Here is a 57,671-nt window from a genome sequence, read left to right on the forward strand (position 1 = left end):
CCGGTGTGGCCAACCGCAACATGATTTCTCCGAATGTGACTACTTTTTTGCTCATGGTTCAAATATAGTTATAAAATATCAGTGTGCAAATATACACTAAATCTTTGATTTAAAACAATCGATTGCACAAAAATAAAAACGAACTTTTTAGCTTTATTTTAGATGTCTGTCAATAAATGTGTTACAAATTTCGTGTTCGTTGACGGGATTTGCGGTTATACTATTCTTTCAGAGAATCGGACAGGTGTTCTTTTATGACATATTTTTTGACCATCTTGAAAAGATTGGAGGCAAAAACAAAGTCATTTAACGCTTTATTATCCGAAGTAAAAATTTCTTCATTGTTTCCGACCCATTCTTTGTGCCCTTTGTCCAGGAATACTATATTTTCTCCGATACCCATAACCGAATTCATATCGTGCGTGTTGATGATTGTCGTAATGTTATATTCACGAGTAATATCTCGAACCAATTCGTCAATGAGAATAGAAGTACGAGGATCTAATCCGGAGTTAGGCTCGTCACAAAATAAATATTTTGGATTTAGTGCAATCGCTCGGGCGATCGCAACACGTTTTTGCATACCTCCGCTTATTTCCGAAGGAAAAAGATTGTCAGCACCTTTCAGGTTTACTCTATCCAGACAAAATTCTGCACGCTTTATCCGTTCGGACAAGGATTTGCGAGTAAACATCTTTAATGGGAACATGACATTTTCTATTACGGTCAGAGAATCGAATAGAGCTGATCCCTGAAATAGCATTCCGATTTCGGAGCGTAAGGCTTTAACTTGCGCCCCGGACATTTGTAATAAATCTTTGCCGTCATATAGTATTTGTCCGAATTCGGGGTGCAATAACCCTACAATCGATTTCATCAATACGGTTTTCCCCGATCCGCTTTGTCCGATGATCAGATTCGTTTTTCCGGTGTGAAAGGTCGCAGAAATGTCATGCAAGATAGTTTTACCGTCAAACGATTTTGTAACATTTTTAATTTCTATCATTGCAATAATATTTTGGTCAGTAAAACATCGAGTAATAAGATGGTTACACTGCTTACGACTACAGAATCGGTACTTGCTTGTCCTACTTCAAGAGCACCGCCTTTTACTTTATAACCGTAAAAAGATGCTACGCTGCTAATCACAAATCCGAAGAAAAGAGATTTGATGATCGAGTACCAGATATAATATTCATTAAAATATGATTGTAGTCCGTAAACATACCGGGATGTCGGAATAATTGATGTGAAAATACTTACCAGATACCCTCCGAATAATCCGGTAAACATGCTGAATGCTACTAAGATGGGGATAAACGTTACTAATGCCGTGATTTTAGGTAGGATGAGATAATTGGCAGAATTTACTCCCATGATATCCAATGCGTCTATCTGTTCTGTTACTCGCATTGTCCCTATTTCGGATGCGATGTTAGATCCAATTTTTCCTGCAAGAATAAGACACATTATAGATGATGAGAATTCGAGCAGGAGGGTATCTCTCGTTATTAAACCTACCGTATAGGGGGGAATCAGCGGAGACATGATGTTCAAAGATGTTTGTATAGCTATAACAGCACCGATAAACAGGGAGATCGTTACCACGATAGCGATAGAGTCTATCACGAGTTGATAAACTTCCATTATATATCGTCTGAAAAATTCGCTCCATCGGTCGGGAATTGAGAAAACTTTACCCATTAATAAAATATATTCGCCGAACTTGTTTAGCGATTTTAATATAAACATATTTTTTCGTTTTTAATAGATACCATTTCAGTAAAAAGAGTATTCTTTTTACGACTATAATATGTATATTTTAATGAGAGCCTGTTTAAAATTTCCAATAAAGAAATATAATCAGGTCATCTTTGTATTTTCTTTCGGTCTGTTTTTCTGTTTTTACTCGATAGCTCGCTATCCTCTTCGTAAAAACTATAAAACATTCTCGAAAGAAGTTCTCAAACCTGACCCGAGTAAAATTTAATCAGACTCTACAAACTTAGGGAAAATTTTTCAGGCATGGCTGTTTTAAACTTAAAAATTGATATAAAATACCTTTATCTTTCATTTGCATACAGTATAACAGTTCTTTATAAGAATATTTTAAAAAACGAAAAAAATGAGGAAATGAAAAATTTTCATGAAAAAATAAATGTATCTTTGCACATAATAAAATGTATTAAAGTCGGCTTGTCATACTCTTACACACCTAAATATGCGATGTGAATCGCTGAGCTCCTAAAAAACGGTTATATTACCGTCTACAACACCAAAGAGATAAAGACGGGCTGGCTTTATTTTTTATATTTATAAAATTTAGAACGTTAAATTACCGTAGTCCGTGAAAATCTTTACCTTTGCAACAGAAATAATCAGTCGCAACTAAATCAGACATCAGGAATGGCAGAAGAGCTTACCCCAAATATTGAGACGGAAACCAATACGACCGCTACTCGTATTGTGCAAGGTGACGATTTGATGGTATTGAGAACCGAGAATCTGGTGAAGAAATACGGGCAACGTACGGTTGCCAATCATGTCTCTATTAATGTAAAACAAGGTGAAATTGTCGGTCTGTTAGGGCCGAATGGAGCGGGGAAGACCACGACTTTCTACATGACTACCGGTTTGGTCACTCCCAATGAGGGGCGCATTTTCCTGAATGATCTTGAAATTACTAAGTTCCCCGTATATAAACGTGCTCAGCATGGAATCGGATATTTAGCGCAGGAGGCTTCTGTGTTTCGTAAAATGTCGGTTGAGGATAATATCTTGTCTGTTTTACAGATGACCGGAAAAAGCAAAGAATTTCAAAAAGAAAAATTGGAGAGTCTGATTGCTGAATTTCGGTTACAAAAGGTACGGAAGAATTTGGGGGATCAATTATCCGGAGGGGAAAGACGACGTACCGAGATTGCACGTTGTTTGGCTATCAGCCCTAAGTTTATTATGCTTGACGAACCTTTTGCCGGGGTCGACCCGATTGCAGTAGAAGATATTCAATATATTGTATATAAGCTTAAAGAGAAGAATATCGGAATTTTGATTACCGACCATAACGCACCTGAGACTTTGAGTATTACCGATCGGGCATATATGTTGTTTGAGGGTAAGATATTATTTCAAGGAACTTCTGAAGAGCTGGCCGTCGATCCGGTAGTTCGGGAAAAATATCTTGGACGTAATTTTATTTTTCATCGTAAGAAATTTGATTGATTTTTCGAGGAATGTACCGGTGTTTTTTATATCCGTAACGACTTTTTTTGCAGATATTTGTATAAGGTATAGCTGCATAAGATAAAAAGAATCAAACTATATACGGCAATATCCCAAGTACCGTTTTCCATAGTACCGATTTTTTCAAAGTAAGAAAGTTCATATCCTTGATTTTCTATATAGTGGAAAACGACAGTTATACTGTTGTTAAAAAAATGTGCGGTTATCGGTAACCATATATTTCCCGACCATACAAGCAAATATCCGAAAAAAGCTCCGAGCAGCATACGGGGTATAAACCCGAAAAACTGAAAATGTATGGCGCTGAATATTATTGCTCCGATCCATATTGCAGCATGTTTGTTACCTGTTTTTTCCCATAATAGTTTTTGAAGGAGGCCTCTGAAGAGTGTCTCTTCCCCGATACCGGTCAGAATGCCGATAACTAAAATCAATAATACCAGCGCTCCTAAAGAATGTATGTTTAATAATTGATCGGTAATCAGTTGGGCGGTAGCTTCTTTATTGCGCATCCATGTTTCGACAGCCGAAAAGTTTTCAGGCAATGTCAAAGATTGATTCCAGCTAATGACTAAATTCATGAAAGGTATAAATACGATCATACAGATTATAACACCGATAAGTGCTGTAACAGATGGCCTTTTATCCATTTTCAAATATGAAAACGGATGAGAACTGAATAGTCCGGCTGCAACTACGGCTGTGGAAATAAAAAGAAAAATACATTGGATGGACATGCTTCCTACAAGAATATCCGATTGGGATAAAATGTTACTAAAACTGGTACTGAATAACCATATCAATATTGCCGATATAATGAGCATTATCAGCATGATACAAAGCGTAATGAATATTTTTGTCCAAAAAGAAGCTGTTCCGTATATATTAGAAAAAGTCATATTTTATGAATATTAAAAGCTTGCCGATCGATTTATAATTATAATAAGAATAAGTAATAGTGTAAATATCAGTTGATTTCGAGCTGTTTTACCTAAAATCGGATTCAGTTCCGTTCCTTTTTTTTTCGTCATTGCATACCAAGTTTTCAGGTGTATGCTTAAATATAGAATAGCAGCGATATAGCCGGGTATGCTGGTCGTGAACCAGATAGTTCCGGTAACAGCTAATGCTGCAATTCCATTCAAAAGGTATGCGTATTCTGCAAATTTACGCCCGAATAATACAACGAGTGTTTTTTTATTCGAAATTTCATCAGTCTCTTTATCCCGGTAATTGTTGACCATAAGGATATTGACCGATAATAAACCCATAGCTATACTGCAAAGAAACACTTGTCGATCGAAATAAAGGGACTGAACATAAAAAGAAAGATTGACGGCTATAAGTCCGAAAAAGATAAATACGGCGATATCGCCCAACCCGTGATAAGATAGGGGATAAGGACCGGCAGAGTAAGCTATTGCGAAAATTGCGATAAATATGCCGGCAAAGAGAAGTCCCCAACCGCCTATGGGGATTAGCAAACAGCCGGTAACACATGCTAAAGCCAATGTCAATATTGTTGCATGAAACATAGATTTGGGAGAGATATCGCCGGATGCTACGGCTCGACGCGGTCCTACACGATCAGCATTGTCGCTTCCTTTTTTATAGTCGAAATAATCGTTACCGAAATTTGAAGCGATTTGAGCCAATAATGCGAATATAAGGCATATTGTAGCTGCATATCCGTTGAATGTATTCTGATACCATGCGTATGCCGAAGCTGCGATTACAGGACTTACCGATGTCGGTAAAGTGCGAGGACGAGCAGCTTCTATCCATTTCTTTATCATTGAAACTCTATCTTAAAGTTCTTCTTCGTTTTCCTTTTGTACGATACCGAAACAAGCTTGTATCGCTTTACGTATCGTTGCGGCGTCTTCTTTGTCTTCTTTCAAAATCGAAAGCACAAAGCTAAGATATTTTTCTTTATTTGCCAATCCGCATAAATGGGTCACTCGGCTTTGCGGCAACATTCCTTTTTGATTATATACTCTTAAAATAGCCGGATAATCTTCATTTTCTGCATATCGGATAAACTCGTCGAGAATATTTCTATATATGGAGTCTGTGTCTATATTATCGGTCAGCGTTTCTATATGCCGGGTAAACTCTTCGATTGTATTTAAACGCCGGTCTATCGTGTATTCGATTTCTCTGCGGGTACGGTGACGGGTGTGCAGTAAAGCCTGAGATTCTATATCCTTTTTGAAAAGAGCTATTACGTTCTGTTTTACAGCATGAAACACTTCATCTTCATTCTGTAACATTCTTCTGGCAATTACCCGGATTATCGGTTCGAGCATTAGAAGATTTTCTACTTCTGCAACATCCGGGACATAAATATTGCGTTCTCTTAAGTATTTGATTTCATGCGGTGTACGTCTGTCTCTATCTACGATTCCTTTCGATTCGAGATGATGAAACCCTTTCATTTCGGCAAAAGCCTTAGTCGTTTCTATGACTTTAGTGCATCCTCCGAGCGGTTTTACCATATATTCCGGAAAAATATACGGGTATAATTTTATGTCGATGCTGGAAGAGTCCGTACCTTCTATAAAAAGAATGGGTTTTCTGCTTCCTAATAACTCAAGATAAACTTCTTCTGGAAAAAGTTCTTGATTTTCTATGAGTTCGTAATCCCAAGAGTGTTGATCTGCATCGTATGATTTTACCCATATTCTTATTCCTCCGGTTCTTGTCGTTGCGAATTCTATGTCGTGTGTCAAATATACAAATGTACAGTCGGGACGTTCTTGCTCTATATAATCCCATAAAGAACTCATTATCGAGCGGTGCAGATGGACCTCCGGATCTTCGATAATCAAAATAGAGTCGGGCGATGCCGATAATGCCGCCGCGATTAAATAGAATACCACCCTTTCGCCTTGACTCATGCGCAAGGCATTATATGGATTATTACTTTTATCCGATATGATTTCCAAACGATCAGGCTTGCGCAATAGCCGGCTGTGTGGAAATATTTTTTCCCATATAATTTGAGTCCTGTCGAGTTTTGTAACCGGAATGGCTACTCCGATCTCATTCTTTAACCGTTCTTTGTATTTCGTCAATGTTTTGAATTCTTCATATTGAAGTAGGCAAAACAGCTGCTCGAATTCCGTTTGTGCTTGAGAAGCCGGTTTTTCGCTGAAAGTTTCTTTAAACTGTCGGGCGATAGAGTTGGGAGAATCGGGAGAATCAGGAACGATACAAACCGAGTTCAGTGCGGATATGCGAAATGTCTGTTCAGGATATTCCCGTTCTATTTCTTCTCCGAAACGACTCTTGCCTGCGCCGTTTGCACCGATTATGACTATATTATGAGGGTTCTGTAAAACAATTCTTTCCGATAAATCGTTTTTAGGAGGTAATGTGATTTCCATATACAAACATGTTATACCGCTTAAAACTTGTGTTTTTCAAATGTACGGAATTATCATTTATAAAAGTGTTCGACTGCTATTTTTTTTTTATTTTTGAGGCTGATATAATTTAAAACGGAATATTATGTTTTCAGGAATTGTAGAAGAAGCGGCTACCGTTGTGGCTCTTAAAAAAGAACAGGGGAATTTGCATCTGACTCTTTCTTGTTCGTTCACGGACGAGTTGAAAATAGATCAGAGCGTAGCGCATAACGGAGTATGTCTTACCGTAGTGAGTATAGAAGAGGGTACATATACCGTGACGGCTATTCAAGAAACTCTCGACAGAAGCAATCTGGGTTTGTTGAAAGTCGGCGATAAAGTCAATCTCGAGCGGAGTATGATGATGAACGGGCGATTGGACGGTCATATCGTTCAGGGGCATGTTGACCAGACTGCTCGTTGCACGGCTGTAGAAGAAGCGGACGGTAGTTGGTATTATACTTTTGTATATGATTTTGACAAGCAGAAAGCACGTGACGGATATATGACTGTGGAGAAGGGTTCGGTGACGGTAAACGGTGTGAGTTTGACGGTCTGTAACTCTAAAGATGACAGTTTTCAGGTAGCTATCATTCCTTATACTCACGAATATACGAACTTTCATCAGATTACGGTCGGGAGTGTAGTAAACCTTGAGTTTGACATTATCGGCAAGTATATCAGCCGTATGATGAAATATTCTGATTAAGTCTGCATATATGGATTTCCTTTCTCTTGTAAAACAGCGGCAGAGCGATCGGGCTTTTGATCCGGAGCGTATGGTCGAACCGGAAAAGCTGGAGCGCATTTTAGAGGCGGGGCGGCTTGCTCCGTCATCCTGTAATTCGCAGCCTTGGCATTTTATCGTAGTGGATGATCCGAAATTGAAAAATCGTGTGGCAGATGCGACATCGAACCGTATATTGAACATTAACCACTTTACCAAACAAGCTCCGGTACATATTGTTATTGTTGAGGAAAGTGCTAATATTTCTGCCGGACTGGGAGGCTGGATCAAACGGAAGCATTTTCCCCATATCGATATCGGAGTAGCTGCAGCGCATATTGTTCTGGCTGCGGCGGCCGAAGGATTAGGCAGTTGTATGTTGGGATGGTTCGACGAAAAAGCCATGCGTAAGGTTTTGGGAATCCCTTCCGGAAAAAGAGTTATACTCGATATTGTAATAGGATATTCTGTGCAGGAGCATCGTGATAAAAAGAGAAAACCGGCAGATACGATAATATCTACCAATCACTATTAAATATGAATGAGAAATAAGAGCGTGTACAATTTTGTACACGTTTTTTTTTACATTACTTTTGTAAGCGAATCAGAAAATTATCATAATGAGCGATCAACGTTATAATCTGCGTGGTGTTTCCGCATCGAAAGAAGATGTTCATAATGCCATAAGAAATATAGACAAGGGCATTTTTCCGAAAGCCTTTTGTAAAATTATTCCTGATATTCTCGGAGGAGATCCTGAATATTGTAATATCATGCATGCCGACGGGGCAGGGACAAAATCTTCTTTAGCGTATATATATTGGAAGGAAACCGGAGATCTTTCGGTTTGGAAAGGGATTGCCCAAGATGCGCTTATTATGAATATCGACGACCTTTTGTGTGTCGGTGCTACCGATAATATTTTGGTATCTTCGACCATAGGACGGAATAAATTACTGATTCCCGGTGAGGTCATTTCTGCCATTATTAACGGTACGGACGAACTGCTTTCGGAATTACGTGAATTAGGTGTAAACGCTTATGCTACCGGAGGCGAGACTGCCGATGTCGGGGATTTGGTGCGTACGATCATTGTGGATAGTACGGTGACATGCCGGATGAAACGTTCAGATGTTATTTCGAATCATCGGATAAAGGGAGGAGATGTGATTGTCGGAATGGCCTCTTACGGACAAGCTACTTATGAAAAGGAATACAATGGGGGCATGGGCAGCAATGGTTTGACTTCTGCTCGTCATGATGTCTTTTCTAAATATTTGGCAGAGAAATATCCGGAAAGTTATGATGCAGCTGTACCGGAAGAATTGATCTACTCCGGAGGGCTTCGTCTTACGGATGAGATTGAGGGGCTGGGGCTTGACGCAGGTAAACTTGTATTGTCACCTACCCGTACTTATGCTCCGGTAATTAAAAAATTACTCGATTATATGAGGCCGGAAATACATGGTATGGTACATTGTTCGGGAGGAGCGCAAACTAAAGTCATGCATTTTGTAGAAGGCGTGAAAGTCACGAAAAATAATCTTTTCCCTGTTCCGCCTTTATTTAAGATGATACAAGAACAGTCGGAGACCGACTGGCAAGAGATGTATAAAGTGTTCAATATGGGACATCGTATGGAAGTATATGTGACACCAGATCGAGCACAAGAAGTCATAGATATTACCCACTCATTCGGGATTGATGCCCGGATTATCGGATTTGTCGAAACAGCTGATAAGAATAGTCTCGTTATCGAATCGGAATTCGGACATTTTGAATATTAGATCTTCTGGAAATGATTAAAAAAACAAACCGTTCTTCGGAAATGAAAAATTCCGGTAAACGGTTTGTTTTTTTATTGTTTTATCCGATAATTTTGTTACTTTATTTTACCGGAATTTGTTTCGGTTCTTTAGATTCGGGAAGAGCCTTTTTGGGAATTGTGACACTTAATATGCCATTTTCCTGTTTAGCTTCAATCCCATCCTTATTGATATTTTCCGGTAAAATCAAAGTTTGACGAAATTGAGAATAGGAGAATTCCCTTCTTAGGAATTTGCCTTTTTTATCTTTTTCTTCATTTTCTTTTTTATTTTCCACCGTGATTATAAGATGATCGTTATCGTCGATGCGAACGTTGAAGTCATCTTTAGTCAGACCCGGAGCAGCTATTTCTACTTCGTATTCTTTATCGTTTTCGATAATGTTTACGGCAGGTGCTGAACTGTTGGATTTTGCGATCCATTCGTTTCCGAAAAAATCATTAAAGATACCGGGTAACCAGTTTTGAGAATGTTTTGCAGGTGTCATAATTGTACCTCCTAAAAATTAAATTAAACATATAACTATTAAGTAAAAAACTTTGAACTGTTTAAATATCAATTCAAAATACTATTAATACAAGCGCAAAGAACATGCCACAAAAAGAATTTGCGGCGGTATTGGCAGTTAAAAAAAACGATATAAGCTCAAATTTTATTGGGTAATGGCAATATCGTATCGCAGTAGCGAGAATTGTATATGGAAAGGGTAACCCTCTAATTTTTTGTTTCCTCCGGTACTTTTGTGAAAATAATATCGTTTGCCCTTGTCGAAACTTTCTATTTCGAATTGTCGGGTTGTATGAGGCAGTAATTCGCCATCGACCATTACTTCCCGGTAATCGATCATTTTTCCGTTAGGAGCTCTATATGTGATCTTTAGTTTTACTCGGGTAACCAGATTTTCAGTGTTGTTTTGTAGCATGAATGTTTCGGTGCGGTCATTCAGCCTTTTTTCAAAACCTAACATGTCTATGGCATGGGCAAAATCTGTTTTTCTTAAACTTCCGGATTTCCCGCATAAAATATTTTGTGCCGTATCCTTTTTGTTTGCAATGATTTGTGCCGGCTGTGTTCGTGGTACGAACGGATTTTTCGGAACGTTGTTTTGTCCGGATAGTAAGATACAATTACAAGAAAGCACTATAATCAAAAAGAGTACATGTTTCATGATAGGATAGTTATAAATGATTAACCTTAGTTACAAAAATAAGATTTTTAGGATAAATGGCGGTAATTCTGTTTAGAAAATATGTATTAGAAAACGCATTTCTGTATCTTTACAGACAAAAATAAAAAAATGAAACGACATACGTTACTGTTGATATTGATGGTTTTATCTTTAGGTATAATTCAAGCTGTTCCTTTATTGAACGGGTCGGATCAGATTGATAAAATTGTCTCTTTATTAAAATCCAAACGGGTCGGATTAGTCGTTAATCATACTTCTTTGGTAGGGGATAAGCAAGTACATCTTTTGGATACATTACTGAGTCGGGGAGTTCATGTTGTCTCTGTTTTTGCGCCGGAACACGGGTTTCGCGGAAATGCAGATCCCGGAGAAACAGTCATGAACAGTCGTGACAAGCGGTCGGGTTTGCCCGTTATATCCCTTTATGGGAAAAATAAAAAGCCGACAAGGGAACAACTGTCGGGGATCGACGTTATGGTATTCGATATTCAAGATGTCGGCGCACGTTTTTACACTTATATAAGTACTATGTATTATGTAATGCAGTCTTGTGCTGAAACAGGAGTTGAGATGGTCGTGTTGGATCGTCCTAATCCGAACGATTATATCGACGGACCGATAATGCAAGACTCTTTGCGTTCGTTTGTTGGAATGTTGCCGCTTCCGGTTCTACACGGTTTGACAATCGGAGAATTGGCCGGAATGATTCGGGGTGAAAATTGGGGTGATACTTATTCCTTAAAACTTACGGTAATCCCTGTAAAAGGTTGGCAACATGGAGATCCTTATATTCTTCCTGTGAAACCGTCTCCTAACTTGCCGAATAGTCAATCTGTCATATTGTATCCGTCTCTGTGTTTTTTTGAAGCTACTGATGTCAGTGTAGGGCGAGGTACTCGTTATCCTTTTCAGGTGCTGGGTTATCCGGATGAAAAATTCGGTACGTTTACTTTTACACCTTGTGCACTTCCCGGCTTTGATAAGAATCCATTACAGAAAGATAAGACTTGTTTCGGAATCGATTTACGAGAGGTTGAAGTGAGCGGTGGATTGTCATTGAAATATATCCTTGGTTTTTATAAAATTGCAGATCGAGGTAAATCCTTTTTTACCAGACCTCGTTTTTTTGATATGTTGATGGGAAATACACAGGTCAGAATGGACATAATTGCCGGAAAAAGTGAAAGTCAAATAAAAGAGCGTTGGGCTGATGAATTGAAAGAATACCGGCAGATGAGAAAGCGATATTTACTTTATCCTGATTTTCGTAAGTTTGATTAATGTGTTGTCGGGAATTTAAAGCCTGTTTAAATTTCGGAGAGACGAAGCATCAACTTTGCAGCTGCCCGGGCATCGCTCAATGCATCATGGTGGTTAAGAGGGATTTGAAAATATTCACTGACAGTGTTGAGTTTATGATTCCTAAGAAATGGCAATTTTTTTCGGGCTAATCGATAAGTACAGATACTTTCCGGAAGATGACTGGCGATTTGAGCCTTTTCGAGACAAGCATGCAGAACGCCTATGTCGAAAGGTGCATTATGTGCGACAATCGCATCGCATTTGACAAACCACGAATCGATCCGACTCCAGACTTCTTCAAACGTCGGTGCATCCATTACCATATCGGGTGTGATTCCGTGTATGGCTGTGCTCCAATATGAGAAAAAAAACGGTTGAGGTCTTATAAACGTTTCCCATTCCTTTGTTATTAGTCCGTTATTAACGATTACTAATCCCATAGAACAAGCACTGCTTCTGTATTTATTGGCAGTTTCAAAATCTATTGCGATAAAATTATTGATCATATTTTGTTCTTGATGCAAACATACCGAAAAAGAGCTGTATTATCGAATATTTTTGGAATTTTATTATTTATTGAGTTGGGTAAGTGGATCGAAATGTTATTGATTTAAAAAATATAGTAGCAAAAAGATTATATTTTTGGGCTATTCTATACAAAAGTGTTATATTTGCCCTTGCAAAATACCTATGTGGCTTTGCGAAAAAATAGAATGAAAAATATATTTTTAGTTGATCGATATGGTTAACAAATTGTATATCATTGATATAATATTGAAAAATACAAGGTAAAAATGGCATTGATTATTCCGAAACAGTATAAATTGAAATTGCTTCCCGAAACCACCGAACAGGCAATAAAAACATTGAAGGTCAGTTTTCAGGAAAAATTGTCTAAATCATTAAACCTTCGTCGGGTAACAGCACCTTTGTTTGTATTAGCCGGAACGGGTATCAATGACGATCTTAATGGGCATGAGAGGGCTGTTACATTTCCAATTAAATGTATGGGAGACAGAAAGGCGGAGGTCGTACATTCCCTTGCCAAATGGAAACGATTAAAGTTGGGGGCTTACGGAATTGCTCCGGGATATGGACTTTATACGGACATGAATGCGATCCGTTCGGATGAAGATTTGGACAATTTGCATTCTTTGTATGTAGATCAGTGGGATTGGGAACAGACGATTACCGAGCAAGATCGGAATTTAGATTATCTAAAGGATGTCGTTCGTAAAATTTATAATATTGTAAAAGAACTGGAGAGTCAGGTATATGCCGACTTTCCCCATATTACTCCTATATTGCCGGATAAAATTACTTTTATTCATGCCGAAGAGCTTTTGCAGATGTATCCGACTTTGTCTCCAAAAGACAGGGAAGCGAAAGCCGCACGGAAATATGGAGCGATATTTATTATCGGGATAGGAGGTAACCTCTCTAACGGAGAACCTCACGACGGGCGTGCTCCGGACTATGATGATTGGATTTCCATGAATTCGGATGGATATAACGGATTGAATGGAGATATTATTTTATGGAACTCTATTTTAGAATGTCCATTCGAACTTTCCTCTATGGGTATTCGTGTCGATCGTATAGCCTTGCGACGACAGTTGGAAATTTGCGGTTGTCCCGAACGGGAGATGTTAGATTTTCATAAAGCTTTATTATCAGGGGAACTACCGCTTTCCATCGGTGGAGGAATCGGACAATCGCGCCTTTGTATGTTTTTGTTGCAAAAAGCTCATATCGGAGAGGTACAGGCAAGCATTTGGCCTGAAGATCAAATTACCGAATGTGCCAAGCACCATATTTATTTATTGTGATGATCGAACTCATTCAGTAAAATAAAACAGTCCCGTTATTGTATAATATATTTGTATGATAGCGGGCTTTCTGTTTTTTTTCTACCTTTGTATAGCTATTCTAAAAAATAAAAAGAAAATTCTATGTCATCCTTACGTTTCAGAGTTGTAGAGGAAGCTTTTAAAAAGAAAGCAGTTCCTGTGGAACGCCCGGAAGAACGTCCGTCCGAGTATTTTGCCAAGTATGTATTTAATCGTGAAAAGATGTTTCGATATTTGCCTCGGAAAACGTACGATGCGTTGGTAGATGCGATCGATAACGGAAAACCTTTAAACCGGGAGATTGCCGATCCTGTTGCTGCGGGAATGAAAAAATGGGCAATAGAAATGGGCGTGACGCATTACACTCATTGGTTTCATCCTTTGACCGACGGTACGGCAGAAAAACATGATGCTTTTGTAGAACACGACGGTAAGGGCGGAATGGTCGAGGAGTTTTCGGGAAAGTTGTTGATTCAGCAAGAAGGAGATGCTTCGAGTTTCCCGAACGGTGGAATACGAAATACGTTCGAAGCTCGTGGATATAGTGCATGGGATCCTTCTTCTCCTGCATTCATAGTCGGAGATACATTGTGTATTCCTACCATTTTTATTTCTTATACAGGAGAGTCTCTTGATTATAAAGCTCCTTTGTTAAAGTCGATCGATGCTGTTACTTCTGCGGCATTGGATGTATGCCGTTATTTCGATTCGAAAGTAAAAAAAGTTTATTCTTATTTGGGTTGGGAACAAGAATATTTTTTGGTTGATGAAGGATTATATGCTGCCCGTCCGGATTTGTTACTGACAGGAAGAACTCTTATGGGGCATGAAAGTTCTAAAAATCAACAGCTTGAAGATCATTATTTCGGGGCTATTCCTACTCGTGTATCGGCTTTTATGCAAGAATTGGAAATTGAAAGTTTGAAGTTAGGCATTCCGGTGAAAACCCGCCATAATGAGGTTGCTCCTAATCAATTCGAGTTAGCTCCCATATATGAGGAATGTAACTTGGCAAACGACCATAATCAGGTCATTATGGAACTTATGCGCCGTGTTGCTCGTCGTCATGGATTCCGTGTGTTGCTGCACGAAAAGCCATTTAAAGGCGTAAACGGGTCGGGTAAGCATAATAACTGGTCTTTAGGAACGGATACCGGAGTACCATTATTGGCTCCTGCGAAAACTCCCGAAGGAAATCTGCAGTTCGTTACATTTCTTGTAAATGTAATCATGGCTGTTTATAAGCATAATGCTTTGCTGAAAGCCAGTATATCTTCAGCTACTAATGCGCATCGTTTAGGGGCGAACGAAGCACCCCCTGCAATAATTTCTATTTTTTTGGGATCGCAGATGTCAGATGTTCTTGATGCTTTAGAAAACAGTTCGGATGATGCGGTAATAGAATTGTGTGATAAAACGGGAGTAAAGCTCAATATATCCCAGATTCCCGAATTGCTTATGGATAATACGGATAGAAATCGTACTTCACCGTTTGCTTTTACCGGAAATCGTTTTGAATTCAGAGCGGTCGGTTCTTCTGCTAATTGTGCTGCGGCTATGATCGTTCTTAATTCTGCGGTCGCCCATCAACTTCGTCTCTTTAAAGAAGAGGTCGATAAGAAAATTCAGGCAGGGGAAAGTAAAGAGAAAGCGATTATTCGAGTATTGAAAAAATATATAAAGGAAAGCAAGCCTATTCGTTTTGACGGTAACGGATATAGCGATGAATGGAAGGCGGAAGCTGCTGCTCGTGGATTGGATTGTGAGACCAGTACTCCTGTTATTTTTGACGCTTATATAAAACCTGCTTCTGTCGAAATGTTTTCGGCGGTGGGGGTGATGAATGCCGTAGAGCTGGCTGCACGTAATGAGGTAAAATGGGAAATGTACACTAAAAAAATACAGATCGAAGCTCGGGTAATGGGAGATTTGGCTTTGAATCATATTTTGCCTGTTGCAACGAGGTATCAAGCTTTATTATTAGATACGGTTTGTAAAATTAAAGAAGTATTTCCTCCTGAAGAAGCTGCTGCGATGTCTTCTAAAGATATGGAAATAATTCGTAAAATAGCCCGACATACGCTTTCTATACAGGAAATGGTAGCTACTATGGTGGATGCTCGTAAGTTGGCAAATAAAATCGAAGGGGAAAGGGCTAAAGCTATTGCATACCATGACACTGTTGCTCCGATGTTGGATGAGATACGTTATCACATAGATAAGCTTGAATTGATGGTTGACAATCAGATGTGGCCTTTGCCTAAATATAGGGAAATGTTATTTGTACGTTAAGTTTTTATATCTAAAAATGTACCAAGAGATATTCGGTAAATGCCTTTAAAAATAAGGCATTATAAAATATTTTGTGTAAGGCAATACGGGATTCAGAATGAGTTCCGTATTTTTTATTTTATAGATTTGCAAAATGAAGAAGATTATGAAAGAAAAGCATCATGTAGTACCCGATAAGGTGTTAAGTAAGGAGTTCCTGAGCCGGTTCAAGACAGAGGCCGGTATAAGCAAGTTTCTGAAGTAGTTGCATGTCCAGATTGGAGAAAATGTTTGAAAGTGAAGTGGACGTTCTTTGGGCTATGATAAAAATTTTGTAGCCGATAATAACAGCGATAATTCCCGCAATGGCAGTTACTCCAAGAAGATTCAAACCGAGCATAGAGAGTCTGTTATCTTTATACTCCGTGACGATAAAAGTGATCATATTTGCTACAATATCAATAGGTTTATAATAAAACAACCGATATAACTTTTGTATTTAACAGTTTATCATCTTACCTATAACCTCTAAAATATATTGCGGTAATTACTCGGTTAACAATTAAAAGTATTCAGGCAACAAGTTTTTAATCTTTTTTCTGATATAATGAATTCTACTTTTTACTGTACCTTCTTTCACGTTTAGAATATTCCCTATCTCCTTATAGCTTTTCCCCTGAATCAATAGCCTTATTAATACACGAGTAGGAATATCCATTTTGTCTATTAAATCTAAAATGTAGTTATAATCATAGAAAATAGTATTGTTTTCAACCTGAACATTACACGGAGTTTCTTGTTCTATATATAAAGCTTTGCTCTTTCTCGTCAAGGAGATAAAACGGTTTCTTATAAATATAAAAGATATTTTTAGAGAATATTGCCGGGATTCGAATTTGTCTCTATTTTTAAGTATCTGATAATTTACGTCCTGCACAATATCTAATGCATACTCGTAATCATTAGTAAGATACACGGCATATTTAATCATATCCGGCTGGTATTTTACCAACTCGTTTTCAAGATCAGAGTTTTCCATTTGCTTTAAGATTAACATTAAACAAAAAAGAAACCTCCATTCCTGTTCTGGAATAAATGGAAAAACATAAAAGCATCAACTCTTTGAGTGCTTTTGGAATGGAGGTTTCAATACCTTCATCCCAGAACCACACTCTGAAGTTTTACACTTTTATGTCTTTCCGCTAATAAAAATAACTATAAAATCTGAATAAAAAAATTATTTCAGATATTATTTTAAAACAAATAAAATATTTGTACTTATATTTTTACTTAAAATAACAGTAATATGCCTATAAATCAATACAATATAAACATAAATATCTTTTAAAAAACATTTCTAAAAAATAAAATCTTACGATATATTTTTCGTGGTCAAATATACAATACACGATTACCAATCATCATCTTTACCTGTATTCTTTTGATAAAAACCTAACAAATAGTTAATCGGATAATTAATATTTTCCTCAATTCTAAGTTTATGCTTTAATTTTCTTTGTTTAACGGATCCTTTCCTTGTAAATAATTTTCTAACATAATAATAAAATGACTTATAACTCTTACTAACTTTATTATATACTTGACTACTGACAGAGGGTGCATCAACTTTTATTTTCCCATCTTTAAATTGAAACAAGAAACTACAATCTCCGTAATAATCATAATAAGCATAGATACAACCCTCTTTCCAATCAAGATTCTTTAATGCGCATATTTTAATTGCGACATTCTCATCTTCACTCATCACCTCTTTAGGGTTTCGATAAAGTGACATGACATTGGACTTTACCATAGAATAGAGTTCACTTGCTGTTTTCCCCTCAAACGGAACTACAACATAATCAGAACCGTCCGCAGTAAGAAAACTCCTGTTTGATTGTAAGAAAAACTCTACTTCCTTTTGAGAAAAAGACGACATTACAAGCATCAAAAATCCACAAATGAACACATATCGAGTAAGTTTTAGATCCTCACATCATAAATTCTATATAGTAACATAGCAATTTATATGAAAATATCAAATGTCCTATCTGAAATTTGCTGTGGTAACCTATTAAAAAAAAGAGCCTACCAGCATTTTGTAAGCTCCTTTTTAATATTGAAGAAATAATTATTTGATTATTAAATTACGGCTTTTGTATTTGTTTCTCGAATTTATCTAATAAAGAGTTTAACTCTTTTGAATAATCATATTTCGTTGCTGATTTTGATTTGCAATTATATCTTAACGATTTAATTTGGTCTGAATACGTAAGGAAATTAGAATTAGAATCTCTATTAATATATGCAACCACAATTGAGTTCCCATTAAAACCTACCACTATAGCCATAAGTTTATCAATACTTGTAAGATAAAACATATTTTCCTCTCTGTCTACATATAACACAACATATCTTTCCAATAAAAAATCTGTAATATCTGATCCTGCAGTTAAAATAGGAGCTGCAATTCCAGAAGTTTCAAGTTTACCATTTTCGAATATATAACTATACATCTCAACTTTATTTATTGATGAGAAATATGTTAAGGTTGTACTTGTTTCTTTTGTCAAAGTATATCCCAATGGTGTTAATACAGACATAAAATCTTTTACTAAACTTTGGTTACAACCCCAAATCGTAAGAGGTTCTATATACGTATGGTATTTTGGAGTAACCGTTACTTTACATGTCTCGTTATTTGCTTTTATGTATGTTTCTCCAACTCTTTCGGCGGTAACATTCCCTTCTTCATCTACACTTGCTATCAACGGCTGATCTGAAGACCACGAGCAGTCTCCATTGTAAATTAATTTTGTTGTCTGACCTGCTTCTAATGTAATTTCATTCAGATTTAATTTTTTAGAATCTGGTTCATCGTCATCATCTTTGTCACAAGACACAAATGCAAATCCTGTTACTGCCAATAGCAGCATTACAATAAATGATTGTTTCATTTTGATATATTTTGATTGTTTTATGATTTCATTCTCTATATTTTTAATCTATTTTACAAATATAAGGATGTTTATGTATCTAAACAAAATACAACCTTATATTAATATTACTTTATCAATTAGATTCTCAAAAGATTATATTATTAAGCACCCGTTTATCTTTTAGGATTGAAAATATATTAGGTTGGTTCGGGGCTCTTGATGTCTTAAAAACGAACTCACTTCACAGCGGTGCACTATCTTTAAATTGTTCAAACGGCGGTTAATTTATGCGATAGTTCAAAACGTTTATTTCATATTCGTAGGCTCTTTGTCCGATGCTGACAATAAACGGCGGTAATGCAATTATTTTTTTCAAAACAATCCCGAATAGCTACCAAATCTAAGAATTTCTATTACATCATTCTCTATATCTATCCGTGTCAAAAGAAAACGGCAGGCAATTCTACTCCGTTCTCCGGCATCCGGAATGCTTTCAGCAGTTTTGCCAACTTACTCGGGTTGTTCCGATACCTTTTGAAGTCCTTTGGTATTGTGTGTTGAGTAACGTACTATTTTTTATCATTCACAGGACTTTATAAAGGCTTTGGATAAATATATAGACTATTAACAATAATAAAGAATCAAATCCCGGATATAGAAAGAGTCCGGTGCAATACCGAACTCTTTCTATATCCGGATAATGTTTAACCCGTCCAACTTTTGGGGGCAGTTCATTTGATATACCCTCTATTATAAATTTATTTACAAGCAAAAACTGCAGTATTATTTTTTATCATATCTTGATAAGCCATAACTCCTGCTTTGGAAAGTTCTACGGTCATAGTCTCTCCGTTTGCATTATACATATTTACATGGTTATCATCGATAAAAGTCATAAATTTTGTACTCTGTCCGTTTGCCTCTACCGACCAAGATTTGTCGCTATCGTCGAATACGAGTTCAAAAGTTTTGTTTGCGGTTTCATCGGTAATGGTGTACCCGTTTTCGTGCGTTTTTACTAAATATTCATGGCCGTTTTCACCTTTGATCTGTTGAGTATTATCTGCAATGGGATTAGAACCTGACCAGAATTCGACAGAGTTCAATACTACAACATCAGCCAATAGAGAAATTTCGTATACTGGAAGAACCCAGAATGCAAAAAACACAAGTTCGCTTACAAATTTGTTTCCTCCTACACCTTTATTCCATCCGAGTAGCTTGTTTGTCAAACCGAAAGATCCTATACAAGAGGAAAACATCAGACTGCCGCAAAGTAATACGACTACAGCCATAGTCAATTTGTTTTTTTTCATAATTGTATGAATTAAAAGTAGTTTATTAGTAGTCTTTATTTAATTAACTCATTATAATAATAATTGTTCGTTTTATTGCAAATATAAGATAAATATTAGATAAATACAACTAATAAACAATGATTTATTATGATATAAATTAATATTATTATGATTTATAGTCTATATAAAAATCTGCTTTTATTTTAATCTTTTGAAGAATTTATATTGGAGCTTGTTTAGAGCCTGTCTTTCCGTTATGTAGTTCGTGCGTCTTATCAAGAAAAAAGGTCTATACAAGATTTAACAGGCTCTTTTAGGCTATTTTTTATCTAATAAATTTTGGTGTCGTAACCAATCGAAAAGGAGTTCTTGCCATACTTTATAGTAGGCAAAGCTTGCATTGCAACCCCAACCATGTCCGCCGGATGGAAATATATACATAGAGGCCTTAATACCTTTTTGCTTGAGTTCGTTATAAAATAGAGTACTGTTTACGGGAGAAACAGATTTGTCATCATCGCTCAACAAAAGCAATGTCGGCGGTGTAGCCGGAGAAATTTGTTTTTCGTTCGAAAAATTATCGTTTTCTATTCCTTTCCCTAACAAATTTTCTTTGCTTCCTTTGTGTGTCAGGTTATTATCCATTGTGATAACCGGATAGAAAAGTACCATGAAATCCGGACGGTTAAGATTATCGAAATGTGTGCCTAAAGTAGCTGCGAGATGACCACCGGCAGAAAAACCGCTTATGCCTATTTGGTTGGGATTTATGTCCCATTCTGGTGCGTTTTGTCGAATAATGTTCATCGCTTCTTTAGCATCAGAAAGCGGTATGTCGGCATGTCCGTTGGGCAGTCTGTATTTTAAAACTATTCCGGTAATGCCTTTTCGGGTAAGAAGCTTTGCAAAATCATGACCTTCATGTTGCATTGCTTGCCGGGCGTATCCTCCTCCCGGACAGATCAGAATGGCTGTTCCTGTGTTAATCTTTTTATCGGGTAGGTAAACATACATTTCTGCTGTGTGGCTGTTTAATAATCTGCCCCCTTCGATTATTTTCTCGGGCAAGACGATACCGTTATTTTCTTTTGCGCCATTAGGCCACACCGGTATCGTGAATGGATTTTGAGAAAAGATCATTGTATTAAAAAATAATGCTATAATAGAGAATATCCATTTCATAAATTTAGAGTAGTTAAGCTTTTATTTTACTTTTATAATATTCATATAGTTTCAAAACCTTATTTACGTAGCTATATGTTTCGCGTCCTCTGAAATATCCGAATTTGCAGACTTCATCATTGAAATATTCGGGGTTACTTTTCAATAGAATATATTCTGCGACATTCCCGTCCCATTTTTGTGGATCTTTACCGTATTTTTTTGCTAAAGCAATGGCATCAAGAACATGTCCTATTCCCGAATTATATGAAGCCAGAATAAACTTCATGCGTTCTTGAGGATTTTCTATTGTCGAAAAACTACGGTCTAAAGATGCCATGATTTTTATTGCGGTTGCGATATTTTTTTCCGGATTTTGTATGTCTTTGTCTGCTAAACCATTGCTTCTGGCTGTACGAGGCATAATTTGCATTAGTCCTTTAGCCCCTGCCCACGATACCACTGATGTATCGAACCTCGACTCATGGTAAGCTTGAGCTGCTATCAATCGCCAGTCCCAGCCTTGTTCTTTTGCATATTTTTTGAATAGAGGATCATAAACAGAAATCTGTCCTTTTTTTATGGATAAAACTTCAGGAACTGTAGAGTTTTTGCTTAATTCAAAATATCGTTTTAAAATTTCTTTGTATTTGGGGCTTTTAGTATTGTTCTTAGCCCATTTGTCAATAGCTTTTGCCAGTTCTGGTTCATTTGTTCTGACCGCCCAAGCCGATCGTTGAGGAAAACTGATATTCAATTTTATATCTATATTATTATAATAGGTCTTATTAAGACGGGCTATGTTATTATCGGCGAGAGCATAATCTATTTTACCATTAGCTACCATTTCTATCAAATCTTCGGTAATGATAGTGTCTTTATTCATTAAATGAATTTTAATCCCGCCTCCCAATTCGTTATTTAGGTTATTGATGCGGGTTTCATATTTCGAATCTTTTTCTACGTATACGTCTTTTCCGACGAGTTCGGTAACATTACGTAATCGTGTTTTATTTTTTTCTATTCGTTGGATAAGTACCTGATGAGTAATTATTTCAGGCCCGCAATAAAGTAATTGGTCTTTTAAATCTCCTGTAATCGGGACATCATAAGCGATGATATCTCCTTCTCCCTTTTGCAACATTTCAACCAGTTTTCCGATATTTTCTGCGACAACTATTTTGGTTTTTAACCCTTCCGATTCTGCGAATTGTTTAATTAATTCATATTCGTATCCCATTTCTTCACCACGATACAAAAAATAAGAGGTAGAACTGTATAATGTAAGTACGGTCAATTCACCTTTTTTCTTGATCGATTCCAGGTCGTTTAACTCCGGGTTCTTTTCTTTTTTCCCGTGTTGGCAAGAAAATAAAAACAGAAACAAAAGTATATAAACCGTCATTCTTACCATATCGGAGCTGATTAAGGATTCAGTTTATGTGCTATAAAATTTGTCAGAATATCGATTGCTACAAGATTATTTCCACCTTGCGGTATGATTAGATCGGCATATCGTTTTGTCGGCTCTATATGTTGCAGATGCATCGGTTTTAGTACTTTCTCATATCGATCTATAACCATTTCCACAGTACGTCCCCGTTCTATAATATCTCGATTGATAACCCGGATGAGCCGATCGTCTGCATCTGCATCGACAAATACCTTCATATCCATCATGTTGCGTAATTCTTCATCGCAAAGTATCAAAATACCTTCAACAATGATCACGTCTCTTGGTTGGATCGGGATCGTTTCTTTAGACCGAGTGCATGTTAAGTATGAATAGATCGGTTGTTCGACCGGTTTACCGGCTTTTAAATCTTTCAGTTGATTGACAAGTAATTCGAACTCTATGGCTGCCGGCTCATCGAAGTTGAGTTTCAGGCGTTCTTCTAAAGGCAAATCGCTATTATCCCTATAATATGAATCTTGAGGAATTACAGTTACTTCACCTTCCGGTAAACTTTGTATAATTTTGCGGACAACGGTCGTTTTTCCAGATCCAGTTCCTCCGGCAATACCAATAATTAGCATATAATTTCAGATAACGACAAAATAATATTTATTTTTGCATTCACGATAAAAATATCCGGACTTTTAAGAATCCGGAAACTGAAAAATATTTACAAATATAATAAATTTGATTATGGTAAAGCATATAGTTTTATTTAAGTTCAAAAAAACGGGAGATATTGCATCGGTGAAAGCTGTGATGCAAGAGTTTAAATCTGCTTTGGAGGCATTAAAAGATAAGATACCTTTTTTGCGTTTTATAGAAGTTGGAATAAATGAGAATCCGAAAGAGGATTTTGATATGTGTCTTGTTACGGAGTTTGATTCGATGGAAGATTTGGCAAATTATGCAGTACATCCCGACCATGTGGCAGCGACTCGAATTATAAAAGATATAAAAGAGGGAAGGGCTTGTGTCGATTACATATTCTGATGGAATTTTCCGGTTTTTCGGGAAGATAAGAGTCTATCTGAATTTTCCGAAAAAGAAATATTATCAGGACATTTTTGCATTTTCTTCTGATTTTTTTCCTCGTTTTCATTCATCAGATATCTTTCTATCATCTTCTTGAAAACAGAAAAATATCTTTAAAAGAAACTCTCAAACCTGACCTGAGTAAAATTTAGACAGACATTAAGAATATTTACTTTCTGGAATAAGATTGTTTCCTTTTTTATTATCTTAGCTACATGATAGAAAATGATAAAAATGTAGCAGTAATAAAGCCATATCACTTTGGATTGGCTTTAAGCGGGGGCGGGGCTCGTGGCTTTGCTCATGTAGGAGCATTGAAGGTGCTTGATGAAATGGGTGTGCGTCCCGATATTATTTCGGGAACGAGTGCAGGTTCGTTGATCGGAGTATTGTATGCCGACGGATATACTCCGGATGAAATTATAGATTTGTTTTCGTCTCTTAATTTCAGTGATTTGGCAGAAATAACGATACCTCGTTCGGGATTTTTCAAGATAACGCGTTTTCGCAACTTTTTAAAAAAAGTTTTGCGTGCTCGGTATCTGGAAGATTTGGAGATCCCGGTTATGGTTACAGCGACGGATTTGGATCACGGACGCAGTAAAACCTTTGCCACAGGACCTGTTGTAGATATCGTTTGTGCCTCATGCAGTATTCCTGTTTTATTTAGTCCGGTAATAATCGATAATGTACATTATGTCGACGGAGGTGTATTGAGAAATTTTCCGGTTACTCCTATACGTCCGTTTTGCGATATTGTTATGGGAGTAAATGTGAATCCGATGGTTGCAAAAGAGTACAAAAAGTCGATTATCGGGATAGCTGAACGTTCATACGGCTTTATTTTCAAAAGTAATACGCTTGCCGATATGAAGCTATGTGACATATTGATACAAACTAAGGAGATTATAGAGTATAATATATTTGATATAGAAAATCTTCGGGAAATCGCTGCCTGTGGATATAAGGATACTCAAGAGGTCATTAATTTGGATAAAGAAAATCTTAAAAACATGAAGCTCCCATTTAGGACATAGGATATATCGTTTTTTTATTATGAACAGAAAACAAAAGATGATTATTTATCAGGTGCTTCCGCGCCTGTTCGGGAATCAGAATGATGCGTGTAAATGCAACGGTACGATAGAAGAGAACGGTGTTGGCAAACTGGCAGATTTTACTCCGAAAGTTTTGCGTGAAATAAAAATGCTCGGCTGTACGCATATTTGGTACACCGGCATTATTGAACATGCTACGCAAACCGATTATACTCGATATGGTATTGAACGGGACAATATGTTTGTCGTAAAAGGGAAAGCCGGCTCACCTTATGCAATAAAAGATTATTATGATGTCGATCCTGATCTTGCTGTGAATATACCTGAACGAATGCAGGAATTCGAATCTTTGGTCGATCGTTCGCATGCTGCAGGATTGAAAGTCATAATAGATTTTGTACCGAATCATGTTGCCCGCCGTTACCATTCCGATGCAAAGCCTGAAGGAGTTGTCGATTTGGGACAGGATGACAATACAGAGGTTCATTTTGATCCCCAAAATAATTTCTATTATATTCCTCGTCAAGAGTTTCAACCTCAATTTTATATAGGAGAAGGAGACCAAAAGTATAGGGAATATCCGGCTAAGGCAACCGGGAATGATTGTTTTGGCGCTTATCCCAATAGAAATGACTGGTATGAAACCGTTAAACTGAATTATGGGGTAGATTATTTGCACGACCGTCGGAAATGTTTTGATCCTATACCTGATACATGGTTTAAAATGAGAGATATATTGCTGTTCTGGAGCAGCAAGGGTATAGACGGATTTCGTTGCGATATGGCAGAAATGGTTCCTGTCGAGTTTTGGGGATGGGTAATTCCCCGTATTAAGGGACAGTATCCCGATATCGATTTTATTGCCGAAGTATATAATCCGCATGAATATAGATATTATATCGAAGACGGAAAATTTGATTATCTTTATGATAAAGTCGGGTTATATGATTTGCTGCGTAGTATTGTGAATGGGCATGCGGCAGCTTCTCAAATTACCCGTTGTTGGCAATCTTTAGACGGGATAATGACACACATGCTGAATTTTCTTGAAAACCACGATGAACAGCGTATTGCATCCCCTAATTTTGCAGGAGATCCGTTCCGAGCTTATCCGGCTTTAATTGTTTTGGCAATGATGAATGTAAATCCTATGATGATTTATTTTGGGCAGGAATTGGGAGAGCCGGCGGCAGATGCCGAAGGATTCAGCGGATTAGACGGACGTACGACGATTTTCGATTATTGGAGTGTGCCTTCGGTTCGTGCGTGGTATGCCGGAGGAAAATGTTCCGTAGCCGGTCTTACACCGGAACAGAAAGAATTGCGTCGCCGTTATAAACAAGTGTTGACGTTATGTAATAAAGAGATAGCAGTCAGAGAGGGTGCTTTTTTTGACTTGATGTATGTAAATGGAGACAATCCGGACTTCGATGCTCGCAAACAATATGCGTTTTTGCGAAAAAAAGATAATGAATTGCTGGTTATTATTGTAAATTTCTGTAATAGAGAGGTTGAAGTAGGAGTGAAGTTGCCACAGCATGCTTTTGATCTGTGGAATATGACACCTCGAGAGTATTCGGCAAAAGAGTTACTGACCGGAGATGTAGAGCAGAAAGTCGTTTCTCCGGAAATTTTGTTCCGGTCATCGGTAAAAGCTTATGGAGCTGTAATATGGAAATGTACCGATACAAATAATCGAAAAAAAAAGATTTAATGTGTCGAAATAATAAATGAAATTGTACCTTTGCAAAAAAATTAACCAATCGGATTTATTTTAAAAACACAATGAGCCAGAAACCACCTTTCAAGGTTTTCGCGGGAACGAATTCCCGTTATCTTGCCGAAAAAATTTGTAACGCTTTAAATTGCGAAATGGGAAACATGAAAATTCAGCATTTTGCAGATGGTGAATTCGGAGTATCTTTTGAAGAATCTATTCGAGGAAGCCAAGTTTATTTGGTACAATCGACATTCCCTAATTCTGATAATTTGATGGAACTTTTGTTGATGATCGATGCCGCAAAAAGAGCTTCTGCGAAATCGATAATTGCAGTAGTACCTTATTTTGGTTGGGCGCGGCAAGATCGCAAGGATAAACCGCGTGTCTCTATTGCTGCAAAGCTGATAGCCGATTTGTTAAGTGTTGCCGGTATTGATCGTTTGATTACTATGGATCTGCATGCAGATCAGATACAGGGATTCTTTAATGTTCCGGTAGATCATCTGTATGCCTCTTCTGTGTTCAGTCGTTATATTCAGTCGTTAAAGCTCGAAAATATGGTTATTGCGACACCGGATGTCGGTGGTTCGAAGCGTGCTAATTCGTATGCAAAATATTTCGGTGTACCTTTGGTATTATGCCATAAGTCCAGAGCAAAAGCCAATGAGGTAGAAAGTATGACGGTAATCGGTGATGTTGAAAATAAGAATGTCATTCTTATCGATGATATGGTAGATACGGCAGGAACTATAACTAAAGCCGCAGATTTGATGATGAGTAAAGGTGCTCTTTCTGTGCGGGCGATTGCCAGTCATGCCGTTATGTCCGATCCTGCAACAGATCGGGTAAATGAGTCAAAATTGACCGAAATGATTTTTACCGACAGTATCCCTTATTATAAAGATTGTCCTAAGGTTCGCATACTAAGCATTGCAGAGATGTTTGCGGATACTATTCGCAGAGTATATGAGAATGAGTCTATTAGTTCGCAATATATTATATAGTTTATTTTAGGTCGGCTTTTATAAATTTGCAAAATACAAGAAAACCGTTTTATCTCTTATAGTAATGATAAAACGGTTTTTTATGTCATTATTATTTTTTAACCCTTTCGGATTATTTCTTCAATAGAAAGAATACACTTTTATAAGTATCTGATTTTTAAAATAATATCTGTTTATTGATAAATAATGAGTTTTGCAGGGCTGATAAGATAGTTTTTATGAATTGCTTCTTGTTTGGAGTAAAGATGTTTTTTAGGGATTTAATTCGGAAAATTAGTGTACTTTTGCCTTGAAATTTATTCAGAAATAAAACTGTAATTGTATGAAAAATAAATGGTTGTATATATTGTTCGGTTTACTCATTATGTTTTCATCTTGTATAAAGGATGAAGCTCCTAATGTAGAAGCCGATATTGAGGATATTACTATCCCGGATATGACTAGTGTACTGAATGTGAAAATAGATCAGAATAGAGTTTCTGTGTTTTTGAAGGAGGGCATGGTCGATCGTACAAATATAGAGCCTTCTTTTACTCTTTCCCCAGGGGCGACTATTGCTCCGGTAAATACCGGTAAATTAGATTTTACAAAACCTCAGAAATATATTGTAACGTCAGAAGATAAGAATTGGCAAAAAACATATACTGTCGTATTTCTTGAAACAGAAATTCCGACTGTTTACGATTTTGAGCATTGGGCAGTTAATAAGTGGGAAGAGGTTTATGAGCATAGCGTTGAAAATGTCGAAGGAGAAGATATTTCGGTGGATCAGTATATTTGGGCGTCCGGAAATTTTGGCTTCTCATTGGTTGCAAATGGAGGACCTAAAGATTATCCGACGTTTAAGGCGACTTCTATAGATGTGCATTCGGGAGAAGGAGCGGCTTGTTTAAAGACCAGAAAAACAGGATCTTTAGGGGCTTCACAGGGAATGCCGATTGCTGCCGGAAATCTATTTTTAGGAGAGTTTACCTCTAAAGGGATAAACATTATGAAAGAACCGATGAAAGCTACGCATTTCGGTTTACCTTTTAGGAAAAAACCTCTGCGGATGAGTGTTTGGTTTAAGTATGATGGCAGTAATGTGAATATGTCCTATGATAAAGACGGTAATGGAACGCAATATGGAGACGGTCGGGATTATTGTGCCGTATATGCTGTTTTGTATGATAATGTAAAAGCTAAAAATTTATATGGAGTTTCTTATCTTGACGGGAATACGATATTAAAAGAAGATGAAGATAATCCCATTATCGCTGTTGCCGGATTGCATGAACAAGCTGACAACTCCGATCAATACGGTACAGGAGGTGTATATAAACATCATGTATTCGATTTTAAATATAGAGAAGGGAAAAGTGTAGATCCCGATCGTTTGAAAAATTATGAGTATAGCCTTGCGGTTGTATTCTCTTCCAGTTTTTATGGCGATCGTTTTATAGGGGGAGTGGGAAATACTCTATGGATCGATGATGTAGAAATTGTTTGTGAAGAAAATTGAAAAGAAATACGATGAAGAAGCTAAAAAGAATAGGTTGGGCTGCGATACTGTCGTTATTGATAGGTACGGTTTCTGAAGCTGAAGCCAAGAAATATGAGTTCAGCGTAAAGGCCGGTCTTAATATCGGTGGAACTTCTCCGATGGGGCTTCCTGCCGAAATACGAGGTATTAATTCTTATAATCCGACACTTTCGTTTTCGATAGAAGGAAGTGTAAAACGAGAATTGACCGAGAAGTGGGGAGTTATGACCGGAATTCGATTGGAGACACGGGCTATGGAAACCGATGCTCAAGTAAAAAACTATCAGATAAGACTGTTGAATGACGGGCGTTATATCGAAGGTATTTTTACAGGAGATGTAGAGACGAAAGTGAAAAATGATTATGTTACGATACCTATATTGGCGGTATATGATATTTCGAAGCGGTGGGATTTGAAGTTCGGAGGTTTCTTGTCTTTCCTGACACGTGGAGATTTTTCGGGGACGGCACGGAACGGTTATATTCGGGAAGGGACTCCGTTGAGTCAGAAAATGAACGTGGATGCTACGTATGATTTTTCTGACGATATTAAAAAGTTTAATGCAGGTCTTGAGCTTGGAGCGGAGTTTGTTGCGTATAAACATTTATCTGTTTACGGTGATTTGACATGGAGTCTGACCCCTCTTTTCCCCGGAGATTTTACGGCGATAAGTTTTAAGATGTATAATGTATATATGAATCTCGGTTTTGCGTATGTGTTTTAAATAAGCGGTCCGAAAGGAGAAGATACGTAAAAGGTTGTTCTGTCAGAACAGCCTTTTGTCGTATTCGGGAAATGCATTGTTAGGTTGATGTTATAAAAATAACTACCTTTGTGCCGAATTTGAAAAATCATGCAAAAATGCGTGATGTATGTCGGTATTCGAATTTGAAATTAAAAAAGAAGCAATTAACGAAATATGATAACAGTAAATAATTTGGCTATACAATTCGGAAAGCGAGTGCTTTTTCAAGATGTGAATCTTAAATTTACTCCGGGAAATTGTTATGGTATTATAGGGGCTAACGGGGCAGGAAAATCCACTTTTTTGAAAGCGATCAGCGGACAGATCGATCCGAATCACGGAACGATTGCATTAGGTCCGGGTGAACGGTTGTCGGTATTGAGCCAGGATCATTTTGCTTTTGACGAATTTACCGTGATGGATACCGTATTGATGGGACATACGGTTTTGTGGGATATAATGAAAGAGAAAGACGCTCTTTATTCGAAACCGGATTTTAGCGATGCTGACGGTATTCGAGTTTCGGAACTGGAAGAAAAATTTGCAGAACTGGAAGGTTGGAATGCAGAAAGTGATGCTGCTAATTTGTTGAGTGGTCTGGGAATAAAAGAAGATCTGCATTATATGATGATGAAAGATCTCAGCGGTAAGCAAAAGGTACGTGTTTTGTTGGCGAAAGCTTTGTTCGGAAAACCGGATAACCTGTTGCTTGATGAACCTACCAATGACCTCGACCTTGAAACTGTTATGTGGCTCGAAAATTATTTGTCGGAGTTTGAAAACACGGTATTGGTCGTTTCGCATGACCGCCACTTCCTTGATTCTGTTTGTACACATACCGTTGACATCGATTATGGTAAGACCGAGTTGTTTGCCGGAAATTATAGCTTCTGGTATGAATCGAGTCAATTGGCTTTGCGTCAACAACAGCAACAAAATAAAAAGGCTGAAGAAAAACGTAAGGAGTTGATGGAGTTTATTCAGCGTTTCAGTGCTAATGTTGCAAAGTCAAAACAGACCACGAGTCGTAAAAAGATGCTGGAAAAATTGAATGTCGAGGAGATCAAACCCTCTTCACGCCGTTATCCGGGTATTATTTTTACTCCCGATCGAGAACCGGGAAATAAAATTCTCGAAGTGAGAGGACTTGAAAAGTCGGTCGATGGAACTTTGCTATTTAAGGATGTGAATTTTACGGTTGAGAAAGATGATAAGATCGTATTTTTGTCTCGAGACCCTCGTGCCATGACCGCTTTTTTTGACATTATCAATGATATAGTTAAGGCGGATAAGGGTACGTTTGAGTGGGGACAAACTATCACGACCGCCTATTTGCCTCTTGATAATTCGGCATTTTTCAATACCGATATGAATCTGATCGATTGGTTAGCTCAGTTCTCAGAGGATACCAGTGAATTGTATTTAAAGGGTTTTCTCGGGAAAATGTTGTTTTCCGGAGAAGAGTTGCTGAAGAGTGCTTCAGTACTATCCGGAGGGGAAAAAATGCGTTGTATGATTGCCCGTATGATGATGAAAAATGCGAATACGATGATTTTGGATTCTCCTACGAATCATCTTGATTTGGAGTCTATACAGGCGTTTAACAATACATTGAAGGCATTTAAAGGAAATATTCTGATGTCTTCTCATGACCATGAGTTTATCGAGACAGTTTGCAATCGGGTTATTGAGCTTACTCCGAATGGTATAATCGATAAAATGATGGATTATGATGATTATATTACCGACGAACGAGTGAAGGCTCTTCGTGAAAAGTTATATAAATCGTAGTCGAATAGTAGAATAAGAGAATTATTGGAGCGCATTTATTTATTGATGCGCTCTTTTTGTAAGAGAAGAAAGCGGTTTTGACTTTCTCTCTTTATTGATTACCTTTGCATTCATTGAATAGGAGGACACGTTTATGCCATTAAATTTACCATCCAGATTACCGGCCGTAGAGATATTGAAATCTGAAAATATTTTTGTCATGGATTCTCAGCAAGCATCTACTCAAGATATACGACCTTTGCGTATTGTCATATTGAATTTGATGCCGTTGAAGATTACGACCGAAACCGATCTTATCCGGTTATTATCCAATACGCCATTGCAGATAGAGGTGGATTTTCTGAAAATATCGGGGCATATATCAAAAAATACACCGGTAGAGCACATGATGACGTTTTATAAGGATTTTTCGACGTTGCGGAATGAAAATTATGATGGAATGATTATTACCGGAGCTCCGGTAGAGCAGATGCCGTTTGAAGAAGTCGATTATTGGAAAGAGGTTTCTGAGATATTTGATTGGGCACGTACGCATGTGACCTCTACATTATATATTTGTTGGGCGGCTCAAGCAGGATTGTATCATTTTTATGGCGTTCCTAAATATCCGTTGCCGCAAAAAATGTTCGGGATTTTCAAACATAAAGTGTATGATCATCAAAATCCGATATTCAGAGGATTCGATGATGAATTTTATGTGCCTCATAGCAGGCATACGGAGGTGCGCAAGTCCGATATAGAGAAAGTTCCTGAACTGACCCTGCTTTCGGAGTCCGAAGAATCCGGAGTATATATGGTTATGGCACGTGGAGGCAGGGAATTTTTTATTACCGGCCATTCGGAGTATTCGCCTTATACTTTAGACACGGAATATCGTCGGGATTTGGATAAGGGGTTACCGATAGAGATGCCGTTGAATTATTACCGGAATAATGATCCGAAGAAAGGACCGTTGGTTCGCTGGAGAGGACATGCCAACCTTTTGTTCTCTAATTGGCTGAATTATTTTGTATATCAGCAAACACCATACGATATTCGGGAGATAAAATGATGGCATCAAGACCTATCGAACTTCTCTCTCCTGCCAAGAATGCCGAGATCGGTATCGAAGCAATCAATCACGGGGCGGATGCCGTTTATATAGGTGCACCTCGTTTCGGAGCTCGTGTTGCTGCGGGCAATGATACGACCGAAATAGCCCGGTTGGTCGATTATGCCCATAAATACGATGCGCGGGTATATGTGGCGTTGAACACGATATTGAAAGACGATGAATTGCTCGAGGCCGAACGAATTATTGGCGATATGTATTCTGTCGGTGTCGATGCTCTCATTGTTCAAGATATGGGGATTCTGGAACTGGATATACCTCCGATCGCTTTACATGCCAGTACGCAAACCGATAATCGTACGGTGGAGAAAGTAAAATTTCTTGAAAATGCAGGATTCTCCCAGATCGTGTTGGCCAGAGAATTGTCGTTAGAACAAATCCGGCGTATTTCAGAAAATACGACAGTTCCTTTGGAGGTTTTTATACATGGAGCTTTGTGTGTAAGTTATAGCGGACAATGTTATTTGAGCCATTGTTTGAGTGGACGCAGTGCTAATCGTGGGGAGTGTGCACAATATTGTCGGCTTCCTTATACGCTGTTGGATGCTGATGGAAAAATACTCGAAAAAGATAAGCATCTACTCTCTCTTAAAGATATGAATCGTACCGACAGCCTTGAGGCATTGTTGGATGCCGGAGTTTCTTCTTTGAAGATTGAAGGACGTCTTAAAGAAATGTCTTATGTTAAAAATGTGACGGCTTGGTATCGCAGGAAGTTAGATGCGATATTGGAGCGTCGTCCGGAGTATGTGAAGTCTTCTTCCGGAAAGACCGATCTCTTTTTTACTCCCGATCCGAACAAGAGTTTTAATAGGGGCTTTACTCCGTATTTGTTGAATGAAAAAGATTCGAGATCTATATCATCTCCTGATACCCCTAAGTCGATAGGTGAATATATAGGTATGGTAAAACAGGTTTCCTCCAAATCGATAACTGTAGCCGGAGTACAAAAGTTGAATAACGGCGATGGAATATGCTTTTTTAACGAATCCGGCATGTTTGAAGGTTTTCGTGTGAATAGAGCGGAAGGAAATCTGATATTTCCGGCGGAAATGCCTCGTATAAAAATTAAAACGAAGTTGTACCGTAATTATGATCAGGAATTTGAGAAGATTCTTGCCCGAAAAAGTGTGGACAGGAGAATAGAAGTAAATTTGGAGTTATCCGGCACATTGGAAAAGCTGTGTTTATTGATTACGGATGAAACCGGGATATCGGTTTCTGTTTATCGGGAATGGTCAGGTGAAGAAGCAAGGTCTCCGCAATCTGAGAATCAGAAAAATCAATTGGGGAAATTGGGGGATACTCCGTTTCGGATGAACAAAATTATTTTAAATGCTACGGAAAACTTTTTTATTCCGGCTTCTTTGTTGGCGGATATGCGTCGGCAAGGAGCGGAGCTTCTCTTGAAGGTTCGAAAAGAGGCGTATCATACAGAAAAGAGAAGGCCGGCTAAGGGTGTCTATCCTTTCCCTCAATCGAAATTGACTTATCTTGGGAATGTCTATAATGCAAAGGCGCGAAAATTTTATGTCGGTCATGGAGTCTCGGAAATCGATCCAGCATTTGAAGTACAAGTACGAGATAATGTACCTTTAATGTTTACCCGTCATTGCATACGTCGCGAATCGGGACATTGCTTTCGTGAAAAAGGTGCTGGAGAATGGAAAGCTCCGCTTTATTTATGCTATAAAGATACTCGTCTTCGTCTTGAATTCGATTGTCGTTTATGTGAAATGAGAGTTTATAAAGAATAGAGCCTTTTATAGATTGGTTCTAACCTGTACTGAGATTTATGAGGAATGTTAAGGACTTTCCGAAGAGAATGTTATCCGGTCATTTTTGCGACTTCTTTTGTGGGGGGAGACAGCTTTTCTTTTTAAATATGAATACCGTAATTGTGTTTTACTTCATCCATGACAAATGTGCTCTCTATCGAGCCTAAACTGTCTATTGAACCTAATACGTTCAGTATGAATTCTTGATAATATTTCATGTTGGGTGCGTGTATTTTTAACAAATAATCAAAACTTCCCGATATGTTGTAACATTCGGTTACTTCTGGAATATTCTGAATGATTCGGGTAAACTCGGTTGCGATTTCCTGATTTATTCTGCTCAGTTTTACGTTACAGAAAACGACAAAACCTTGATTTAACTTTTCTGCATCCAGAATCGCAATATATTTTTTGATGTATCCTTCGTTTTCTAAACGCTTAAGCCGTTCGAATACAGGAGTTGAAGAAAGGCTTACTTGTGCGGCAAGCTCTTTGAGCGTGAGTCGTGCATTTCCTTGTAATGTACGGAGTATTTGTAAATCGACTTTGTCTATTTTAACCGGATTATTCATAATCTGTTTTTGAAATTCAATAATAGGAACTTATTTAAGAGCCTGTCTAAATTTTCCAATAAAAAAATATTATCAGGTCATTTTTGCGTTTTCTTCCGGTCTATTTTCCCGTTTTCCCTCGTCAGATAGCCCGCTATCCTCCTCCTAAAAACAGAAAAATATCCTCGAAAGAAACTCTCAAATCTGACCCGAGTAAAATTTAGACAGACTCTAAAATTTTCAGTAGAGTAATTTGTTCGGGCTTTCTTTAAATTACCTTTCACATTATCTTTGTTTTTGTTCGTTAAGTCTCTCGTTATTACCTTTATACAAACATAAAAATGTTCTTAAAAGAAATTTCCGAAACAAAATCGAGTAAATTTTGAATAGGCTCGAAGCCCGTTACAAAAATAATGTTTTTCTTTTAATCGTTATAGACTGGAGAAAAATGCGGAAATGACCTGATAATATTTTTTTATTGTAGAGTTCAGACTTTAAGCTTTAGGATAATATTCTTTAGAATGGCGAATTTAAAGAATTTGTATAGATTAAAAATTCGAAACGATGAATGTATTTAGAATAATTTTCTATATTATTAAAATATATTGGATTATTATCCTGTATAATGTAGCTTTGTCGTTGTAAATAATAAACATATATTCCTATGTCAAAGAAAAATTATCATTTTGAAACTTTACAGCTTCATGTAGGGCAAGAACATCCGGACCCGGCAACAGATGCACGTGCAGTACCTATTTATCAGACCACTTCTTATGTATTTCATAATTCTCAGCATGCAGCCGACCGTTTCGGATTGCGTGACGCAGGAAATATCTACGGACGGTTGACAAACTCGACTCAAGATGTATTTGAGCGGCGGGTAGCGGCTCTTGAAGGCGGGGTTGCGGGGTTGGCTGTCGCTTCGGGTGCTGCTGCTGTTACTTATTCTTTGCAGAATATACTCGGAGTGGGAGATCATATTGTTGCCGCAGACAATTTATATGGCGGTTCGTTCAATCTCATTACGCATACGTTGGCAGCACAAGGTGTTAGCTATACTATCGTCAACGTGAATGATCTGAAATTGCTCGAGGCTGCAATCAGACCTAATACGAAAGCGATTTATGCCGAAACTTTTGGGAATCCGAATTCTGATGTGACGAATATCGATGCTGTTGCAGAAGTCGCTCATCGCCATAATATTCCGTTGATTATAGATAACACTTTCGGGACTCCTTACTTGATTCGTCCTATTGAGCATGGTGCGGATATAGTGATCCATTCTGCGACTAAATTTATTGGTGGACATGGTTCTAGTTTAGGTGGAGTTATTGTGGATGCTGGTAAATTCGATTGGAAAAAAGATGCAGAAAAATTCCATACTTTAGCTAAACCAGATCCGAGTTATCATGGAGCTGTTTTTGCAGATGTGGCAGGACAAGCGGCATTTGTTACCCGCATACGGGCGGTCATTTTGCGTGATACCGGTGCGACTATCTCTCCGTTCAACGCTTTTATCTTATTACAGGGGCTGGAGACTTTATCCCTGCGAGTAGAACGACATGTCGAAAATGCTTTGAAAGTAGTTGATTATTTGAAGAATAATCCGAAAGTATCGAAAGTGAATCATCCTTCGTTACCGGATCATCCCGATCATACCCTTTACAAAAAGTATTTTCCTAAAGGAGCTGGCAGTATTTTTACGTTTGAAATAAAAGGAGGAAAAGAAGAGGCTTGGAAATTTATCGATTCATTAGAAATTTTTTCATTACTGGCCAATGTCGCTGATGTAAAAAGTCTTGTCATCCATCCATATACTACAACGCATTCTCAAATGACACCGGACGAATTGGCACAACAGCATATTACACCCTCGACTATACGGCTTTCGATAGGTACGGAACATATAGATGATATTCTTGCAGATCTTGATCAGGCATTTTCTAAAATTTAAACAGCCATGTCAGAGGATGTGAACATTGTTCGTTGGAATGGCAAGTATCGGGATGATTTCATTCGGTTGAACCGGGAATAGATCGAACGGTATTTTCGGATTGAAGCCGATGATTCTAAGAATTTTAAGAAAGTGAGAATAGAATTTGATTTTATATATTTTTCTTTTTGAAAGGCGGTAAAAAGGAATGTTATCTTGTCTGAATTTACATTCCTTTTTATTTTTTTAGACAGAAGCGATACGTTTGTGAGAATCAAAAAGTTTGTAACATTATTTTTTCTAAAACTTTCGCATAATCTATACATTTCAATCACATTATTTCGTATTTTTGTGCTTTGAAAAACTTAAACTTGCATATATGTCTGAAAACAAGAGAATTAAAACCGCTTTAGTTTCGGTATTCCACAAAGATGGATTAGATGAGATATTAAAGAAATTATATAGTGAAGGTGTACGTTTTATATCTACCGGTGGTACGCAGGCTTTTATAGAATCATTGGGATTGCCTTGTCAAGCTGTTGAAGACCTGACCGGATATCCTTCAATATTGGGAGGGCGTGTAAAAACCCTTCATCCTAAAGTTTTCGGAGGTATATTATGTCGTCGTGAGCTGGAAGGCGATCAGAAACAAATTGCAGAATATGAGATTCCGGAAATAGATTTGGTGATCGTAGATCTTTATCCTTTTGAAGAAACTGTTGCTTCGGGAGCTGACGAAAGCGCTATTATCGAGAAAATCGATATAGGCGGTATCTCTTTGATACGGGCTGCTGCGAAGAATTTTAAAGATGTGGTTATTGTTGCTTCAAAAGGACAATATGCTCCTCTGATGCAGTTGTTGAATGAGAAAGGTGCGGAATCTTCGATAGAAGACCGCAAGTGGTTTGCAAAAGAGGCTTTTGCCGTTTCTTCAGGATATGATACTGCAATTTTTAATTATTTCGATAATGGGGAAGGTTCTTATTTCCGTTGTGCCGAGAACGATGCCAAAGTATTGCGTTATGGCGAAAATCCTCATCAAAAAGGTCTTTTCTTCGGGAAGTTCGATGAAATGTTCGAACAACTTCATGGGAAAGAAATTTCATATAACAACTTATTGGATATAGATGCCGCAGTTTCTTTGATTGCAGAATTCGATGAATTGACGTTTGCTATTTTAAAACACAATAATGCTTGCGGTTTGGCATCGCGTCCGGTATTGGTAGATGCATGGAAAGCGGCATTGGCAGGCGATCCGGTTTCTGCTTTCGGTGGTGTATTGATTACAAATGGTAAAATCGATAAAGCTACGGCAGAAGAAATGAACAATCTTTTCTTCGAAGTCGTTATCGCTCCGGGATACGATGCTGATGCTTTAGAAATTCTGGAACAGAAAAAGAATCGTATTATATTGATTCTAAAAGAGAATAAAACAAAATCTTTACAATTCCGTTCTTTACTTAATGGAGTATTGATGCAGGAAAAAGATTTGCATTGCGAAAAAACCGAAGAATTGACTCAGGTTACAAAAAAATCCGTAACACCGGAAGAAGTGGAAGATTTGTTATTTGCCAATAAAATTGTAAAGCACAGCAAATCGAATGCTATAGTATTGGCTAAGGGAAAACAACTTTATGCGAGCGGAGTGGGGCAGACTTCCCGTGTGGATTCGTTGCGCCATGCGATAGAAAAGGCCAAATCGTTCGATTTCGATTTGAATGGCTGTGTAATGGCATCGGATGCGTTCTTCCCTTTTCCTGATTGTGTGGAGATTGCCCACAAAGAAGGAATCGATACTGTTATCCAACCCGGAGGTTCGGTGCGGGATAACCAGACAATCGATTATTGTAATGAAAACGGTGTAGCCATGGTTACTACCGGGATTCGACATTTTAAACATTAAGATAGGGTATAGGATCAGTAGCCGGATGTTTTCCGGTATGATCTGCGCTTTATAAAAATAAAATAATAAAATGGGATTATTTTCTTTCACTCAAGAGATCGCGATAGACTTGGGTACGGCGAATACCATTATAATTCACAATGGGAAAATAGTGGTAGACGAACCTTCTATGGTTGCATTAGATAAACGTACCGATAAGTTGAAAGCAGTTGGAGAAACTGCTCGTCAGATGCATGGTAAGACTCATGAAAATATACGTACGCTACGGCCTTTAAGAGACGGTGTAATAGCGGATTTCTATGCTGCCGAACAAATGATTCGGGGGATGGTGAAAATGGTGAATACGAAAAACCGTTGGTTTACTCCCTCTTTGCGTATGGTAGTTTGTATTCCTTCTGGAAGTACCGAAGTGGAGATTCGAGCCGTACGGGATTCTGCCGAACATGCCGGAGGCCGGGATGTTTATATGATTTATGAACCGATGGCTGCTGCTATCGGAATAGGTCTGGACGTTGAAGCTCCTGAGGGAAATATGATTGTAGATATAGGTGGCGGTACTACCGAAATTGCCGTGATCTCGTTGGGTGGAATCGTCTCGAATAAGTCGATCCGTATAGCCGGGGATGATCTTACGGCCGACATTCAGGAGTATATGGGACGTCAACATAATGTTAAAGTCGGAGAACGTACGGCAGAAATGATTAAAATCAATGTCGGTTCAGCTCTTACCGAATTGGCTAATCCTCCGGAGGACTATATTGTGCATGGTCCGAACCGGATGACGGCTCTTCCGATGGAAGTTCCCGTATCATATCAGGAAATATCGCATTGTATCGAGAAATCTATTTCAAAAATAGAAGCTGCCGTATTGAGTGCATTGGAACAGACTCCTCCTGAATTATATGCGGATATTGTACGTAACGGTATCTATTTGGCAGGCGGCGGAGCTTTGTTGAGAGGGTTGGATAAGCGTTTGACCGATAAGATCGGGATACCTTTCCATATTGCTGAAGATCCGTTGCATGCAGTTGCTAAGGGAACGGGGATTGCTTTGAAAAATATCGATAAATTCTCATTCCTGATCCGGTAATACCGGAATTTTAGATATAAACGAGTTACCGTTTGTCGGGAAGGGAAAATCCTTTCTAACAATAGGTAACTCGTAGTGGTAATAAATTAGTCGGATTCGGTACATGCGCAAACTGATCTCTTTTTTGATAAATCACAGTCCGATCTTTGTGTATGCTTTTTATCTTGTCATCTGTTTTGTTTTGCTGTTCAAATTCAATCCTTATCAGCAAAGCGTCTTTTTCAGTTCGGCAAATGAAATGGCAGGCCGTTTCTATATAATGACCAGTGGAATTACCGGATATTTCGGTTTGCGGGAAATAAATCGGGATTTGCAGAAACAGAATGGTAATCTTGAGATGGAGCTTATTCGTTTGCGAGATGAAGTCAGTCGTTTGAGTGGGGATACCTTGCTAATTCGTACGTCTGCAGATTCGGTTCTTTCTCGATATGATTTTCAGATTGCACAAGTGATAAATAACAGCGTTTTTAGGACTCATAACTATATTACGCTGAATAAGGGTAGAAAAGACGGAATTCATTCGGAGATGGGGGTAATTGATCAGAACGGAATTGTCGGTATTGTCAATGTCGTTTCAGATCATTATGCTGTTGCCATATCGTTATTGAATCCCAAATTAAGGTTGAGTTGTAAAGTAAAGGGCAGTAATTATTTCGGCTCTTTAGTATGGGACGGGAAAGATCCTCGTTTTGCCGTGTTGGAAGAGTTGCCCCGACATGTGAAGTTTGTCAAAGGCGATACTATCGTGACAAGCGGTTACTCCTCTGTTTTTCCGGAAGGACTGATGGTGGGTACGGTCGACGGTTTCTCAAAACAGCGGAATGATAATTTCTATGCTTTAACAGTGAAATTGTCTACTGATTTTTTTCGACTGAATGATGTCCGGATTCTTGATGATAGGGGACAAAAAGAACGTCGGATTTTGGAAATGGAGGCTAAAAAAGATGAGTAAATCGGCAATCGGTTATATATTTTCGTTTATTGTACTGGTACTATTACAGGTATTGGTCTTTAACCGTATTGCTTTGTTCGGTTATGCTACCCCTTTTCTGTTTCTTTATTTCATCTTGAAATTACCTACAACCTTGTCTGCTAATTGGACAATGACTCTGTCGTTTTTGATGGGGCTTATTATCGATATATTCAGTAATACACCCGGTATGTATGCTTTAGCTTCTGTTTCTATTGCCTTTGTAAGGCGTACATTTATCGCTTTGGTGTTACAACGGGGTAATGAAGAAGTCTCATTAGTACCATCGTTTCGTTCGTTCGGATCGGGATATTTCTCGATATATGCATTTTGTGTGATTTTCTTATTTTGTATTTTAGTTTTTGTTATAGAAGCTTTTTCATTTTTTACTCCGTTGATTCTCTTATTACGTATTTTGTCGAGTACTTTGCTTACGTTTATTCTGGTCTTGGCATTGGAAAGTTTAAATTGGAAAAAGAAGTGAACGTTAATTATAATTCCGGAAACCGCAAATGGGTAATCATCTGGATCATGACCGTTGTGGTTCTGATCTATCTGATGCGCCTTTTTACGTTGCAGGTATTGGATAATGATTACAAACGGTTTGCCGATAGTAATGCGTTTCTTAAGAAGATACAATACCCTTCTCGGGGACTGATTTATGACCGAAACGGGAAATTGTTGGTTTATAATCAACCGGCATACGATGTTATGATGATTGTTCGGGAAATTCAAGAATTTGATACTTTGGATTTTTGTCGGACACTGGGTATTACTCGCGAACAGTTCGACCGTCGTTGGGCTATGGTGAAAGATCGTAGGTTAAATCCCGGATATTCGGCTTATACCCCTCAAACATTTATTTCTCAATTATCTGCACAAGATTATGGACGTTTGCAAGAAAAGCTTTATAAATTTCCCGGTTTTTTTATTCAGAATCGGGTACTCAGACAATATGCCGTAAATAGTGCGGCCAATGTATTGGGAAATATCCGGGAGGTCTCTCCTCGTGATCTTGAAAAAGATGATTATTACATACGAGGAGATTATACAGGTGATCTTGGAGTGGAAAAATCTTATGAGAAGTACTTGAGAGGGGAAAAAGGCATAGAGGTATTGCTCCGGGATGCACACGGACGGATAAAGGGAAAATATGAAGACGGGATATATGATATTGCTCCTAAATCGGGAAGGAATCTAAAACTTTCTATTGATGCGGACTTGCAACAATATGGTGAATATTTGATGCAGAACAAAATCGGAGCTATCGTGGCGATAGAACCTTCGACCGGAGAGATATTGGCTTTGGTATCGAGCCCCACATACGACCCATCTGCATTGATCGGACGTGAGCGGGGGAAGAATTATTTGAAATTGAATAAGAACCCTTATAAACCGTTATATGACCGGGCGTTTATGGCGGCATATCCTCCCGGTTCTACCTTCAAGCCGACACAAGGGCTTATATTTTTACAGGAAAAAGTGATAACTCCTCATACAATGTATCCTTGCTATCATGGCTTTGTCGCAGGACGGTTGAAGGTAGGATGCCATGCTCATGGATCACCGTTGGGGTTGCTTCCGGCGTTACAGACCTCTTGCAATGCTTATTTTTGTTATGGGCTTCGGTCCATGCTCGACAGTCGTTCGAGATATAAAAATACGGCCGAAGCTTTTGATATATGGAAAGATTATCTTGTTTCGATGGGATATGGTTATCGATTAGGTGTCGATTTGCCGGGTGAAAGTCGGGGATTTATTCCGAATAGCAAGTTTTATAATAAAGTATATGGTGAGAATCGTTGGCGGGCGTTGACTGTAATTTCTATCGGTATAGGTCAGGGTGAGGTATTGGCTACACCGTTGCAAATCGCAAATTTGGCGGCCACAATTGCGAATCGAGGATATTTTTATACACCTCATGTCGTAAAAGAAATACAAGATACGGTTTTGAATGAAGAATTCAGGCAGCGTCGATACACGCATATAGACAGTGAATATTATAATTATATAGTCGAGGGAATGCGGATGGCTGTTACAGGAGGAACTTGCCGGGTCGGGGCTATTCCGGGAATAGATGTTTGCGGGAAGACAGGTACGGCACAGAACCCTCATGGAAAGGATCATTCCGCGTTTATGGGATTTGCTCCGATGGATAATCCTAAGATCGCAATAGCCGTCTATGTGGAGAATGCAGGATTTGGAGCTACTTTCGGAGTTCCTATCGGAAGTCTGATGATAGAAAAGTATCTGAATGGATTTATTGCTCCGGAGAGAGCCTATTTAGAAGAAAGAATGGTAACATCAAATACAATGATATACAGTGGCATTAAGGGAAATTAGTATATGGAAGTCTATTGATTGGTACACGATCGGATTATATACGGTGCTTGTATTTATCGGATGGGTGAGTATCTATGCTGCAAGCTATAATTTCGATGATGCCAGTATATTCGATTTTTCGGAACGTTCAGGAAAACAATTATTGTGGATCGGGCTTTCGTTCGGTATAGCGTTCGTATTGCTGATGCTTGACAGCCGCATGTATGAAGCTTTGGCCTATCCTATTTACATCGGTTTTATGATACTTCTGGTAGCGACTATTTTTTTAGCTCCGGAAATTAAAGGTTCTCGGTCATGGCTGGTATTAGGACCGGTAAATATTCAGCCGGCCGAGTTTGCAAAATTCGGGACTGCATTGGCGTTGGCGCGTCTGATCAGCTCATATAATTTTGTGTTGACCGTGCCATCTAATTTTTTTAAGGCCTGCCTTTTGATTTTGTTGCCTATGGCATTGATCATGATGCAGAAAGAGACCGGATCGGCTTTGGTATATGCCTCATTGATATTTATGCTTTATCGTGAAGGCATGACCGGACTGATTCTTTTTGCTGGATTATGTTCGATCGTTTATTTTGTGGTAGGAGTAAAATATAGCGGTGTGTTGTGGGGAAGTACCCCTGTGGGTGAGGTGCTTGTACTGGCATTGATCGTTTTGGTCATAATCGGTATGGTCGCTTATTTTTATAAAGATTCTGTCGTGGTGCGAAATCTTCTTCTTCTGTCGGCATCGGTTTCCGTAATTTGTTACTTGCTGTCTGTTTTAGGAATATCTTTTAATTGGGTATATGTTATTTTATCATTGATTTTTCTATCCTCTTTGTATATTGTTTTTTTATATCTGCAAAGTCGCAATACGAAACTTCTTCTTACACTTTGTTTTGCCATAGTGTCGGTAGTTTTTCTATTTTCGGTGAATTATGTGTTTACCGATATTATGGAGCCTCATCAACAAACTCGTATTAAAGTCGCTTTGGGAATGGAAGATGATCCCAGAGGAGCGGGATATAATGTCAATCAGTCGAAGATTGCAATCGGATCGGGAGGTTTATGGGGAAAAGGTTTTTTGAATGGAACGCAAACAAAATTGAAGTATGTGCCCGAACAGGATACCGACTTCATATTTTGTACGATCGGAGAAGAAGAAGGCTTTTGGGGAGCTTCTTTGGTCGTGATATTATTCTTTGCCTTGATTATACGGATTATTCAGATAGCCGAGCGTCAGCGTTCTGTGTTTGGTCGGGTATATGGCTATTGTGTAGCCAGTATATTATTTTTTCATTTAGCCATTAATGTAGGAATGGTAATCGGGTTATGTCCGGTGATCGGCATACCCTTGCCGTTTTTCAGTTATGGCGGATCTTCTCTTTGGGGATTTACTATTTTACTTTTCACTCTGCTTCGTATCGATGCCGGTCGGTTGGAAAATTATTGATGATATAAAAATAATTCCGGAGAAGAATGTCCGGAATTATTTTACAGCCTGTTATTTATTGGTGTTGCTCTCTTAGCAAATCATTAACTGTTTTTACAGGGTTGAATGTGGAAATCGGTACTTCGACGAATACGGTGTTCCAATCAGACATAGCTCCGTTCCATAATCCCGGTAATTCGAGGGCTTTCAATTCTTTTCCGTTTTTAGATTTCAAAGAAATAAATCCCGTATTTTTATCGACGAAGTCCGGAAGATTATATTTTTCTCCTTTTCTGGTTTTAACGGCACAAACCAAATCTACCGGATTGAAATGAGTCGATGCGTCGAACATGGCTTTCGATTCGGAATTTTTAAGATCGATCTGGGAGCTTTCGAGAATTTGAAGAGAATAAGATCCGTCTCGATTATAAGCGAGGAACGGACCTCCTCCGGGTTCTCCGACATTCTTAACCATACCGCAAACACGAATGGGACGTTTTAGCTTCTTCAATAGATAAACAACTAGATCGCTGTCTTCAAGAATTTTTGTTTCCGGGTTGCGGATGAAGAGTTTTTGTTGTACAAATGCGATAATTTCCCGTACGTTATCCATTGTATATTTTCCGCTTTCGAGTAGTTCGACATATTTATCTATCTGTTGTTGTAAAGAGATCAGTACTCCCCCGATTATTTTTTTGAACAAGACGGTCGAATCTTTAATTTTATCAGGTACGACGTTATCGATATTTTTGATAAAGATTACATCAGCATCGATATCGTTCAGGTTTTCGATCAAAGCGCCATGTCCGCCCGGACGAAATACCATTTTTCCCTTGTCCCTGAAAGGTTCATTCTGCATATCAGCGGCGATTGTGTCTGTCGATGGTTTTTGTTCTGAAAAACTGACTGAATATTTTACGTCGAATAACTTTTCGTAATCGGATTGTTTTTCGGAAACTAACTGTTTAAAATAGGGTAAATGCTCTTTTGATACGGTAAAATGCACATTGACATTTCCTGCGGCATTACGTGCATACAGAGCTCCTTCGGCAAGATGTTCTTCCATGGCTGTACGGCTAATGTCCCCGTAATTATGGAATTTCAACATTCCTTTGGGTAGAGCTCCATAATTCAGCCCCTTTTCTAATAACAGATTTGCTATTATCGGTTTATATTTTTGCTCTGTGATCAGAGTCGGAATATCTTGCCCCTCATTTTTTACGCAGATGGCATTCAAGTCATTATAAAAAGCGAAGTGTGTAATATTGCTGAAGAATTTCTTCTCGAAGTCGGTAGTGGGCGTATTATAATCGGCATCTAAAAATTCGAACAGATTTTTGAACATTCGGCTTGCAGCGCCCGAAGCCGGAACAAATTTTACGATAACCGGATTTCCCGACAAATATTTTTCCCATATTTCGAGATAGTGCTTACTCTCTTTTTCGTCTAAAGATAAAATACCATTGCCGATAGAGGCAGGCGACTTCAACTTCAAAAACGGAAATCCTGTTTTGAAACAAGACAACTGTTCTTCTATTTGAGATTCATTAATGCCTTTCTGCATCAATAAATCATGATCCTCTTGTGTAAATGTCATAGTATATTATTTAGTTAATGATATGTTACAAAACCACTCAAATTTACAAAAACCTTATTAAATTCGTGAATAGTAAGTTCAAAAAATATATATTTGAATCGTTTTTAGATAATAAATGATATGGATTATGGGAGAGAGTACATATTTTACCGTTTCTGAACGGAAAGAGCTCTTGGTTGCTTACCGGGCATTGTGGCGATCCTCTCATTCGTTGATCGGAGAAGACGACTTTAGACGTATTCGTGAAATGATTACCGATGCGATAAAAAAAGGTAATTATTTACGAGACAAGAAGGGTATAAATGTCTTGTTGAGAAATATTAATACGGCTCTTATCCTTTCCAAAGAGGTCGGTCTTGAACGTAGTACGTTAATTTCGGTCTTGATTTATAATTTGATTTCAGGGGGAAGTTATACCAATGAACAAGTCGAAGCTATATTTGGATCTGATATAGCGAAAATCATACGCGGATTAATTAAAGCGAACGGCCTTTACGCTAAACAGGCGACAGTAGAGAGCGATAATTTCAGAAAATTATTGTTGACTTTTGCAGAAGATGTGAGGGTCATCATTATTATGATTGCAGATCGGTTATGTCTGATGAGGATGATAAATCATCATCCGGATGAGCAGTTCAGAGTAAATGTCGCTTGTGAAGCATCTTATTTGTATGCACCTTTAGCACATCGTTTAGGGCTTTATACGATTAAGTCCGAATTGGAAGATCTTGCTCTGAAATATACCGATCGACCTACTTTCAATGAAATTGCCCGGAAACTGAATGAAACGAAAGCTGCCCGGGATAAATATATTTATGAATTTATAAAACCGGTGAAGGCTAAACTCGAAGCTGCCGGGTTGAAGTTCGAGATTAAGGGAAGAACAAAATCTATATCTTCTATACTGAATAAGATCAGGAAGCAAAAAGCCGAGCTTGAAGATATTTATGATTTGTTCGCCATACGGGTAGTTTTGGATACACCTGAAAAACAGGAAAAGGCAGATTGTTGGAAAGTGTATTCGATTATTACCGATATGTACCAGCCTAACCCGAAACGGCTTAAAGACTGGCTTTCTATACCCAAAAGCAATGGATATGAATCGTTGCACATAACAGTGTGGGGACCCGAAAACCGTTGGGTCGAGGTACAGATACGAAGCAAGCGTATGGATGAAATTGCCGAAAGGGGATTGGCGGCACATTGGAAATATAAAGGTATAAAAAGCGAGAGCGGACTGGATGACTGGTTGAATAATGTCAGGGATATTTTAGAGTCTGCCGATGCTACCGGACCAATGGAACTGATGAAGGAGTTTAAGATGGATCTTTATGATAAAGAGGTCTTTGTATTTACTCCGAAAGGGGATTTGTATAAATTGCCTAAAGGTGCGACGGTTCTGGATTTCGCTTTTTTAATTCATACCGCTTTGGGTAGTAAGTGTGTTGGGGCAAAAGTGAATGATAAAAATCAACCGATCAAATATGCTCTTAAGAGCGGGGACACGATCGAAATTTTGACTTCGCCTTCACAGACGCCTAAGCAGGATTGGTTGAATATTGTAGCGACCTCTAAAGCTAGGGTAAAAATTAAACAAGCTTTGAATGAGGCTACTTATAAAGAAGCCGAATTTGGAAAAGAGTTGTTGCAACGTCGGTTTAAAAATCGGAAAATCGATGCCGATGAGGCGATAATGATGCGCTTGATAAAAAAAATGGGGTATAAGACGGTAACTGATTTTTATTATGATCTGTCGCAGGAAAAAATCGATGTGAATGTTGTTATAGATTCATATCTCGATTTAGACAGGAAAGAGAATGAAGAGTCGGCCGAGTCGCGTACTGCGGAGAATTATGTGCAACCGCTTTCTTCCGAAGAATTGGGGAAAGAGGATGTATTGGTGATCGATCAGAATTTGAAGGGCATAGATTATAAGTTATCGAAGTGTTGTAATCCTATTTATGGAGATGATATATTCGGATTTGTTTCTACTCAGGGAAGCATTAAAATACATCGAATGGATTGTCCTAATGCTTTGGCTTTAAGAACTCGCTTCGGGTATAGAATCGTTAAGGCACGTTGGTCGGGAAAGCAAGGCTCTCAATATGCTACTGTTTTGCGTGTTGTCGGAAATGATGATATCGGTATTGTAACGAATATAACATCGATCATTTCGAAGGAAAAAAACATTACGATGAGGGGTATATCCATAGACTCTAATGACGGGCTTTTTCAGGGACATATTACAGTTTTGGTCGATGATTTGTCTGCATTGAATGCTTTGATGAAAAAATTGAAGACGGTAAAAGGCGTGAAGAGTGTAGATCGGGTTACATTGAATTAAATGATATTTAGATAGATAATATATGAAAAGAATCTTTTTTATTTCGATTGTCGGTTTAGCCTTGTTTTTGGGGGCATGTTCAAAGAAAAATAATCCGGCAGCCGAGCAATATCAGAAAGCAGAAGAGCTATACCGGCAAGGGGATTATGCTCAAGCTAAAGTTGCGATTGACAGTATTGCCAAGATCGATCCTCGTGCATTTGATGAAATTCGTGCCGGAATGCAATTGATGCGTCGTGTGGATTTGAGTATAAATGAGCGTAATCTCGCTTATGTGGATAGTTTGCTGCCTATACGTCAAGCCTTTCAGAAAGATTTACTCTCTAAATTTAAATTGCAGAAAGATGAGAAATATCAAGAAGAGGGTAATTATGTTTTCAAAAAAGACCGGAATGCCGGGAGTGTCAACCGTTCATGCTTGCGTATTCAGGTGACAGAAGATGGGCAGATGCAGTTGATGAGTGTCTATTTCGGGGCGACAAAATTGGATCATGAATCGGTAAAAGTTGAGCTGCCGGACGGGACATTTGCTCTTACAGCGGTTATTCCTTATGACGGTGCGAATAATTATCGTTTTGTAAATGCCGGAAATACGACTGAGGTTGTGACGTATAAAGGGAAACAGATGCGTTCCGTGGCGGATTTGGTTTATAATAGCAATGGTGCAAAAATAAAGGTAAGTTATGAAGGTAAGCGACCTTTCTCTTTTATTATGGATGATAATACGAGAGAAGCTATTAGCGCTTCTTATGAACTTGCTTTGGTGATGTCTGAGATAAAACAACTTCAGCGGGAAAAGGCTATTGCTACTAAGACTATCGAAATATTAAAGAAGCAAATTGCTGATCACGAACATGATAGTCTCGATAAAGAGTCGTGATTAGAAATAGTATAGTTGGTTAGAGCCTGTATAAATTTTACTCGGGTCAGTTTTGAGAGTTTCTTTCGAGTATGTTTTTCTGATTTTACGAGTATGATAGCGGGCTATCTGACGAGAGAAAACGCGAAAATGACCTGATAATACTTTTTTGTCGGAAAATTTAGACAGGCTCTCAGAGTCTGATAGATAGTGTATTCGGGAATATTAAAAAGGTATTTATTTTTATACAAGTTATTCCGCAAGAAATAAAAATTATTTCTTGCGGAACTTTATGAATTGCTTTAAATATATGATTACTTGTGTTGTAATAGTCTGTGAAGATCTAAGTAATATAAGAAACAAACCATAAATTTTTCTTTGTTAATTTTTTATTTTGAGAATAAAAAGCATTTAATAGAATTTCTTTATCGGAAAATTTAGAGAGGTTCTAAGTCTGTTTTCTTTTTCTTGCCTCTCTATTTGATAATATATATTTTTCTTGATAATATCATTGATTATTAGATAAATATAGATATATATAATAATGATGTCAGAGTCCATAATTCGAGGGTTCGGTAGGGAATATTTTCTAATTTTGCAATATTATTAAAATCGGTTTATAATTAGGAAATTATAGTGATTATTTTATAGTGAAGGCGTTTTTAAATATTACCATATATTAGAATTCTCGATATTTTTAGTTGTATGAATCTGGTGGAAATAAAATCATAATTGGTTTACGATATGTTTTAGGTGTTGGCCGATTGACGATTAATGTGTCGGGTTTGATTTAAGGTAAAATATTAAACAGTTTCCCACGCTTTTTTATTGTGGTATTTGCTGATTCAGGGGAGACTATAGGCAATATATAATAATGATGTTATATGGAATTTGTGAAGATTGTGCATGCTGTTTTTTCAAAAAGAATTTCTAAAACTCTTTTTTGTTTACTCTGTTTTATAGGAGTGGGAATGAGTGCTTATTCTCAAGATGTAATTGTTAAAAAAGACGGTGAAGAAATCAAGTCGAAAGTAATGGAGGTCTCCGGAGATGAAATTAAATATAAAATGTGGGATTATCAAGATGGTCCGGTGTATAGAATCCCGGCTTCCGAGATTTTTATGATTAAATATCAAAACGGAAAGAAGGATATAATGTCGACGTATGCTTCATCTTCGCAGAAAAGTGTTGGAGATAATAAAAAGTATCCTCGTTATCAAGGAGAAGTTAATCTCGGTTATGCTTTAGGCTTAGGTGAAAACGGTTTGGACAGAGTTGTTTTCGAAACTATTCATGGTTCGAGAATCAGCAAGTATGCTTTTGTCGGTCTCGGTTTTGGATTTAATGCGTATAAAGATATATTGAGTTTTGATGAATACGATGGCGATTTAGAAACCGTTTGGGGAATGACAGTTCCTGTTTTTCTTGATATGAAAGGTTATTATCCGGTAACAGATGATTTTGCTCCTTATATAGATTTAGGCTTGGGGTGTTCTATCGGTGTTCTGGAGATAGAAGGTTCTGGCTTTTTAGCAAATGTCGGTTTTGGTATTAATTATAAAAAATTGAACATCGGGATGAACTTTCAAAGTGAAAATAAGGCGAAGGGATTTGCTTTTAAACTTGGATTGGTATTTTAATAAAAAGAAAAATAACAGTAAAAATGGAATGAACTTTAAAGACAAAGTTCATTCTTTTTTTATAGAAAAGTATCGAGTGAGTTAGAAATTTTTTTGAGGTAATATTTAAGACTTTTGTTTTTTAGCTATTTGCAATCAGAATGTCAGTTCTGCTTTGATAAAATAGTTTATAAATAGAAAATGTTTGATTGATATTCATTAATAACGGAAAGCATAATAGTTTTCATTGAATAATTTGATTACACCATTTTTTTGTTTAATACAAATTTTATTTTCTCTCGCCAACCATCCTGCTGCCAAAGCCGTACTTTCTGCACTTAAATCGAGTTTACGTGCTAATTCAGGGATTGATATTTCTTCTATATTTTTCATTGCCTGCCAGATTTTTCCGGCATTTTCACCGATGATCATCTTATCCATACAATAAATATTTAAAGGTTTGATAGAATAAATTTAACTTTTAGCAGCGATAAATACGCATGAAAAATTGTTGTTTATGTATAGAAAAGACATAAAAAAAGCGTGGAGAGTTATCTTTCATGTATTGTAACAGGAACTACCAATCCCCAAACGTTTAAATGAAAGGAACGCCCACGCATATATGACAGCGCAGGCGTCCAGCCATTTTTACACGTTTTGATAATAACATAAATTGGTAGTTTTGTTACAAAGTAAAAAGACTGGACGCTTTTCGATATGTTTTTTTCAATGAACACTTATTTATAAGACAAAGATAATTTTATTTTTGGTAAATCGGTATTATTCTTTTTATTTTTTATTATTCTAAGAGCCTGTATAAATTTTGCACGGGTCAGGTTGAGAATTTCTTTCGAGGATGTTGTTGTGTAACTGGCTGTCTGATGAATGAAAACGGGAAAAAAGACCGGAAAAAACGTAAAAATGACCTGATCGTGTTTCTTTGTTGACAAGTTTAGTCAGGTTATTAATCCGTAAGAATAAATTGGTGATTTATCGCACATTATTTCAATACGATAAATTTATAAATGATTGAGAAGATCGCAAGACTTGATTAGTTCAAATGATTTTGTTTTACCCAATTAAAAATAGCCTGATAAGTTGCATCTCTGGCTTCTTTCTTGGAAAGAATAAGATCATGCATTCCGTCTTGTATTTCTATTTCGGTAACTTTAGATCCCAAACGTTTGCCATACTTAGCGATATCTTTTACATCCAGCACACCATCTCCGGTTTGATGTTCGGGATTCCATTCGTCTCCGTAAACTGACCGACTGGAGTAAAGTACCAGAACAGGACAGGGAATATCTAATCCTTTGTGTATTTTTCTTTGTCCCCGGTGGATAGCTCGTATCCATCCTGTTGTGAGAGGAGGAGATTGCATAAATTTTTTTGTCGTGTCATACTCCCATTCTCCATGATGCGATTTTAATAAACTTTCTCCGTAAGCAGTAGAGATGCCTTGCTTTATTTTTGTTTTTTTAGAAAAAAGTGCGAAAAAAGAGACTGTGGGAATCAATATTTTTTCTTTGAACCAGCTTTGGTTCATGTCAAGAAACGGACTGTTTAAAATTAGTCCTTGGATGGGGAGAGCTTTTCTGTATTTGTGACAGAAAAGAGAGGTTATTAAACCTCCGGTAGAATGTCCCATCAATAAAATCTCACGATTTCCTTCCTTTTTTATAATTTGCAAAGTTGTGTCTATATCGGCAAAGTATTCATTTAAGTTGTGAACTTGGAATGGATATTGATTGGATAGCATTGAACGTCCGTATTTTCGCAAGTCGATGGCATAAAAATTAAATCCGGCGTCATTGAAGTGTTCTGCCAGTGATTTCTGAAAGAAATAATCGTTGAATCCGTGTACGTAAAGTATTGCTTTCGTAGTAGGGTGTGCGGCCTCTTTCCGAATGATAGTGATAATAACTTTTCCTTCATAATCATCGGGCATCTGTATTGTTCGTTGGACGAAGTTTCCTCCTAATATATCCGCGTGGTATTGAGCAAAGCTATTTATGCTGAGCGACAAGATTGAGAAGAGAAATAGTAAGATTTTTTTTCTCATGATTTTGATGTTGAGTTTTTTCATTTAATGATAAAACAGCAAGCAGGAAAGGAAGTTTAATCTCCCAATGATATTTTCACATTATTGAATACTTTGTTCAATAAAATGCGGGCGGTTTCTATTTCCTCCTCATTTAATCCGTTCAGAGCAGCTTTCATCGTTGCTGCAACTATGGGCTGTGTCATCTCTTCGAGATTTCGTCCTTTTTCAGTGAGATTGATAATATTGATGCGTCGGTCGTTTTTATCTGCCGAACGAGTTACCAGACTTTGTTTTTCAAGATTGTCGATCAAGCGGGTCATACTTGGTTTGTCTTTGAAAGTCGCATTGCAAAGCTCCTGTTGCGTGACACCGTCTTTTGACCATAAATAATAGAGAACAGTCCACTGTTCTGGAGTAATATCTATGTTTATTTTTCGAAAACTTCTATATAATTTTCGATTGATTGCTGATGATAATTTGCCGCTTAATAAAGCGAATAGCATTTCGTTGTCGATAGCAAGAAGGTTCATTATGTAATAATTGTTTAGACAACAAAAATACGAACAATATTTTATTTTTTTAGTTGAGGTGTCGATAAAAAATGTTATTAATGCAAGCTGTATTCTTGTCTTGTTATATATTGACTTCTGTGCATAAGAAGGTTTTAAAGGTTTCTTATTTGAGTGGACGATATTCTTGAGAAAATTTCAGAACCTTCTGAAATAAAAATAGCGAAGTGTTTGGATTTTAGTAAATAATGACTACCTTTGCCCCGCAATTCAAAAATTTAAACTAACAAGTTAATTTAAACGAGTATGAATCATTATGAAACCGTTTTCATTTTAACTCCCGTTTTATCTGATGTACAGATGAAGGAAGCGGTAGAAAAATTCAAAGCGATCTTGGTGGCAGAAGGTGCTGAAATCGTGAATGAAGAAAACTGGGGATTACGCAAATTGGCTTATCCTATCCAGAAAAAATCTACAGGCTTCTACCAATTGCTGGAGTTTAACGCAGATCCGTCTGTAATCGCAAAATTGGAAATTAATTTCCGTCGTGATGAACGTGTTATCCGTTTCTTGACTTTCAGAATGGATAAATACGCTGCAGAATATGCTGCAAAAAGAAGAAGTGTTAAATCAAAAGAAGTAAAGGAGAATTAAGTCATGGCACAACAAAATCAATCTGAAATCAGATATTTGACTCCTCCCTCGGTGGACATTAAAAAGAAAAAATACTGTCGTTTCAAAAAAAGCGGTATCAAATATATCGATTATAAAGATCCCGAATTCTTGAAAAAGTTTCTGAACGAACAAGGTAAAATTTTACCTCGTCGTATTACCGGTACCTCGTTGAAGTTCCAACGCCGTATTGCTCAGGCTGTAAAGAGAGCACGTCATCTGGCGTTACTTCCTTATGTAACAGACATGATGAAATAATTTAAAGAAGGAGGAAAATAGTAATGCAAGTAATATTAAAAGAAGATATCTTAAATCTTGGGTATAAAGATGACGTGGTAACCGTTAAAAGCGGATATGGTCGCAATTATCTTATCCCTCAAGGTAAGGCTGTTATCGCTACTCCTTCTGCACTGAAGATGTTAGCTGAAAACATGAAGCAACGTGCTCATAAGCTTGAGAAGATCAAAAATGATGCTAAAGAGTTGGCGGCTAAATTGGAAGGAGTTTCTTTGACAATTGGTGCTAAAGCAAGTTCTACAGGTAAGATTTTTGGTTCGGTCAACAATATTCAGATTGCGGAAGCTTTGGAAAAAGCCGGTTATGAGATCGATCGTAAAGTTATCTACATTAAAGAATCTGTAAAAGAGGTTGGTGCTTATAAAGCGATTTTGAAACTTCATAAAGAGGTAAGTGTAGAAATCCCGTTTGAAGTAGTTGCCGAATAATATTTTCGGATTTCAAATAAAAAAGAAAGGTGAAGTTCAACGAACTTCACCTTTCTTTTTTATTTGAAGGTCATTTCCCGTTTTTCTCTACTCTTGGAATCATAAAAGAGGTGTATAGTTGCAAGAATGCTGCAACGAGCAGTAACAGAATCCATTCGTTTTGTTGTTTAAACATAAACCAAGCAGACCCGATGGTGATTAGAGCTGCAATCAATTCTATGCGATATAAGCGTTTGAGTCTGAAATTCGAGCCTTTATAAAGATTTGCCGCACGGGCAATAGTCATTCCTACAGCTCCTGCAGCGAATATATAAACGGTGAATGGTAACCGGAATAAATATAATGCTGTTCCTGCCAGAATAAACAGGGCCGAAACGACTAAAATCATATTGCGTATTTTGTTGTTCATTTTTGTTCTTCGTCTGTTATTATGTAAATATCCTCATTATCTTTCTTCATTAAATATTGTTCCCGAGCGAATTTTTCAAGGTTTTTTTCGTTCGATTGCAGTTCATTCAATTTGGTCTTGCTTTCTTCAATAACACCTTGGTAGTGTTGTATTTCTTTTTTTAGTCCATGAATCTGTTGTTCATAAAGAAAACTTTGAATAAAACTATTTTCATCTACGAAAATCATAATAAACAGAAATGATACTACCAAAATTCGCATTAAGGTAACGTGTTTTTTTATGAAACGCCATGAAGCTGAAAAAATATTCTTCATTTTAAATTTTATTTTTCGCAAACGTACATAATCTTTTTTGTTTCTAAAAGTTTTGTCGTCCGATACAACCTTTTTTTATGAATTTGTCGGGTCGAGAGCGTGCATTTTTAAAAAGCGTGAAAAAAAAGGAAATTATTAGCCATTCCTCAAAAGCGATTGAGCTATTTTTATACCTTTGTCCAAAATTTGCAAATGTGAATCTAATCATAGATCAGGGAAATACGACGACAAAAGTTGCTTTATTCTGTCAAGATAAGTTAGAATATGTAATGACTGTTGCAAAACCGGATAAGCTGCTTATTGATACTTTGCTTGATAAATATCAGGTTATGTCGTGTATTTATTCTTCAGTGGTTGATGTCCCTTTTTGTTTTCTGGACTATCTGCAGGAAAGAATATCCCGGTTTTGTTTTTTGGATGCCGATACTCCGCTGCCCGTAAAAATAGAGTACGGAACACCTGAGACATTGGGACGAGACAGGATTGCGGGAGTGGTAGGCGCTTTTTATGAAAAACCGGATTGTAATATATTGATAATCGATGCCGGTACGGCAATTACGTATGATTTGTTGCTGAAACAAGGAGTGTTTACCGGAGGAAATATCGCTCCGGGTATCAGGATGCGGTTGAAAGCATTGAATCATTTTACCGGGAAATTGCCTTTGGTCGAAAAAATCGGAGATTTTCCGCTTATGGGTACAGATACGGAAACTGCGATACGTGCTGGAGTGATACAGGGGGTTTTATTTGAGATGGACGGTTATATTCGGGAATTGAAAGCTATATATCCGGATCTTTTGGTTTTTTTAACGGGTGGAGATGCTTTTTTATTGGCTGAAAAATTAAAAACTCCCATATTTGTGGATAAAAATATTGTATTAAAAGGATTAAACAGAATACTTTATTATAATGCTGAAAAATAAAATATCTATTGTCTTAATAGCGTTGTCCTTGTTAGGGGGAATGAGTAGTTTGGCGCAGAATAACACGAATTCTCCGTATTCACGTTACGGGTATGGTATTCTGGAAGATAATGCGGTCGGTGCGAATCGAGGAATGGGTGGAGTCGGATATGGATTTCAAAGCGGACGCCAGATTAATATAAAGAACCCGGCTTCGTATGCGGCAATGGATTCTTTGACATTTCTTTTCGATATAGGAGTCAGTTTGCAAAATACATGGATGAAAGAAAATTCTTTGAAAGAATCTGAAATAAACGGTAACTTAGATTATGTCGCTTTGCAGTTCCCGTTGGGACGTCATATGGCGGGAAGTGCCGGATTGACTCCGTTTTCTTCAGTAGGATACAGTTTTGGCGGTTCGATACCGAACGGTTCTTATACACAAGTCGGGGAGGGAGGTATCAGTCAGGCTTTTATCGGGTTGAGCGGACATATCTATAAAGGCCTTTATCTTGGGGCTAATATGTCGTATCTTTTTGGAAATATAGAGCATACGACGACATTGTTGCCTACGGATAATACGATCGGAAGTATTTTCTTGAAAAAGTTGCATGTTTCGGATTTTCGAGTTGAGTTCGGGTTGCAATATACGCACAATATAAATAAGAAAAATCGGATTACCGTAGGGGCAGTTTATACTCCTGAGAAGAAATTGCTCGGTCGCACTTATACTTATGAGGAAGTTTATTCTACGACTTCCGGGTCGACTTCTATATCGAGATCGGATTCATCGAGTATAAAATCGAAATATTCTCTTCCTACCTCTATAGGTGCTGGTTTTACCTATGTATGGGATGAACGATTGACAGTAGGAGCTGATGTTACTTTTCAGGATTGGAGCAGTGTGAGATATGACGGAGTGAAAGATAGTTTGAACAATCGTTTAAAAGTGGCTGTCGGTGCGGAGTTTTTGCCAAATCCGATGTCTGGGAATTATATGAAGCGTATGCGTTATCGGTTAGGGGCATTTTATAATCAT

General features: G+C 37.8%; 54 protein-coding genes (1 of these 54 running past the window's edge). 31 read left to right on the top strand and 23 right to left on the bottom strand.

Features of this window, described 5'->3' with window-relative positions; all coding sequences use genetic code 11:
• Nucleotides 1-220: 220 nt before the first annotated feature.
• Nucleotides 221-1,006 (bottom strand): ABC transporter ATP-binding protein, encoded by a 786-nt coding sequence (locus tag Q0093_RS10345; protein ID WP_294177719.1) that lies wholly within the window; start codon nt 1,004-1,006, stop codon nt 221-223.
• Entirely contained in the window at nt 1,003-1,746 is a 744-nt protein-coding gene (locus Q0093_RS10350) for an ABC transporter permease (protein WP_195596639.1), read from the bottom strand. Before Q0093_RS10350 ends, Q0093_RS10345 begins: the two co-directional genes overlap by 4 nt.
• A gap of 738 nt (nt 1,747-2,484) precedes the next feature.
• Between Q0093_RS10350 and lptB the strand changes: the two genes are divergently transcribed.
• Nucleotides 2,485-3,222: an LPS export ABC transporter ATP-binding protein gene (lptB, locus tag Q0093_RS10355; protein ID WP_294177731.1), complete on the top strand. Its 738-nt coding sequence runs from the start codon at nt 2,485-2,487 to the stop codon at nt 3,220-3,222.
• A gap of 26 nt (nt 3,223-3,248) precedes the next feature.
• On the opposite strand, the gene Q0093_RS10360 is transcribed toward lptB, so the two are convergent.
• The 3 genes from Q0093_RS10360 to Q0093_RS10370 are packed head-to-tail and all read right to left on the bottom strand — an operon-like array spanning nt 3,249 to nt 6,632.
• Entirely contained in the window at nt 3,249-4,142 is an 894-nt protein-coding gene (locus Q0093_RS10360) for a CPBP family intramembrane glutamic endopeptidase (RefSeq protein ID WP_297930137.1), read from the bottom strand.
• A 12-nt stretch (nt 4,143-4,154) separates the two neighbouring features.
• Nucleotides 4,155-5,039: a 1,4-dihydroxy-2-naphthoate polyprenyltransferase gene (locus Q0093_RS10365; RefSeq protein WP_294177717.1), complete on the bottom strand. Its 885-nt coding sequence runs from the start codon at nt 5,037-5,039 to the stop codon at nt 4,155-4,157.
• Nucleotides 5,040-5,051: 12 nt separating this feature from the next.
• On the bottom strand, nt 5,052-6,632 hold the full coding sequence (locus Q0093_RS10370; RefSeq protein WP_297930140.1) for a DUF4435 domain-containing protein: 1,581 nt from the start codon (nt 6,630-6,632) through the stop codon (nt 5,052-5,054).
• A gap of 124 nt (nt 6,633-6,756) precedes the next feature.
• Between Q0093_RS10370 and Q0093_RS10375 the strand changes: the two genes are divergently transcribed.
• The 3 genes from Q0093_RS10375 to Q0093_RS10385 all read left to right on the top strand — a co-directional run bounded on the left by Q0093_RS10375 (nt 6,757) and on the right by Q0093_RS10385 (nt 9,167).
• The gene (locus tag Q0093_RS10375) at nt 6,757-7,362 is read left to right on the top strand and encodes a riboflavin synthase (protein ID WP_297930143.1); all 606 of its coding nucleotides are present in this window, start codon (nt 6,757-6,759) and stop codon (nt 7,360-7,362) included.
• A gap of 10 nt (nt 7,363-7,372) precedes the next feature.
• Entirely contained in the window at nt 7,373-7,915 is a 543-nt protein-coding gene (locus Q0093_RS10380) for a nitroreductase family protein (RefSeq protein WP_297930146.1), read from the top strand.
• Between the two features lie 85 nt (nt 7,916-8,000).
• On the top strand, nt 8,001-9,167 hold the full coding sequence (locus Q0093_RS10385; RefSeq protein WP_297930148.1) for an AIR synthase related protein: 1,167 nt from the start codon (nt 8,001-8,003) through the stop codon (nt 9,165-9,167).
• 100 nt (nt 9,168-9,267) lie between these two features.
• Here Q0093_RS10385 and Q0093_RS10390 read toward each other — a convergent pair whose 3' ends face one another.
• Both Q0093_RS10390 and Q0093_RS10395 read right to left on the bottom strand, forming a co-directional pair.
• Complete coding sequence (locus Q0093_RS10390) at nt 9,268-9,693, bottom strand: Hsp20/alpha crystallin family protein (protein ID WP_297930151.1); 426 nt, start codon at nt 9,691-9,693, stop codon at nt 9,268-9,270.
• A 165-nt stretch (nt 9,694-9,858) separates the two neighbouring features.
• Nucleotides 9,859-10,374 carry a hypothetical protein gene (locus Q0093_RS10395; RefSeq protein WP_294177711.1) on the bottom strand — a complete coding sequence of 172 codons (516 nt, stop codon included), beginning with the start codon at nt 10,372-10,374 and terminating at the stop codon, nt 9,859-9,861.
• Nucleotides 10,375-10,533: 159 nt separating this feature from the next.
• On the opposite strand from Q0093_RS10395, the gene Q0093_RS10400 reads away from it, so the two are divergent.
• A complete protein-coding gene (locus Q0093_RS10400; protein WP_297930230.1) occupies nt 10,534-11,676 on the top strand; it encodes a DUF1343 domain-containing protein in 1,143 nt (380 codons plus the stop codon).
• A gap of 26 nt (nt 11,677-11,702) precedes the next feature.
• On the opposite strand, the gene Q0093_RS10405 is transcribed toward Q0093_RS10400, so the two are convergent.
• A complete protein-coding gene (locus Q0093_RS10405; RefSeq protein WP_297930153.1) occupies nt 11,703-12,203 on the bottom strand; it encodes a 3'-5' exonuclease in 501 nt (166 codons plus the stop codon).
• Between the two features lie 288 nt (nt 12,204-12,491).
• Between Q0093_RS10405 and asnA the strand changes: the two genes are divergently transcribed.
• Entirely contained in the window at nt 12,492-13,526 is a 1,035-nt protein-coding gene (gene asnA, locus Q0093_RS10410; RefSeq protein ID WP_022602124.1) for an aspartate--ammonia ligase, read from the top strand.
• A 123-nt stretch (nt 13,527-13,649) separates the two neighbouring features.
• Nucleotides 13,650-15,839, top strand: coding sequence for a glutamine synthetase III (locus Q0093_RS10415; RefSeq protein WP_294177708.1), 2,190 nt, complete (start codon nt 13,650-13,652; stop codon nt 15,837-15,839).
• Between the two features lie 181 nt (nt 15,840-16,020).
• On the opposite strand, the gene Q0093_RS10420 is transcribed toward Q0093_RS10415, so the two are convergent.
• From Q0093_RS10420 to udk, 8 genes are all read right to left on the bottom strand, one after another.
• Entirely contained in the window at nt 16,021-16,263 is a 243-nt protein-coding gene (locus Q0093_RS10420; protein ID WP_294177707.1) for a hypothetical protein, read from the bottom strand.
• 117 nt (nt 16,264-16,380) lie between these two features.
• A complete protein-coding gene (locus Q0093_RS10425) occupies nt 16,381-16,857 on the bottom strand; it encodes an RNA polymerase sigma factor (RefSeq protein ID WP_294177706.1) in 477 nt (158 codons plus the stop codon).
• A 372-nt stretch (nt 16,858-17,229) separates the two neighbouring features.
• On the bottom strand, nt 17,230-17,769 hold the full coding sequence (locus tag Q0093_RS10430; protein ID WP_294177705.1) for a hypothetical protein: 540 nt from the start codon (nt 17,767-17,769) through the stop codon (nt 17,230-17,232).
• A gap of 196 nt (nt 17,770-17,965) precedes the next feature.
• Nucleotides 17,966-18,775: a hypothetical protein gene (locus Q0093_RS10435; RefSeq protein ID WP_294177704.1), complete on the bottom strand. Its 810-nt coding sequence runs from the start codon at nt 18,773-18,775 to the stop codon at nt 17,966-17,968.
• A 740-nt stretch (nt 18,776-19,515) separates the two neighbouring features.
• Nucleotides 19,516-20,073, bottom strand: coding sequence for a DUF3332 domain-containing protein (locus Q0093_RS10440; RefSeq protein WP_294177703.1), 558 nt, complete (start codon nt 20,071-20,073; stop codon nt 19,516-19,518).
• A 300-nt stretch (nt 20,074-20,373) separates the two neighbouring features.
• Nucleotides 20,374-21,237 (bottom strand): alpha/beta hydrolase, encoded by an 864-nt coding sequence (locus tag Q0093_RS10445; protein ID WP_294177702.1) that lies wholly within the window; start codon nt 21,235-21,237, stop codon nt 20,374-20,376.
• A 13-nt stretch (nt 21,238-21,250) separates the two neighbouring features.
• Nucleotides 21,251-22,630: a transporter substrate-binding domain-containing protein gene (locus Q0093_RS10450; protein WP_294177701.1), complete on the bottom strand. Its 1,380-nt coding sequence runs from the start codon at nt 22,628-22,630 to the stop codon at nt 21,251-21,253.
• Between the two features lie 11 nt (nt 22,631-22,641).
• Nucleotides 22,642-23,253 (bottom strand): uridine kinase, encoded by a 612-nt coding sequence (udk, locus tag Q0093_RS10455; protein ID WP_294177700.1) that lies wholly within the window; start codon nt 23,251-23,253, stop codon nt 22,642-22,644.
• Nucleotides 23,254-23,365: 112 nt separating this feature from the next.
• Here udk and Q0093_RS10460 point away from each other — a divergent pair, with 112 nt between their 5' ends.
• From Q0093_RS10460 to Q0093_RS10500, 9 genes are all read left to right on the top strand, one after another.
• A complete protein-coding gene (locus tag Q0093_RS10460) occupies nt 23,366-23,665 on the top strand; it encodes a Dabb family protein (protein WP_297930164.1) in 300 nt (99 codons plus the stop codon).
• 257 nt (nt 23,666-23,922) lie between these two features.
• Nucleotides 23,923-24,744, top strand: coding sequence for a patatin-like phospholipase family protein (locus Q0093_RS10465; protein WP_294177698.1), 822 nt, complete (start codon nt 23,923-23,925; stop codon nt 24,742-24,744).
• 19 nt (nt 24,745-24,763) lie between these two features.
• Entirely contained in the window at nt 24,764-26,479 is a 1,716-nt protein-coding gene (locus tag Q0093_RS10470; protein WP_297930167.1) for an alpha-amylase family protein, read from the top strand.
• A 71-nt stretch (nt 26,480-26,550) separates the two neighbouring features.
• A complete protein-coding gene (locus Q0093_RS10475; protein ID WP_009317595.1) occupies nt 26,551-27,489 on the top strand; it encodes a ribose-phosphate pyrophosphokinase in 939 nt (312 codons plus the stop codon).
• Between the two features lie 322 nt (nt 27,490-27,811).
• Nucleotides 27,812-28,990, top strand: coding sequence for a PCMD domain-containing protein (locus Q0093_RS10480; RefSeq protein ID WP_297930170.1), 1,179 nt, complete (start codon nt 27,812-27,814; stop codon nt 28,988-28,990).
• 11 nt (nt 28,991-29,001) lie between these two features.
• Complete coding sequence (locus Q0093_RS10485) at nt 29,002-29,736, top strand: porin family protein (protein WP_294177695.1); 735 nt, start codon at nt 29,002-29,004, stop codon at nt 29,734-29,736.
• A 195-nt stretch (nt 29,737-29,931) separates the two neighbouring features.
• Nucleotides 29,932-31,548, top strand: coding sequence for an ABC-F family ATP-binding cassette domain-containing protein (locus Q0093_RS10490; protein WP_297930174.1), 1,617 nt, complete (start codon nt 29,932-29,934; stop codon nt 31,546-31,548).
• Nucleotides 31,549-31,681: 133 nt separating this feature from the next.
• Entirely contained in the window at nt 31,682-32,599 is a 918-nt protein-coding gene (metA, locus tag Q0093_RS10495; RefSeq protein WP_270213920.1) for a homoserine O-succinyltransferase, read from the top strand.
• A complete protein-coding gene (locus tag Q0093_RS10500; RefSeq protein WP_297930177.1) occupies nt 32,596-34,416 on the top strand; it encodes a U32 family peptidase in 1,821 nt (606 codons plus the stop codon). Before metA ends, Q0093_RS10500 begins: the two co-directional genes overlap by 4 nt.
• A 122-nt stretch (nt 34,417-34,538) precedes the next feature.
• Here Q0093_RS10500 and Q0093_RS10505 read toward each other — a convergent pair whose 3' ends face one another.
• Nucleotides 34,539-35,009 carry an Lrp/AsnC family transcriptional regulator gene (locus Q0093_RS10505; protein WP_297303206.1) on the bottom strand — a complete coding sequence of 157 codons (471 nt, stop codon included), beginning with the start codon at nt 35,007-35,009 and terminating at the stop codon, nt 34,539-34,541.
• Between the two features lie 643 nt (nt 35,010-35,652).
• On the opposite strand from Q0093_RS10505, the gene Q0093_RS10510 reads away from it, so the two are divergent.
• From Q0093_RS10510 to rodA, 7 genes are all read left to right on the top strand, one after another.
• Nucleotides 35,653-36,942 carry an O-acetylhomoserine aminocarboxypropyltransferase/cysteine synthase family protein gene (locus Q0093_RS10510; RefSeq protein WP_297930180.1) on the top strand — a complete coding sequence of 430 codons (1,290 nt, stop codon included), beginning with the start codon at nt 35,653-35,655 and terminating at the stop codon, nt 36,940-36,942.
• A 358-nt stretch (nt 36,943-37,300) separates the two neighbouring features.
• Nucleotides 37,301-38,824: a bifunctional phosphoribosylaminoimidazolecarboxamide formyltransferase/IMP cyclohydrolase gene (gene purH / locus Q0093_RS10515; protein ID WP_294177688.1), complete on the top strand. Its 1,524-nt coding sequence runs from the start codon at nt 37,301-37,303 to the stop codon at nt 38,822-38,824.
• Between the two features lie 70 nt (nt 38,825-38,894).
• Complete coding sequence (locus Q0093_RS10520) at nt 38,895-39,914, top strand: rod shape-determining protein (RefSeq protein ID WP_009317583.1); 1,020 nt, start codon at nt 38,895-38,897, stop codon at nt 39,912-39,914.
• Nucleotides 39,915-40,017: 103 nt separating this feature from the next.
• A complete protein-coding gene (mreC, locus tag Q0093_RS10525) occupies nt 40,018-40,866 on the top strand; it encodes a rod shape-determining protein MreC (protein ID WP_297930184.1) in 849 nt (282 codons plus the stop codon).
• The gene (gene mreD / locus Q0093_RS10530) at nt 40,859-41,368 is read left to right on the top strand and encodes a rod shape-determining protein MreD (protein ID WP_294177686.1); all 510 of its coding nucleotides are present in this window, start codon (nt 40,859-40,861) and stop codon (nt 41,366-41,368) included. Before mreC ends, mreD begins: the two co-directional genes overlap by 8 nt.
• Nucleotides 41,365-43,227, top strand: a complete 1,863-nt coding sequence (gene mrdA, locus Q0093_RS10535) for a penicillin-binding protein 2 (protein WP_297930188.1) — start codon at nt 41,365-41,367, stop codon at nt 43,225-43,227. Before mreD ends, mrdA begins: the two co-directional genes overlap by 4 nt.
• Complete coding sequence (rodA, locus tag Q0093_RS10540) at nt 43,208-44,659, top strand: rod shape-determining protein RodA (RefSeq protein ID WP_294177684.1); 1,452 nt, start codon at nt 43,208-43,210, stop codon at nt 44,657-44,659. The genes mrdA and rodA overlap by 20 nt, the downstream gene beginning before the upstream one ends.
• A gap of 55 nt (nt 44,660-44,714) precedes the next feature.
• Here the strand turns inward: rodA and Q0093_RS10545 are convergent, their stop codons facing one another.
• The gene (locus Q0093_RS10545) at nt 44,715-46,235 is read right to left on the bottom strand and encodes a DUF4301 family protein (protein ID WP_294177683.1); all 1,521 of its coding nucleotides are present in this window, start codon (nt 46,233-46,235) and stop codon (nt 44,715-44,717) included.
• Nucleotides 46,236-46,362: 127 nt separating this feature from the next.
• On the opposite strand from Q0093_RS10545, the gene Q0093_RS10550 reads away from it, so the two are divergent.
• The 3 genes from Q0093_RS10550 to Q0093_RS10560 all read left to right on the top strand — a co-directional run bounded on the left by Q0093_RS10550 (nt 46,363) and on the right by Q0093_RS10560 (nt 51,078).
• Nucleotides 46,363-48,579, top strand: coding sequence for a RelA/SpoT family protein (locus Q0093_RS10550; protein WP_297930192.1), 2,217 nt, complete (start codon nt 46,363-46,365; stop codon nt 48,577-48,579).
• A 22-nt stretch (nt 48,580-48,601) separates the two neighbouring features.
• Nucleotides 48,602-49,459 (top strand): hypothetical protein, encoded by an 858-nt coding sequence (locus tag Q0093_RS10555; protein ID WP_297930195.1) that lies wholly within the window; start codon nt 48,602-48,604, stop codon nt 49,457-49,459.
• An 863-nt stretch (nt 49,460-50,322) separates the two neighbouring features.
• Complete coding sequence (locus tag Q0093_RS10560; protein WP_297303196.1) at nt 50,323-51,078, top strand: hypothetical protein; 756 nt, start codon at nt 50,323-50,325, stop codon at nt 51,076-51,078.
• A 198-nt stretch (nt 51,079-51,276) separates the two neighbouring features.
• On the opposite strand, the gene Q0093_RS10565 is transcribed toward Q0093_RS10560, so the two are convergent.
• The 3 genes from Q0093_RS10565 to Q0093_RS10575 all read right to left on the bottom strand — a co-directional run bounded on the left by Q0093_RS10565 (nt 51,277) and on the right by Q0093_RS10575 (nt 53,631).
• On the bottom strand, nt 51,277-51,498 hold the full coding sequence (locus Q0093_RS10565; RefSeq protein WP_122337881.1) for a winged helix-turn-helix domain-containing protein: 222 nt from the start codon (nt 51,496-51,498) through the stop codon (nt 51,277-51,279).
• Nucleotides 51,499-52,108: 610 nt separating this feature from the next.
• Nucleotides 52,109-53,119, bottom strand: a complete 1,011-nt coding sequence (locus Q0093_RS10570) for an alpha/beta hydrolase (RefSeq protein WP_297930199.1) — start codon at nt 53,117-53,119, stop codon at nt 52,109-52,111.
• 56 nt (nt 53,120-53,175) lie between these two features.
• Nucleotides 53,176-53,631 (bottom strand): MarR family winged helix-turn-helix transcriptional regulator, encoded by a 456-nt coding sequence (locus Q0093_RS10575; RefSeq protein ID WP_294177678.1) that lies wholly within the window; start codon nt 53,629-53,631, stop codon nt 53,176-53,178.
• A gap of 285 nt (nt 53,632-53,916) precedes the next feature.
• Between Q0093_RS10575 and rpsF the strand changes: the two genes are divergently transcribed.
• The 3 genes from rpsF to rplI are packed head-to-tail and all read left to right on the top strand — an operon-like array spanning nt 53,917 to nt 55,007.
• The gene (gene rpsF, locus Q0093_RS10580; RefSeq protein WP_009317571.1) at nt 53,917-54,264 is read left to right on the top strand and encodes a 30S ribosomal protein S6; all 348 of its coding nucleotides are present in this window, start codon (nt 53,917-53,919) and stop codon (nt 54,262-54,264) included.
• A 3-nt stretch (nt 54,265-54,267) separates the two neighbouring features.
• Nucleotides 54,268-54,540: a 30S ribosomal protein S18 gene (rpsR, locus tag Q0093_RS10585; RefSeq protein WP_009317570.1), complete on the top strand. Its 273-nt coding sequence runs from the start codon at nt 54,268-54,270 to the stop codon at nt 54,538-54,540.
• Between the two features lie 23 nt (nt 54,541-54,563).
• Nucleotides 54,564-55,007 carry a 50S ribosomal protein L9 gene (rplI, locus tag Q0093_RS10590; RefSeq protein ID WP_294177677.1) on the top strand — a complete coding sequence of 148 codons (444 nt, stop codon included), beginning with the start codon at nt 54,564-54,566 and terminating at the stop codon, nt 55,005-55,007.
• A gap of 70 nt (nt 55,008-55,077) precedes the next feature.
• On the opposite strand, the gene Q0093_RS10595 is transcribed toward rplI, so the two are convergent.
• Nucleotides 55,078-55,416, bottom strand: a complete 339-nt coding sequence (locus Q0093_RS10595; RefSeq protein ID WP_297303186.1) for a hypothetical protein — start codon at nt 55,414-55,416, stop codon at nt 55,078-55,080.
• The gene (locus tag Q0093_RS10600) at nt 55,413-55,730 is read right to left on the bottom strand and encodes a septum formation initiator family protein (protein ID WP_294177675.1); all 318 of its coding nucleotides are present in this window, start codon (nt 55,728-55,730) and stop codon (nt 55,413-55,415) included. The genes Q0093_RS10595 and Q0093_RS10600 overlap by 4 nt, the downstream gene beginning before the upstream one ends.
• 194 nt (nt 55,731-55,924) lie before the next feature.
• On the opposite strand from Q0093_RS10600, the gene Q0093_RS10605 reads away from it, so the two are divergent.
• Both Q0093_RS10605 and Q0093_RS10610 read left to right on the top strand, forming a co-directional pair.
• The gene (locus Q0093_RS10605) at nt 55,925-56,653 is read left to right on the top strand and encodes a type III pantothenate kinase (RefSeq protein ID WP_294177674.1); all 729 of its coding nucleotides are present in this window, start codon (nt 55,925-55,927) and stop codon (nt 56,651-56,653) included.
• Nucleotides 56,640-57,671, top strand: partial view of a hypothetical protein gene (locus tag Q0093_RS10610; RefSeq protein WP_297930208.1) — the 5' portion only. The gene runs 216 nt beyond the window's last position; 1,032 of the gene's 1,248 nt are visible here — the first part of the coding sequence; its start codon is at nt 56,640-56,642; its stop codon lies beyond the right edge, outside the window. The genes Q0093_RS10605 and Q0093_RS10610 overlap by 14 nt, the downstream gene beginning before the upstream one ends.

It is taken from the genome of uncultured Coprobacter sp. (assembly GCF_947855755.1).
Lineage (GTDB): Bacteria > Bacteroidota > Bacteroidia > Bacteroidales > Coprobacteraceae > Coprobacter.

Bases quoted from the DNA above. Each gene is read 5' to 3' on its own strand.
- Q0093_RS10345 (WP_294177719.1), bottom strand. From the start codon at position 1,006: ATGATAGAAATTAAAAATGTTACAAAATCGTTTGACGGTAAAACTATC.
- Q0093_RS10595 (WP_297303186.1), bottom strand. From the start codon at position 55,416: ATGAACAACAAAATACGCAATATGATTTTAGTCGTTTCGGCCCTGTTT.
- Q0093_RS10465 (WP_294177698.1), top strand. From the start codon at position 23,923: ATGATAGAAAATGATAAAAATGTAGCAGTAATAAAGCCATATCACTTT.
- Q0093_RS10420 (WP_294177707.1), bottom strand. From the start codon at position 16,263: ATGATCACTTTTATCGTCACGGAGTATAAAGATAACAGACTCTCTATG.
- Q0093_RS10425 (WP_294177706.1), bottom strand. From the start codon at position 16,857: ATGGAAAACTCTGATCTTGAAAACGAGTTGGTAAAATACCAGCCGGAT.
- rplI (WP_294177677.1), top strand. From the start codon at position 54,564: ATGCAAGTAATATTAAAAGAAGATATCTTAAATCTTGGGTATAAAGAT.
- Q0093_RS10375 (WP_297930143.1), top strand. From the start codon at position 6,757: ATGTTTTCAGGAATTGTAGAAGAAGCGGCTACCGTTGTGGCTCTTAAA.
- Q0093_RS10365 (WP_294177717.1), bottom strand. From the start codon at position 5,039: ATGATAAAGAAATGGATAGAAGCTGCTCGTCCTCGCACTTTACCGACA.
- asnA (WP_022602124.1), top strand. From the start codon at position 12,492: ATGGCATTGATTATTCCGAAACAGTATAAATTGAAATTGCTTCCCGAA.
- Q0093_RS10565 (WP_122337881.1), bottom strand. From the start codon at position 51,498: ATGGATAAGATGATCATCGGTGAAAATGCCGGAAAAATCTGGCAGGCA.
- mreD (WP_294177686.1), top strand. From the start codon at position 40,859: ATGAGTAAATCGGCAATCGGTTATATATTTTCGTTTATTGTACTGGTA.
- Q0093_RS10370 (WP_297930140.1), bottom strand. From the start codon at position 6,632: ATGGAAATCACATTACCTCCTAAAAACGATTTATCGGAAAGAATTGTT.
- Q0093_RS10500 (WP_297930177.1), top strand. From the start codon at position 32,596: ATGATGGCATCAAGACCTATCGAACTTCTCTCTCCTGCCAAGAATGCC.
- purH (WP_294177688.1), top strand. From the start codon at position 37,301: ATGTCTGAAAACAAGAGAATTAAAACCGCTTTAGTTTCGGTATTCCAC.
- lptB (WP_294177731.1), top strand. From the start codon at position 2,485: ATGGTATTGAGAACCGAGAATCTGGTGAAGAAATACGGGCAACGTACG.
- Q0093_RS10460 (WP_297930164.1), top strand. From the start codon at position 23,366: ATGGTAAAGCATATAGTTTTATTTAAGTTCAAAAAAACGGGAGATATT.
- Q0093_RS10600 (WP_294177675.1), bottom strand. From the start codon at position 55,730: ATGAAGAATATTTTTTCAGCTTCATGGCGTTTCATAAAAAAACACGTT.
- Q0093_RS10435 (WP_294177704.1), bottom strand. From the start codon at position 18,775: ATGAAACAATCATTTATTGTAATGCTGCTATTGGCAGTAACAGGATTT.
- Q0093_RS10450 (WP_294177701.1), bottom strand. From the start codon at position 22,630: ATGGTAAGAATGACGGTTTATATACTTTTGTTTCTGTTTTTATTTTCT.
- Q0093_RS10405 (WP_297930153.1), bottom strand. From the start codon at position 12,203: ATGATCAATAATTTTATCGCAATAGATTTTGAAACTGCCAATAAATAC.
- Q0093_RS10360 (WP_297930137.1), bottom strand. From the start codon at position 4,142: ATGACTTTTTCTAATATATACGGAACAGCTTCTTTTTGGACAAAAATA.
- Q0093_RS10390 (WP_297930151.1), bottom strand. From the start codon at position 9,693: ATGACACCTGCAAAACATTCTCAAAACTGGTTACCCGGTATCTTTAAT.
- Q0093_RS10470 (WP_297930167.1), top strand. From the start codon at position 24,764: ATGAACAGAAAACAAAAGATGATTATTTATCAGGTGCTTCCGCGCCTG.
- Q0093_RS10560 (WP_297303196.1), top strand. From the start codon at position 50,323: ATGGAATTTGTGAAGATTGTGCATGCTGTTTTTTCAAAAAGAATTTCT.
- Q0093_RS10550 (WP_297930192.1), top strand. From the start codon at position 46,363: ATGGGAGAGAGTACATATTTTACCGTTTCTGAACGGAAAGAGCTCTTG.
- Q0093_RS10490 (WP_297930174.1), top strand. From the start codon at position 29,932: ATGATAACAGTAAATAATTTGGCTATACAATTCGGAAAGCGAGTGCTT.
- Q0093_RS10480 (WP_297930170.1), top strand. From the start codon at position 27,812: ATGAAAAATAAATGGTTGTATATATTGTTCGGTTTACTCATTATGTTT.
- rpsF (WP_009317571.1), top strand. From the start codon at position 53,917: ATGAATCATTATGAAACCGTTTTCATTTTAACTCCCGTTTTATCTGAT.
- Q0093_RS10380 (WP_297930146.1), top strand. From the start codon at position 7,373: ATGGATTTCCTTTCTCTTGTAAAACAGCGGCAGAGCGATCGGGCTTTT.
- Q0093_RS10545 (WP_294177683.1), bottom strand. From the start codon at position 46,235: ATGACATTTACACAAGAGGATCATGATTTATTGATGCAGAAAGGCATT.
- Q0093_RS10520 (WP_009317583.1), top strand. From the start codon at position 38,895: ATGGGATTATTTTCTTTCACTCAAGAGATCGCGATAGACTTGGGTACG.
- mreC (WP_297930184.1), top strand. From the start codon at position 40,018: ATGCGCAAACTGATCTCTTTTTTGATAAATCACAGTCCGATCTTTGTG.
- udk (WP_294177700.1), bottom strand. From the start codon at position 23,253: ATGCTAATTATTGGTATTGCCGGAGGAACTGGATCTGGAAAAACGACC.
- Q0093_RS10570 (WP_297930199.1), bottom strand. From the start codon at position 53,119: ATGAGAAAAAAAATCTTACTATTTCTCTTCTCAATCTTGTCGCTCAGC.
- Q0093_RS10575 (WP_294177678.1), bottom strand. From the start codon at position 53,631: ATGAACCTTCTTGCTATCGACAACGAAATGCTATTCGCTTTATTAAGC.
- Q0093_RS10400 (WP_297930230.1), top strand. From the start codon at position 10,534: ATGGTTTTATCTTTAGGTATAATTCAAGCTGTTCCTTTATTGAACGGG.
- Q0093_RS10440 (WP_294177703.1), bottom strand. From the start codon at position 20,073: ATGAAAAAAAACAAATTGACTATGGCTGTAGTCGTATTACTTTGCGGC.
- Q0093_RS10555 (WP_297930195.1), top strand. From the start codon at position 48,602: ATGAAAAGAATCTTTTTTATTTCGATTGTCGGTTTAGCCTTGTTTTTG.
- Q0093_RS10445 (WP_294177702.1), bottom strand. From the start codon at position 21,237: ATGAAATGGATATTCTCTATTATAGCATTATTTTTTAATACAATGATC.
- Q0093_RS10485 (WP_294177695.1), top strand. From the start codon at position 29,002: ATGAAGAAGCTAAAAAGAATAGGTTGGGCTGCGATACTGTCGTTATTG.
- Q0093_RS10385 (WP_297930148.1), top strand. From the start codon at position 8,001: ATGAGCGATCAACGTTATAATCTGCGTGGTGTTTCCGCATCGAAAGAA.
- metA (WP_270213920.1), top strand. From the start codon at position 31,682: ATGCCATTAAATTTACCATCCAGATTACCGGCCGTAGAGATATTGAAA.
- Q0093_RS10505 (WP_297303206.1), bottom strand. From the start codon at position 35,009: ATGAATAATCCGGTTAAAATAGACAAAGTCGATTTACAAATACTCCGT.
- Q0093_RS10395 (WP_294177711.1), bottom strand. From the start codon at position 10,374: ATGAAACATGTACTCTTTTTGATTATAGTGCTTTCTTGTAATTGTATC.
- Q0093_RS10415 (WP_294177708.1), top strand. From the start codon at position 13,650: ATGTCATCCTTACGTTTCAGAGTTGTAGAGGAAGCTTTTAAAAAGAAA.
- Q0093_RS10510 (WP_297930180.1), top strand. From the start codon at position 35,653: ATGTCAAAGAAAAATTATCATTTTGAAACTTTACAGCTTCATGTAGGG.
- Q0093_RS10475 (WP_009317595.1), top strand. From the start codon at position 26,551: ATGAGCCAGAAACCACCTTTCAAGGTTTTCGCGGGAACGAATTCCCGT.
- rpsR (WP_009317570.1), top strand. From the start codon at position 54,268: ATGGCACAACAAAATCAATCTGAAATCAGATATTTGACTCCTCCCTCG.